29 protein-coding genes (1 of these 29 only partly in view) are annotated in these 45,716 nt (G+C 51.8%); 21 read left to right on the top strand and 8 right to left on the bottom strand.

Annotated elements, in window-relative coordinates; all coding sequences use genetic code 11:
* The 3 genes from FJT57_RS16975 to FJT57_RS13080 all read right to left on the bottom strand — a co-directional run.
* On the bottom strand, positions 1–1,080 hold a 1,080-nt coding region (locus FJT57_RS16975; protein ID WP_238994004.1), incomplete at its 3' end, for a cbb3-type cytochrome c oxidase subunit I.
* Positions 1,081–2,032: 952 nt separating this feature from the next.
* Positions 2,033–2,695 carry a hypothetical protein gene (locus tag FJT57_RS13085; RefSeq protein WP_144905962.1) on the bottom strand — a complete coding sequence of 221 codons (663 nt, stop codon included), beginning with the start codon at positions 2,693–2,695 and terminating at the stop codon, positions 2,033–2,035.
* A 265-nt stretch (positions 2,696–2,960) separates the two neighbouring features.
* Positions 2,961–3,584: a hypothetical protein gene (locus tag FJT57_RS13080; protein WP_144905960.1), complete on the bottom strand. Its 624-nt coding sequence runs from the start codon at positions 3,582–3,584 to the stop codon at positions 2,961–2,963.
* 470 nt (positions 3,585–4,054) lie between these two features.
* Between FJT57_RS13080 and FJT57_RS13075 the strand changes: the two genes are divergently transcribed.
* Complete coding sequence (locus FJT57_RS13075; protein WP_162524354.1) at positions 4,055–4,384, top strand: DsrE family protein; 330 nt, start codon at positions 4,055–4,057, stop codon at positions 4,382–4,384.
* Between the two features lie 164 nt (positions 4,385–4,548).
* Here FJT57_RS13075 and FJT57_RS13070 read toward each other — a convergent pair whose 3' ends face one another.
* On the bottom strand, positions 4,549–5,325 hold the full coding sequence (locus tag FJT57_RS13070) for an IclR family transcriptional regulator (RefSeq protein WP_144905957.1): 777 nt from the start codon (positions 5,323–5,325) through the stop codon (positions 4,549–4,551).
* A gap of 156 nt (positions 5,326–5,481) precedes the next feature.
* Between FJT57_RS13070 and FJT57_RS13065 the strand changes: the two genes are divergently transcribed.
* From FJT57_RS13065 to FJT57_RS13035, 7 genes are all read left to right on the top strand, one after another.
* Positions 5,482–6,501: a TAXI family TRAP transporter solute-binding subunit gene (locus FJT57_RS13065; protein ID WP_144905955.1), complete on the top strand. Its 1,020-nt coding sequence runs from the start codon at positions 5,482–5,484 to the stop codon at positions 6,499–6,501.
* Complete coding sequence (locus FJT57_RS13060; protein WP_238993994.1) at positions 6,491–8,464, top strand: TRAP transporter permease; 1,974 nt, start codon at positions 6,491–6,493, stop codon at positions 8,462–8,464. The genes FJT57_RS13065 and FJT57_RS13060 overlap by 11 nt, the downstream gene beginning before the upstream one ends.
* A 7-nt stretch (positions 8,465–8,471) precedes the next feature.
* Positions 8,472–10,613 (top strand): DUF3604 domain-containing protein, encoded by a 2,142-nt coding sequence (locus FJT57_RS13055; RefSeq protein WP_144905953.1) that lies wholly within the window; start codon positions 8,472–8,474, stop codon positions 10,611–10,613.
* Between the two features lie 508 nt (positions 10,614–11,121).
* Complete coding sequence (locus tag FJT57_RS13050) at positions 11,122–12,186, top strand: pyridoxal-phosphate dependent enzyme (protein ID WP_144906144.1); 1,065 nt, start codon at positions 11,122–11,124, stop codon at positions 12,184–12,186.
* Between the two features lie 309 nt (positions 12,187–12,495).
* Positions 12,496–13,044, top strand: coding sequence for a DUF7504 family protein (locus FJT57_RS13045; protein WP_144905951.1), 549 nt, complete (start codon positions 12,496–12,498; stop codon positions 13,042–13,044).
* A gap of 738 nt (positions 13,045–13,782) precedes the next feature.
* Entirely contained in the window at positions 13,783–14,895 is a 1,113-nt protein-coding gene (locus tag FJT57_RS13040; protein ID WP_144905949.1) for a hybrid sensor histidine kinase/response regulator, read from the top strand.
* A gap of 107 nt (positions 14,896–15,002) precedes the next feature.
* Positions 15,003–16,778 carry a histidine kinase N-terminal 7TM domain-containing protein gene (locus FJT57_RS13035; protein ID WP_144905947.1) on the top strand — a complete coding sequence of 592 codons (1,776 nt, stop codon included), beginning with the start codon at positions 15,003–15,005 and terminating at the stop codon, positions 16,776–16,778.
* Between the two features lie 31 nt (positions 16,779–16,809).
* Here the strand turns inward: FJT57_RS13035 and FJT57_RS13030 are convergent, their stop codons facing one another.
* Positions 16,810–17,613, bottom strand: coding sequence for a winged helix-turn-helix transcriptional regulator (locus tag FJT57_RS13030; RefSeq protein WP_144905945.1), 804 nt, complete (start codon positions 17,611–17,613; stop codon positions 16,810–16,812).
* Positions 17,614–18,230: 617 nt separating this feature from the next.
* Here FJT57_RS13030 and FJT57_RS13025 point away from each other — a divergent pair.
* From FJT57_RS13025 to FJT57_RS13015, 3 genes are all read left to right on the top strand, one after another.
* Positions 18,231–18,716, top strand: coding sequence for a hypothetical protein (locus FJT57_RS13025; protein WP_144905943.1), 486 nt, complete (start codon positions 18,231–18,233; stop codon positions 18,714–18,716).
* The gene (locus FJT57_RS13020) at positions 18,709–20,166 is read left to right on the top strand and encodes a thiol-activated cytolysin family protein (protein ID WP_162524353.1); all 1,458 of its coding nucleotides are present in this window, start codon (positions 18,709–18,711) and stop codon (positions 20,164–20,166) included. The genes FJT57_RS13025 and FJT57_RS13020 overlap by 8 nt, the downstream gene beginning before the upstream one ends.
* Positions 20,167–20,498: 332 nt before the next feature.
* Positions 20,499–21,353, top strand: coding sequence for a GIDE domain-containing protein (locus tag FJT57_RS13015; RefSeq protein ID WP_144905939.1), 855 nt, complete (start codon positions 20,499–20,501; stop codon positions 21,351–21,353).
* Between the two features lie 394 nt (positions 21,354–21,747).
* Here FJT57_RS13015 and FJT57_RS13010 read toward each other — a convergent pair whose 3' ends face one another.
* Complete coding sequence (locus FJT57_RS13010; RefSeq protein WP_144905937.1) at positions 21,748–21,948, bottom strand: hypothetical protein; 201 nt, start codon at positions 21,946–21,948, stop codon at positions 21,748–21,750.
* Between the two features lie 439 nt (positions 21,949–22,387).
* On the opposite strand from FJT57_RS13010, the gene FJT57_RS13005 reads away from it, so the two are divergent.
* Positions 22,388–28,813, top strand: coding sequence for an outer membrane protein assembly factor BamB family protein (locus FJT57_RS13005; RefSeq protein ID WP_144905935.1), 6,426 nt, complete (start codon positions 22,388–22,390; stop codon positions 28,811–28,813).
* Positions 28,814–29,417: 604 nt separating this feature from the next.
* On the opposite strand, the gene FJT57_RS13000 is transcribed toward FJT57_RS13005, so the two are convergent.
* Positions 29,418–30,557: a glycosyltransferase family 4 protein gene (locus FJT57_RS13000; RefSeq protein ID WP_144905934.1), complete on the bottom strand. Its 1,140-nt coding sequence runs from the start codon at positions 30,555–30,557 to the stop codon at positions 29,418–29,420.
* 236 nt (positions 30,558–30,793) lie between these two features.
* Between FJT57_RS13000 and FJT57_RS12995 the strand changes: the two genes are divergently transcribed.
* Positions 30,794–32,038 carry a sulfatase gene (locus FJT57_RS12995; protein WP_144905932.1) on the top strand — a complete coding sequence of 415 codons (1,245 nt, stop codon included), beginning with the start codon at positions 30,794–30,796 and terminating at the stop codon, positions 32,036–32,038.
* The gene (locus tag FJT57_RS12990) at positions 32,035–33,171 is read left to right on the top strand and encodes a glycosyltransferase family 4 protein (RefSeq protein ID WP_203229184.1); all 1,137 of its coding nucleotides are present in this window, start codon (positions 32,035–32,037) and stop codon (positions 33,169–33,171) included. Before FJT57_RS12995 ends, FJT57_RS12990 begins: the two co-directional genes overlap by 4 nt.
* A 5-nt stretch (positions 33,172–33,176) precedes the next feature.
* Here FJT57_RS12990 and FJT57_RS12985 read toward each other — a convergent pair whose 3' ends face one another.
* On the bottom strand, positions 33,177–34,778 hold the full coding sequence (locus FJT57_RS12985) for an alkaline phosphatase family protein (protein ID WP_144905930.1): 1,602 nt from the start codon (positions 34,776–34,778) through the stop codon (positions 33,177–33,179).
* A 457-nt stretch (positions 34,779–35,235) separates the two neighbouring features.
* On the opposite strand from FJT57_RS12985, the gene FJT57_RS12980 reads away from it, so the two are divergent.
* From FJT57_RS12980 to FJT57_RS12950, 7 genes are all read left to right on the top strand, one after another.
* Positions 35,236–36,897 carry a hypothetical protein gene (locus FJT57_RS12980; RefSeq protein WP_144905928.1) on the top strand — a complete coding sequence of 554 codons (1,662 nt, stop codon included), beginning with the start codon at positions 35,236–35,238 and terminating at the stop codon, positions 36,895–36,897.
* Between the two features lie 731 nt (positions 36,898–37,628).
* On the top strand, positions 37,629–39,467 hold the full coding sequence (locus tag FJT57_RS12975) for a hypothetical protein (RefSeq protein ID WP_144905926.1): 1,839 nt from the start codon (positions 37,629–37,631) through the stop codon (positions 39,465–39,467).
* A 780-nt stretch (positions 39,468–40,247) separates the two neighbouring features.
* A complete protein-coding gene (locus FJT57_RS12970; RefSeq protein WP_144905924.1) occupies positions 40,248–40,901 on the top strand; it encodes an alkaline phosphatase family protein in 654 nt (217 codons plus the stop codon).
* A gap of 67 nt (positions 40,902–40,968) precedes the next feature.
* On the top strand, positions 40,969–42,477 hold the full coding sequence (locus FJT57_RS12965) for an oligosaccharide flippase family protein (protein WP_144905922.1): 1,509 nt from the start codon (positions 40,969–40,971) through the stop codon (positions 42,475–42,477).
* A 654-nt stretch (positions 42,478–43,131) separates the two neighbouring features.
* A complete protein-coding gene (locus FJT57_RS12960) occupies positions 43,132–43,878 on the top strand; it encodes a cytidylyltransferase domain-containing protein (RefSeq protein WP_144905920.1) in 747 nt (248 codons plus the stop codon).
* Positions 43,878–44,870 (top strand): PseG/SpsG family protein, encoded by a 993-nt coding sequence (locus FJT57_RS12955; RefSeq protein WP_144905918.1) that lies wholly within the window; start codon positions 43,878–43,880, stop codon positions 44,868–44,870. The genes FJT57_RS12960 and FJT57_RS12955 overlap by 1 nt, the downstream gene beginning before the upstream one ends.
* Positions 44,871–44,907: 37 nt before the next feature.
* Positions 44,908–45,716, top strand: partial view of an ATP-grasp domain-containing protein gene (locus FJT57_RS12950; RefSeq protein ID WP_144905916.1) — the 5' portion only. It continues 232 nt past the right edge of the window; the window shows 809 of its 1,041 coding nt (coding positions 1–809); it begins with the start codon at positions 44,908–44,910; its stop codon lies beyond the right edge, outside the window.

Genomic DNA, 45,716 nt, shown 5'->3' with positions numbered 1-45,716 from the left:
CGTCTTCACCGCGCTCGGGATCGCGATCGCGATCGAGACGGCCATAAACGAGGCGCGAAGGCGGGGATCCATCCCCGTCGCGAACATATGGTGCGCCCAGACGCCGAACGAGAGGACGCCGAGCGCGAGCGTGGAGTAGACGACGAACTTGAACCCGAACAGTCGGCGCCCGGAGAACCGTGGAATGATATAACTGATGAGCCCCATCGGCGGCAACACGAGAATATACACTTCGGGGTGGCCGAAGAACCAGAACAGGTGCTGCCACAGCATCGCTCCCCCCTCCCCGACGAAGAACGTCGTTCCGAAGTTGCGGTCGAAAAGCAGCATTACGATCGCACTCCCCAAAAGCGGGAACGCGAAGAGGATCTGACCAGATTGAACCAACACGGTCCACGAGAAGATATCGAGATTCGCCCACGAGACGTTCTCGCCACGTCCGGTGAAGATCGTCACGATGAAATTAATTGCGCCCATCGTCGCTGAAACGCCCGTCAGATGCAGCCCGAGCAGCATCAAATCGATGCCTGGGTTCGCCTGTTGAACAGAGAGCGGCGCGTACATCGTCCACGCGGTCTGTGCCCCCTCGATACCGACGCCGAGCGGGTCGAGAATGACCCCCGCCCAGATGAGGAGTGCCCCCGGCGGGAGCAGCCAAAAGGCGATGGCGTTGATCCGCGGGAAGGCCATATCGTCCGCACCGATGAGTAACGGTATCAGGTAGTTCGAAAACGCAGCGAGCATCGGCGTCCCGAACAGAAACAGCATCGTGATTCCGTGGGTGGTCAGCAGTGCGTTATAGGTAGCTGCGCCGAGCAGATCGATCGGCGGCGTCAGGAGTTCCGTTCGCATCAGCACCACGGCGATACCGCCCCAAGCGAAGGAGGCCACGGCAAAAACACCGTACAGAAGCCCGATATCCTTGTGATCGACCGTCGTCAACCACCGAAGCAGCCCACTGGGCTTCTCGGCGTGATCGCGGGCAGTTCCGGATTCGCCGACGCCACCGGCGGGGGTGTAGGACCGCCACGATTCGACTCGTGCAATCCACGCGACGACAACCAGCAGAAACAGTCCCATTACGGCAGTGAGTACGAGTTGGCTTGAGCCGATCGGCATACACCCCGCGATTTTTGGTAAACGGACATCATCCTTACCGGGAACATATTCGCTGTGCCGTGACAGACGTCTCAGCGCAGGTGGGGTCCGAACCGAGCACGGATCCGGACCGGGAGGTTTGAGAGCCACGTGACCGGACGTTCGATCGGTGTCTCCGGGATCCGAACAATACTCCAGCCGAATTCCAGACGGCCGTGTTCTTCGACGACGTGCCTACTCATCGTCGCGGTGTTGCCCGTCCTCACGCCACAGCGTCGACAGCGGAATTTCATCGCCTGAGTTACTGCATAGCCACGCAGTAACCTTCGGGCGAATATATTCGGCGATACGATTCGACTGATCGGCGTGTCGGCTGCGCCCGTTCAATGGTGAACAGCGAATCCTCAGCGAACACAGCCTGAACGCGATGGTGCCAGACAGTAGCGGAGACCTCCCACTGCTGTTTGTTCGTTGACCCATCGAGAATTCGCTGATGATTCCCGATTGCGGGGCCACCGTCGGAACGTCGCTGACGTAGTCCGTCGCTTGCACTGTCTCGTCAGTGAGGGTTCGCCGGAAGCGGATCGTTGGTCCCGGAGTCTTCGGTCGAACGTGTTGAAGACGCTCATAGTGGGATAGTTGCGATTATGCAGTTCTCCGAATGAGGTATGTCGTTACCAAGCGAGAGATTGTAAACTGCACTATCCGCTTTTAGAGGAACACAATGCGGCTGTGTACTTCTCTTTTGAGCGGAATCACGTTGGCTCACCACGACAGACAGTACTTGACATCCTCCCCACCCCGAAGGGCGGGGTTTTAGCCTTGTAAGCTCTGTTGAAACCCTCAACAGGTGATCGATTCCTCCATCCCCAATCGGTCAGTCCAGTGGGACTATTTATCGATCAAGACAGAAGCAGTCTCTTGAGAAAAGTTTCTAACCTGGCAGACGTTCAAAAGCCTGTTCAACCGAGACCTCCCGGAACTGCTGGTCTATCCAGTCATCGTCAGAACCAAATGAGGGAGCGCTTACTTCTGAGTCGCCGGTAAGTGACTCGACAGTCGTTTCGAACCATTCTCTTGCTGGCTGGCGTGGCTGACGTATTGAGAATTCTGCATTGCTCGGACGGCCATCTGGAGCATACACATAGCAGTGATCTATCCGTCGATGAGCGCTTTGGAGTGTGATGTTATCTACGTCGGGAGACGTGGGTGACACATCTGGGACGAGGAGAGTCGTTATCGCCCGGTCGTTGATCGCTCGCAATAGCTGCTCTGCATCCGATTCGACGGTGACGTTTTTGTGGTCGGGATAGATGTCGAGCATCCGGTAGTCCGCCGGTTCGCTGGTGGCCTGAAAAGTATAGTAGTCCGGATACTCGAAGAAATCCTCTTCGCGGTTTTCTCTGAGATAATCGTAGAACGCAGTGACACACGAGAGAATAAAGTTACCAGCACCGAGTCCCTCAGTTCCCGCCCCCATCACGACACCCACTCGGTCATCCGACGTCACGGATGGCATCACTGTTTCTCTGGGGACTACGTCTCCATCGACCTGATACTCAAACGAAGCACCATCCAACTCTTTTGCCGTGTGCATCTGTCACAATGAGATGGCTTCCGTGGTTGTAAATAATCACAGGGAGACTGTATTCAGCTACTCGATCCGCACTCTTCTGCAACCGATTGGTTTGGACAAGAATATGTCTAACGGAACGTATTTCAGCAGAGCTGCCTTGTAGCTTCTAAATAAATCTGCACCGAATTCGCAACGGATCGTTCGTTTCGCACCCGCAGTGAAGGCTTGTACGCTTACTGTATCGGTGACCGACGGGTCGGGCTCGAGTTTGAGCTAGGTAGCCGATTCAGAACGGAGCATCCGGTGACCCTTGGCTGACTCCCTCATTTTGCATCGTCCGTTCCATCGGGCTCGATCCGATCTCGGCACTGTCTTCCGGTTTGGTCGTCACATCGCCCGTTTCCAGGTACGTCTGTTCGAGTTCCGCAAGTTGGTCGCTGATCGCGTCGCTCTGATGGTGCATCGGTGCTGGCCGGACTCGAACGAGGTCATATTCGTGGCGGTCAGAGAGGCCGTTCCACGCCCGGAACGAGCCGATCGTGAGCGTGTGAGTCTGTGGGCAGAACGGCGTCGTTGGCGTGAACTCTGCACGGAGGACGCGATTCGCGCCCTCACTGTCAATGGCGTCGTCGGCGTTGTTACGCTCGACAGCGTATCGATACCCGGCGTTCTTGTGCCGCGTATCTAAATTCAACCGAGCGAGGTTATAATTGAAGGTCATGTCGTACACTTTCCGTTCCTCGAATAACTCTCTCGTGAGGCGATGGAAGGCAACGTGATCATTTCCTGTTAGGACGTCGTGCCCTTCGAGAAACCTGTCGGGCATCGGATTGTGTTTCGGAATGAACGTATCGTAGTTATCGAACAGTGAGTCGTCGTCCGTTCCAAATAAGGATGGAAAGCTGGGCATATTCGTCCCTTCTTCGTTACCGGACATACGTCTATTGCCGGAGATATTCGGGGGTCGCGAGTTGAATTACGAGCCCCTCTTGAACCGCCGGAGTCACACCCTGAACTTCACACTCGCTCAGGAGGATTTGCCACGGCCTTCCGTTCGAGATTAATGGCGGTGACATAGGCGTGATCTGTGGATCTGGCTTTCGTGGTTCGTGAGAGTGCTTGGACATCAACCACTAACGTTGATCTCGAAAAAGTATAACTGTAAACTGTCCAAACGGTACACCCCTTAGAATAGATGTGATGAACGCACTTTTCTATTCGTTTCTGTTGATCTAGTTGAAAATTACCTTCGCAGAACATCGCAAGACGTCGGGAACACTTTAATAGTGACTGCTGGGTGAATCCCCCAAGAAATACCCTCTTATTTTGCGGAGGAAACTTTCCACCACCTCTATGCTGACCCCGGTTTTACAACGCGGTATGCACACGGTGTTCCACGTTTCTACTCCTGAAACGCTCTCATACGCTGATGCGAAAGTGGATAACCTGATTGCCGATACAACCGTTGAGACGGACCAAGTCGCCGTATTGGTTGATTCGTCAGTTGCTATCGACGCTGCAGCAACCAGACTTCGGGAAGTACCAAAGGCGATTCTAGCAGCCGATGTCTCATTTCTGATTTGTTCGAACGCAGCACAAAAAGCCACGGCCAGCGTAGATGATTTCCCGGACGGCGTTGAGTTTGTTTCTTCTGGAGTCGGAGAACTCACACGCCTTCAAAACCAAGGCTACGCATATATTAAAATCTGACAAGCCCAAGGCTACGCATCACGTCGTTAGATACCATCACGTCCGGTTGATGAGATATGAGACCCACGTGTGAGGGACAGTACTGCCCAGAGCTAGACTCTGTCTGCTGTAACTCACCAGTACAGGAGTCAACAAATCACCGGAGCAACCCGTTTGCGGGACAATCACGTCACGCTATCGAAGGGTTCAGAGTAGCGGATTCGCAGTTCGAATTCTTCGGCAAGGCTCAACAGTGTCTGTGGTAACTCGTTTTGAATCCGCTCGTCCGACATCCGTCTTGTTGGCCCAGAAACGCCGAAGGCTCCGATGACTTGGTCGTCAGCATCGGTAATCCCAACCGCGACAGCTCGGATGCCATCGATGCGCTCAGAGTTGTTGATTGCGAAGCCACGCTCCCGGATCTCGTCAAGTTCCGCGAACAAAGCGTCCCGATTCGTGATAGTCGACTCTGTTAGTACAGGGAGTCCATATTGGTCGATGATTTCCTCAACCTCGGAAGCGGGGAGTAATGCGAGGAGGGCCTTCCCTACGGCTGATGCGTGGAGATAGAACCGCTGCCCAATGTGTGTGTCGGCGAAAATACCGTGTTCACCAACCTCGCTAGCAAGCACGACGCCTAGCCCGTTTTCATTAGTTATGAACGAGGCACGGTCTGCGGTTTCAGTTGCAAGCGTGCTCGTGGTCTGTTGAGCGATTTCATAAGCTGGCTTTCGGTGTTTCGCATAGTGACTCATTTCTACGAATCGCAACCCGACGTGGTAGTCGCGATCCTCATTTACCACATACCCGTGGGACTTGAGTGTTGTAAGGTATCGATAGGCGGTACTTTTTGAGATATCGAAGCTCGAAACAATTTCAGATATCGTTGCACCATCTTCCGATTTGAGGTGTTCTATTATACGAAACGCAGTATCGACCGATTTGAGTTTATTATCTGCCATATATGTAATATACCTCGTTGGAATAGCTTTCTGCGGGCTACTACCTAATAATTCACTATTTGGGAATCCCTGGTGAGAAATTGGATATATTTAGAAGAGATTCACATATCGGTATTTATATATCGAGCCGAGATAATTCTGCGTTCAATCCCGACAATGACTGACATCACCACCAACCGACGCGCATTTCTGCGTAGTATCGCGGGTGCGGGCACCGTCCTTCTCGCTGGCTGTTCGTCCTCCGGCAGCACTACCCTCCGAATGGGTGCCGGACCTCAGGGTAGCGCCACATTCGCATCGACACAGGCACTCCAAAAAGTCGTCAACGAGAATGCTGAAAACGTCGAAATATCCGCGCAAGAGACATCTGGAACTGGCCCCTCGAACTTCCGTTTATACGACAACGGAGAGATCGACGCCGGTGGGTTCGACAACTTCGCGGCTGCAGAGGCGATGAACGACTCCGGGAGCTTCGAGGAGAATTCTGTCGATAAGATACCTTACCAGGGGTTCTTTTACGTCCTCGCGCATATGTACGTGGTCGCGCGAGCCGAGACAGATATCCAGACAACCGACGATCTCGCTGGGGCGAATGTGTGGCTTAATCCGCCCGGGACGAGCGTTCGACCGCCGACGGATGCCGTTTTTCAGGAGGCTGGATTGTATGACCAAATCAACCTGTTTGAAATGGGTCGGAGTGACCTCCCTGGTGCGCTTGAGGAGGAACGGGTGGATGCAGCAGTTGTCTACGGAGTCAATTACAAAACACTTCCAGGCTGGGTAAGTGAGCTTGATGCCCGTTTTGAGCTTCGAGCGGTGACTGCCACGGAAGCATTCAGACAAGCCATAGAGAACGCCGATGGGACAACGTTTGAGGAGGTAGACACCTACGGGTGGAATCAAGACATCGGTGCAGACAGCGCCGCAACGTGGAACCTCGGTGCCCAGTTCCGGTTCGGTGACGGTGTTTCAACTGAGGCGGCAAAAACGATCACCCGGATCGCATACGAGCAGAACGACGCGATCATCGAGGCGAATGCGATCTATCCCGAGTACAGCGAAGTTTCCGATATGACGAGTGGTCTCATCGCAGACCAGCCGGTCCATCCGGGCGTGGCAGAGTTTTGGCAAGAAGAAGGCGCGTGGAACGATTCGTGGACAACCGGTGAGCTTTGAATCAGCAATGAACCGCCGGACGCAGGTTGTTTCTGGAGTGAGCCTCATCTTTTGGGCCATCGTGATCAGTTATGCTCTCACCCAGCGTATGCCGCGAGCGCGCTTCGGAATCGCGTTCCTCGGAGCAATCGCTACGGTCTATGTTATCGATAACGTATTCGATGCCTATGTGGAGAACGATCGACGAGAACTCGTCCTTCTGATCTCTGCTGGTCTCGTCGTCCTCCTGACGACTGGATATATGTTCTTCAACTTCAACGTCCTCTACTCGGTCCGTATTGGATACGCGCTGAATTACGAGTATGTCCTCGCTGCAATGTTCGTTCTCTCGATTCTCTATCTCACTTTTCGAGAGTTCGGAGAGCTATTCCTCGCTATACTGTTGGTGGCGATTGCATATGGCCTGTTTGGAGCAGCGATTCCGGGTGTGCTCGGACACGGAGGGATCACACCGACGCGGATGTTACGGATCCTGGTTCTTGAGATCGATGGGTTCTTTGGAACCCTGACACGGCTCGTCGGTGCCTGGCTCGCTCTTTTCCTGTTGTACGCCGGATTCTTGCAGGCATATGGCGGCTTCGATCTGATGATCCGACTCGCCGTCCGCTCCTCCCGGTATATTCGATCGGGTGTCGCTCAATCAGCGGTCATCGCGAGTATGATTATCGGCTCGATTAACGGGAGCACAGCCGCTAACACGGCTATGACTGGGTCATTCACGATCCCGCTTATGAAAAAGAACGGTCTTCGATCCGAGACCGCTGGCGCGATCGAATCTGTCGCCTCGACTGTAGGACAGGTTCTCCCGCCGGTGATGGGGGCTGGGGCATTCATTATGGCTTCGTTGCTCGGAATCGAGTATGCCACTGTAGTGATTGCCGGGACCCTGCCAGCGCTAATTATGGTCTGTTCTATCGGGGTTGGGGTTCACTATACATCCATCTCACAAGTTTCGGGCGTGCAAATCGATGTAGAGGAATTCATTGACGTGACGAAGACGCAGCGTGATATCACCATCGAAGGGATCCAATTCCTCATTCCGTTCGTTGTCCTCGTCTATACGTTAGGCATCGCACAGTACACAGTGATCTCTGCAGCACTGTATACTGCCTTTTCGATGGCTATCACTGGAACTACGATTCCAATCACGCGTGCGGCACTTGGATATGAATCAGTCTCCGGTGCTACCCGACGAACGCTCGGTCAAACTATCGAGGGTGCTCGAATTGGGGCGCTTTCGCTGGCAGGGATTGCGATTATTATCGCGGCGATAAACGGCGTCGTCACTATTCTGCTGACGACCGGTGTGCCGTCGGCGATTACGCTCGCGCTCATCGATATCTCCGGCGGCATTATGCTCATTGCGGTCATACTGGCGATGGTTATTTCGATTATCCTCGGTTTGGGGATGCCAACTGCCGCAGCGTATCTTATTGTCGCCCTGCTCATTGCTCCCACTCTCAGTGGCGAGTTCGGCGTGCCCAAGATTGCGGCGCATTTCTTCGTCTTTTACTGTGCGATCCTCGCAGCGATCACACCTCCGATTGCTACGTCGGTTGCGGTGGCAACTGGGATCGCCCAAAGCGACTTTTGGCCGACAAGTGTCGAGGCAATCAAGATCGCACTCCCGTTGTTCATTCTCCCGTTCGCGTTTATTTACAATCCTGAATTAATCGCTGGTGGCGTGAACGTGGGCACCCTGATTTCAGCCACACTTGTTCTCGTTGGGGCGATCAGCATCACCCACGGAATCAACTACATCGAACGACCGTTCGGCCTCTCTTGGTACGCCGATCTCGCTATTCGTGGCCTGTTCGTAGTGACTGGGGTCGTTGCGATGGCTTATCCCGGAACTGCCGTCCGCACAGGAGTTGTGGGATTTGTCGTGACCGGCTTCATCATTCAGCGGCAGTTCGGTACTCGGGATCAACGAACAGAGCAGGCCACCGTCGAGACGGAATGAGGATACTATGACAGAAAGCAATGATATAAACTCGAAGATTTCAGAACGTATCGCTTGTGGGACACTCGAACTAGACGGCCCGGATAGTGTCGTCGCAGGGAATTATGCGACGTGGGAGCTGACATTCACGGCTGGAGAGTTGGGGATGGACGACGGGAGCGCTCTGAAAGTTGCGACTAGTATGACGAGCGACTGGGGTCATCCGCAGTTTAGCGATTCGAACGGTGACAACTACTGTACGGTTACAACGAGCGGCGATGCGACCGTGACAGGACGTTTCGACCCAGATGGCCACACGCGGCCGGTAAAACACGCTATTGTCATCGATATCAACGACGGGTCGCTTGCAGAAGGCGACACGGTCACCCTCACACTGGGTGATACCACAGTTGGGAGTATGGGAATCCGAGCACAGACGTTCCCCGAGAACGAATTCGTCTTCGTCGGTCTCGTTGACCCTTTCGGAACGGCCGAATACGTCGAAATTGACACTCTCACGGTCGACATCGTCCCTGGCCCCGCGACAGCTCTTGAGGCGGTTGCCCAACCTCGCGAAAAAACGGTCCGGATTGCAGTCCGGGCCGTGGACGAATGGGGGAACGTCGCTGTCGACTACGCGGCACCACTGACCGTTGAATCATCTACGGGTGAGGAACTCTCTCCGATCGACGTGACTAACGGGACGGGAACGGTGACACTCGCGATGTCGGACCCTGCATCGACGGCTCCGCAGCGATGGACCGTACGCGGAGATCGGCTTTCCGCGACTACGAATCCCATCGTTCCGGCTGCGCCAGTTCGCTGGGGAGACCTTCACGGACAATCAGAAGAGACAGTCGGGACCGGTTCCGTCGAACAGTACTTCGATTTCGCACGGCAACGAGCGTTCCTCGATTTCATCTCCCACGTCGGCAACGATTTCCAGATTACGGATGAGTTCTGGGAGCGACTGCAGTCCGTGGTATCACGAAACAATGCCTCCGGTGAGTTCGTAACGTTCCTCGGTTACGAGTGGTCGGCGAATACGCCGAACGGAGGCGATCACAACGTCTACTTCCGCGGGAGTGAAGGGACACTTGAGCGAAGTTCACACTGGCAACTCGACGATCAGTCCGCACAGTACCGGGGGATTTCAAAAGCGGAGGACCTCTACGATCACTATCAGGGCCGGGATGACGTCCTTATCATTCCCCACCAGGGGGGACGGCCCGCGACGCTCGATATTATCGATGAATCACTGACGCCGTTCTTTGAACTCGTTTCTGTCTGGGGAGTCTTCGAGTGGTTCGGTAGAGAAGCGGTCGAACGCGGGCATCATCTGGGAGTCGTCGGCGGAAGCGATGACCACACCGGTCGTCCTGGTGCGAGTCGCCCAACCAACCATCGATTCTTTTTGGTTGATGGCGGTCTGATGGGCGTTCCCAATGCAGACCTCACCCGGGAGTCGTTGTGGACTGCGTTCAATTCAAGCCGCTGTTATGCGACGACAGGGGCACGTATTCACCTTGCTGTGACGGTTGATGAAACGCCGATGGGGGGAACGGTAACGGTAGAGAATGAGCTAACGCTTGACGTAACGGTAGCGGGAACGGCTCCGATCACCCAACTCGATCTTATGCGTGACGGCGAATGTATCGCGAGTCGTGACTGTACGACTGGGGATGATCGATTTGAGCTTGTCTGGACGGGGGCCCGATCGAAAGATCGGTACAAAGTTCGTGACTGGAGTGGCGGGGTCTCAATTTCTGACGGACGCTTCACCGATATGGAAGAATTTGGCTTCCAGCATCCGGAACACGGCCTCCAGCGAGTTTCCTCGACGCACGCTAAATGGCGCAGTAAGACTGCAGGTAATTACCAGGGTGTTCGTTTTGGTGTTGAGGGGTCGACAACGGGGACGCTCGCAGTTCGGACGGGACCGTACAGCGGTGAGTTCTCACTTGGTGACCTGACCGAGAAACACCTTGACCTCGGCGACGTCGACACGAGGCTGACGTGTCGGCGTATTGGAACCCCCACAGACCGTGATCTCACAGTTTCGTTAACGGATGACCCCAGTCCGGGGACCTACGCGTATCAAATTCGGGTTCGACAGGCCGATGGCGAAATGGCTTGGAGTTCACCGATCACCGTCCGACGGGATGAGTGACTGGCCTCTCCTATACTGAGCAATTGGAGGGATGAACGTATTCGCGCTCTTATGAACTCCACTCCACTGAAGGGACGGAGTTCTGTTCTGTTCCCCGCAGGCGCCGCTAGAACTCTTCTACGAGTACACTTGGTGCTGACACGACGAACTTGGTGGACAGTCTCACTCCAAGTTGGTGACAATGTCATCAACTACCGGTTTCTCTAGGGACTTGGAACTTCACGTTCGACCTGTACCTTCTCTGTCTGGATATGACACTATCGAATCAGTAATGGATCACCGGTCAACAGAGCCAACCGGCCTCTTCCTCAATCACTCCCGTCGAGCAAAGAAGACATATTTCCGAGTGAGTTGTGTAACACACGGTATGTGCCCTCCTTTGGTCTGCTTTCGGTGTGGAGAATATTACGGCGACGAAACGCGCGTCCGATGTGCGTGCGGTGAGCCGCTCTGGTTCGACACACCCAGTACTGACTTTACGTGGGCAGACTGCTCGGATGTCGAGAGTATCTGGCGCTACGAGGAGCTGCTGCCGATCGAGCAGCCCAACGGAGTCGCTCGTGCTGCAGGACGCACCCCGCTCGTTAGAAGCTACGGACTTGATGGCGCTGCTGGCTGTCGGGTCTACGTCAAAGACGAGAGCGAAAATCCGACTGGAGCGTATAAGGATCGAGGCAGTGCTGTCGCGGTTCCACACGCTATTGAGGCAGGCACCGATGTCATTGGCACTATCTCGTACGGAAATATGGCGATCAGCACGGCCGCTCACGCAACCAGCCTCGATCGAGAGTGTATTGTGTTGGTCCCTGAGGAGACCCCGTCCGCTCGCCTGGAGCTTATCGCACAGTATGAGCCGACGATTGTGCAGGTCAGCGGCGACTACGGGGCGCTGTATGCCGATGGGTTGTCTCTCTCAGACTCGCTCCCGATTTCAATTCTCGTCAGCGATGCGCCAGCCCGCATTAGCGGGTACAAAACGGTCGTCTTCGAGATTTACGAGTCACTCGCCCCGGACACACCTGATGCGATCGTGCTGCCAACGAGTTCCGGAGGGTTCGCATCAGGGATCTGGCGTGGACTCCGCGACCTCGTAACGCTTGGATTGCTGGAGGAGCTCCCGAGGTTGTATCTTGTCCAGACTGCCACTGCTGATCCGATAACGCAAGCCTTTGAAATGGGTGCGACGGACATCACCGCCCTCACTGCTGACGAAACTGGGGAGACAATCGCGCACTCGCTCGGAAATCCAGATCCACCAAGTGGCGCTCGGGCGCTCGCGGCTGTCCGTGAAACCAATGGCGCGGTCGTGTCGGTTACCGATGCGGAGATTCAGACCGCCCAACGACAGTTCGCTGTTACTGGTGGCTTCTGTGTCGAGCCTGCAGCGGCGACACCATTAGCGGGCCTCACACAACTTTCCGAGCGCGGTGTGATTGCTTCTGATGAGTCCGCTGTGATCGTGCCGACCGGGACGGGATTCAAGGAAGCTACTGGCGACGCGTCGATCAGCACCGAGCGGACGAGTCGAGCGGATTTGCCGTCGCTGCTCGACTCGCTACTTGCTGCACACTGACTCAACTTTTTCGACAAACGGTTCTCCAAGTATCGTCACGGATGGCGTTGACGAGACGCCTTGCGTCTCGTCGGTACACCGGAACGCTTTGCGTTCTGGGGATTGCGATAGGGATAACGGCTGGTTGGCAGAGTCAGTGGTTCACCTGTTCGACCGTAGTGAGGGTCGTTTCGTCCCACGAGATCAGGTTGCACACCTCGAACCCTCGGATCCCAACACCCTCGGGAATCTTCGCCTTCGAGTGTGGGGAGGATCTCAACGATAAACAACAATATATACCGTTGTTCAAAAATGATTAGCTGTTGATCAATGGGATCCGATTCCAGCGAAGATATTCGCCTCATCGAACGGGACCTCTATCGAGAAAATCAATCAGCATTTATCGCTTCACTTCCGCAGCTATCACCCAACACCCGCGTCTTGCATCTCGACTATCTCTATTCGCCACAGGAACGCGTCGAACTGTGGCGGGACCAAGATGCAGAAGCTATCGACGAACTCGCGATTCTGTACGCCGGATACCGACGGCAAAAACCGGGAACGATTGAGAGGTATGGTAAATCAATCGGGTACGAAACGACGTTTACTCACATATCAAACCCCAAGGACATTCAACAGGCCGGACTCGAACTCACCAAGTTCTTCGACCGTGTAGAAGCGGAAACATACCCTACACTGGTCTTTGTGGATTCGTTGTCGGCTATGCTCCAGTATGTCTCTCTCAACGACACCGTCCGATTCACTCGTGAGTGTCTCAGTCTCTTCGAACGCTATGGGACTGTCGGCCGGTTCTCTTTCACGCCGCAAATACATACAGCGAAGACAATCGATACAATTCGGGACCTGTTCTCTGCCTAGATTGGCTCGGGCTGGTTCGTCTGTAAACCAACTTGGAGCTACGGCCCGCGGCTTTTCCCGTCAGTGACCAACGACCATCGCGCAGACCTTTGTCCTGAGACGCTGTGAACTGAGTGGGACCGTTCCGCAGTCACAGGCCTTTCATCGAGTTAAAATCCTAACAATTATGCGATTCTATTAGCAAGAGCCGGTTGGGTAGTCAGTGCAGACTATCCGTTTCCCCCTCTCCCTTCCCCGTTCGAAAACGACAAACGGGCTGTTTCGCAGAAATGTCTCAGATATCCTGCTGTGGACGGGAAGGACTTCATTGTAGGGAATTTAAGGCCTATTCAACGACCGGTGATCCGCATTCGACGCAGACGTATCGGCCTTCGATAGTCTCCGCAGCGGGAGCGTTGCACCCGATACATTTCACCCGTGCGCTCCGAACGCTTCGTGGATACCGTGACATTACGTGAACTATTCGGGACTGGTCGCAAAAGTGTTGCTCTACGAGCAATTCCTTGGACTGCGGGCGTTACCATATGCCCTTGAGGGCGCTTCGAGGGAATGCGGGAACAGGAGAAACAAAACGGCCTGGATGCGCGAATAACCCGACAAGCGCTCCAATCACAGTGATCCGGGCGCTGGGGTCTCGATGTGACAGAAAAAGATCACCGATAGTATCTTCCCATACTGGTATTATTAACAACTTCACATATCGTAACGTATAGTATTCGTAAGGAAAACAATAGCCGTATGCAACCGGCGACCGGTGTGCGGTTATTGTTGGTAGAAGATGACCCTGACGACGCTCGGTTTGTGAAGCGACTACTTACTGATTTCCGCGTGGGAAATTATGACAACCGGCCGATTGAGATCGAAGCTGTAGAACACGTCGACACATTTGCTGATGGCCGTGATATGGTCGACTCGTTGTCGCCCGATATCGTCATTCTGGATCTTGGACTCCCCGATAGTAGCGGTATCCAAACTGTCGAAAAGATGGTTCAACACGCTCCAACATTGCCTGTTGTGGTACTCACTGGCCAGTCGAATTCCGGGATAGAGGCGATACGGAGCGGTGCACAGGATTACTTGCTCAAAGGGCGTATTACCGCGCCATTGTTACTTCGATCGCTTCGGTACGCCATCGAGCGTAGTCGCGTCACCAAGGAACTTCGCGATCGGAATACTCGACTTGCGGTGGCCAACGAACTTCTTCGGGGCGACCTTCGAGATGATATCGGTCTCATCGTCGGGTTGATCGATCAGATTGAGGCTGCCGTTGGCCCAACAGACCAGAACACCGTTGAATCTCTATTTAATACGAGTCAGCACGCACTTGAGCTTACAAATACCGTCGCGGATTTGATGGACGTTCTCAACGGCGAACCCTTCGCGCAGCGAGGCCCTTCTGATCTTCGGGCTGTACTCGAATCAGAAATCAACCAATTTCAAGAACAACATAATGTCGACATTGTTTTGCAGTGGCATACGTCGACTGATGATCCGCTGGTAGTCTCTGGAACTCCACTTCTTGGATCCGTGTTTGCACATCTGCTCTCAAATGTCAGTTTGCAGTCTAACGAGCGTGCGTCTCGAATTGATATGACGGTAACTGCGACTGATAACGATGTCTCAGTGGCGATCACTGACGATGATCTCGAATTTCCCGACTCAAAAAAAGAAGCGATCAATGCGTCTGATCCCCGGACCGCAGCTCAATCTCGGTTGAGCTCAGATCTGTTCTTCGTTACGACAGTCTTGGAGCGTATCGACGGCAGCATTGAGATCACGGATAACTCCTCACCTGGCACTGTTATGACTGTAACACTTGAGCGGACACGCTCGTCAGTGACCCCGGATTGAACCACGCAGTCCCGGTTGAGCGGTGGGTGGCTATCTCCTGCCCTTTATATCTATCTTCTGATCAATAGCCAATACTTGATATACCTCGATACAGATAGTACGTTGAAATGTTTGATGTGGGCGAGGTCCACTTCCGGGTGTTGTATTTACTCGGGGCGGTTGGGGTTCTCTTCTTGCTTCGACAACCGCTTCGGTATCCGAAGCGCCCCGCCAGCCGTTGGTTCGCGCTCACGATCGTGGCGGTGTCGGCGTGGCTCTTCGGTGTCGGTCTCTATTATTTCGATCACACTCACGCCGGTTCGTTCGCGCTGTACTGTCTCGTACTGTTTTCTATTACGGTGTGCTTCGCTGGTTGGATCCTCGTTGCGATCGAATTTTCCACGGGGCGGTCGGCTCCGAGGTCTGTTCTTCTCGTGTTGGGCGTATTCGCTATTACCCACCTCTTTTTATTGGTGACCAACTACGCTGGCTTCCACGAACTCATCTATCTATCGTCATCGTTTGTCGATGATGGTGGCGGGCTGAACGTTCGGCGCGGACCGCTATTCTGGGTCCACATTGTCGTTATCTACGTCCTTGTCTTCCTTTCGGCAGTTCTTTTTGGGGCGGAGTGGGCGAATTCAAGTGGACTGCGCCGGCGTCAAGCAGGCATTATGGTACTCACGCCGATTGCCGGTCTTGGGGCATCGGCCCTCTGGTTCGCAGAGGTGCTCCCCTTTCCCTTCGATCCGACGCCGGTCGGCGCCACTCTCGGTGTCGTTATGCTCGGTTGGGTCTTATATCGTTCAAAATTTGTCGAAATCGTTCCCATTGCGAGAGACACCGTCGTTGAGGAAATGTCCGATGCCGTCGTCATCATCGATGCCGAAGATCGCGTGATCGATTGGAACGCTGAAGCAGGTCACCGCTTCGACGCCGAAGACGCATCTGAGGGAATTCCAGCCGACGAATTCTTCGACTCGGTTCCTGATGAGACGCTCGCTAAGTTCACCGACACCACGCAGACAGAAACGCAAATTTCGTTCGAACACGACGGGACTGCACAGCACTTCGCGGTCTCTATTTCGCCTATCGAATCTGCGGATGACAGTACTTTGCTGGGACGTGTCGTCGTTATTCGGGATGTTACCGATGAGAAACGTCGCGAAGAGCAACTGTTGAAACAGAATGAGTACCTTGATCAATTCGCTGGGATCGTTTCTCACGACCTCCAGGGACCACTGATGGAGATCCGGGGAAGTGCAGACGCCACGATACGATCTGGTGATCCCTCATACGCCGAATCAGTCCTTGAGGCCACCGACCGGATCGAGCGACTGGTAGATGACCTTCTTCGTCTGGCTCGAACTGGCCGACAGGTCGATGACGTTTCATCAGTTGAATTATCTGAGGCGGCTGAGACGGCTTGGCGGCGGGTCTGGAGTTCCACTGCGACACTGACGATTGAGGCCGACACTACCATCGCCGCGGACAATGAGCGATTGCTGCAGTTACTCGAAAACCTCTTTCGCAACGGTATCGAGCACGCGATTCCCGATTCAATGCAGCACCCATCCTCACTTACCAGCGCGAATCACGCAAGAAATAGTGCTGCGACAGTAGCTCTCGAATCTGCCACTATCCAGATGACTGTCGGTTCGCTCCCCGATGGCTTCTTCGTTGAAGATAGCGGTTCCGGAATTCCACCCGAGGACCGTGACCGCGTTTTTGAACGTGGATACACTACCACCTCCGATGGGACCGGCCTCGGACTCAGTATCATCCGACAGATCGCCAAGGCCCACGGGTGGGCCGTTCTCGTCACTGAGGGTACCGATGGCGGAGCGCGATTCGAATTCCGAGGAGTGACCGTCCTGGAAAATTCGAATAGCTCGGATCGATAGCATCTCTCGGATCACACACCACGCGGAGATACTAGCCCCGGCTGAGTGAATCACGGCACTCCCGATACGTCGTGGATGTAGCGAGCCTTTCCGGTGAGTATACCGATTCAAAAACGGCCATTCTGTTAGTGAGCGCAATCTCATCGCGTTCCGCTATCGAGTCATCATCGTGGGTTAGTTGGTTCTCGACAGCCGTGAGTACTGTTTCGCGTCTGATTGGCTTTCGGAGCAGATCATCACAGGGAACTGTTAATAGCCCAAATTCTGGCCGATCCCCAACGAGAACAATTGTACGGCACTCAGAGCGGATCTCTCCGATCAACTCGTGGATCTCTATTCCAGGCAACTGTGCATCAAGGATAACGACATCTACGTTCTCCTCAAAGTGGGTGAAGAACTGATCTCTATTGTGGGTTCGAACGCTACTGTATCGATCGCTCATCCACTGCCCGTACAGCCGCGTCAATCTGCGATCGCCATCAGCTACGAGTACTCTCGGTATCGCATTTTCAAGGTGGCGATCTCCCCACTCGGAAAGTGCCTCGAACACCAGTTCCAAATCACGACCGGCACCTGTAAGTTCATACTCGACTCGAAGAGGAGAGTCTGAAACTTCCCGTCGTGTGATCAATTCGCTTTCCTGAAGCGCATCAAGCGTTTCGGTGAGAACTTTCCCCGAAACACCCTCGATGATGTCTTGTAACTCATTGAATCCGGATGGCCCGTTGTGAGAAAGCGCGACTAAGACGACTGGATTCCACTTTTTTGAAAGAAGTGTTAGTGCCTCCAATCCCACCCGTTTACGAGGTGGAATCTCGGAATCCAATCGATTCATACCCAATCTCTGGCTTGAATTGACATATTTGTTTTGTTGAGTAGGCTTCGAGGACGGGATCCGTGACACAACCACATCAAGAAGGTATCTCGTGATATCCGCGGGCGCTGCGTTCGCCTCGTCGAGGACGGACTAGTCCAGTCGAAAGTTGATGCGAGCGCTTGTCACCTCGTCGTCTGCCAAGTTCGTCTCGACCTGCCGCTTACACCGTCGTTGAGTTACACGCCACCCTGACGCTTGCCTCCACCTTCCCCACACTAGACGGTCGAATGGTAGTCGACTGTGGGGACGATCTGCCTCGTGCCAACTAGCTGAGGATGTGGAGTTCCTGACGTCGCGGTAAGTGAGTCGGTTACTGTAACGTTCGCGAATACTTACCAGAGTCCGAGAAAACGAACCGTTCAGCAACGTGACCGGACCTGTTTTGTCTCTGAATCGGCACGATAGGCCGTTCACGTTTTGGGAAAGCTATGACGACGAAAGAGAATCAGGTACGCTTGGAGAACAATCGTCTTGAAGACACCACCCCTCCGACCGAATCCGATGGGGACGCCCGAGAAAATGATCGATCTCGTCGGAGTCGGCGGACGTTCATTCAGGGCGTTGGGGTCGCTGGTATGCTCTCGCTGTCGGGGTGTACCCAAGTTACGATTGGCGAGGACGGCATCACTTGGGGAACTGCAGAGAGTACTCCGACCAGCACCGCTACCGAGGGCGGGCCCACAGAATCCCCTGCGGATGTTGCTACGGAGGATGACGACGAGATTGACCTCTCGGAGTTCGAAGATGGGAGCTTCAGCGGTGGGACTCCCAGCATCTCCGAGGGCGTTCGCGACGGCGTGGAGATATCGGTCACACCAGCCGGAGTCGATAATGAAATCAGACTGCTCCGTGAGACGGTCCAATTCGAATACAGTGCCGACCTTGTTGCCCGTGATGATCTCGTCGCCGAGCTTGCCGAAGAGGAAGACAATGACTCGATGGTGGTCCAAGCAGAAGTCGTCGAAATCGACGATCAGGTCAACGAAGAACCGCAAGTGATCCAGGCCGAGCTCATCCCCGTTGACGAGGAAGATGATGATGAGGAGGACGACGATGAGTAGCGACGAATTGATCTGTTCGGAGACGGACGAGCGCATCGAGGCTGGGTTTGATGAACCGATTATGTTTGACCGCCTCGAGAGTACGTTCTACCCGGGCAGCATCGTCGATACGGCAACGATTCCAACGGGTGCCTACGAGCAGGTGAGGGCCGATCGAGTACCGTTGAATCTCACCATCAATCCCCGCGGGATGAGTATCGATGGCTCAACGCAACTCATCGTGGAGAACCCGACGCTCGGGAGCGTCCGCGACGCCCAGATCGAACTACGAGACCGACTCAATCCCGCTGCCGGGGAGGGAACCGCTCATATGGATTACAGTCTCGAAACCATGCACTCCGAAGAGACAACGAGAACGATGCTGGGCGCCCACTACGAGGGCGTTACGACGGAGATCGAGGCCAACTTCGAGTACGAGTCGGAACTAGAGGTCCACGAGATCCTCGCGCAACTACAACAGGTGTACTACTCCATCGATGTCGACTTAGAACACCCGGGGGCGTTCTTCTTAGACGGTCGGACGCCCGCACCGACATCTGCGATCGTCGATCGGATCAATTACGGCCGCATCGTCTTGTTTAGCTTCAGATCTACTCGGTCGGTCACAGACATCAAAACCTCAGTGGAAGCGGCGTTCGAATCTCCGGGTCGTAGCGGTGGCGGGGAGATCGAGTACGAGGACGCACAGACTATCGAAGAATCGGAAATCAATGCGACTGTGTTCGGTGGTGGTGCCGATACCGGGGGGCGAGCCGTAACTGCAACCAGCATCGAGGATATTCACGATATCATCAACGAGGGATCGAGTTTCGGTCCCAACCATCCTGGCGCACCGATCAGCTACCATATGACGTACCTGATTGATGGATCTGATGCCGGAGTTACGACGGCGACGAACTACACCGCTCGGAGCTGTGAGCGTAGGGCGACTACCTACGAGGTATACGATTTCAGGCTGTTGAATCACAACACCGGCTTGATTGGTAGTTCTGATTCGGTAGACGGATACATCAGAGTCGACGGGAGAGAGAGTGGCAACCGGGTGTACCCACGTGAGAGTGAAGGGGAACCGACGGTGTCTGTCGAGGGAACGCCCCTCGATGAAGAGGAAGCTGACAAACAGATTTGGGTCCGGTCAGAGGGTGAGAAGATCGCCGTCGAACGAGCGGGTGAAGACGATACCTCGATCGAGGAGACACCGGGCGTGCGGTCGCTCGAAGCCACCGCGACGCTCGATTTCCCGGGCGGGGCCGACTCCATTGACTACTCGGACGGCCACATCCGCGTCGTCTCGAATCTCGACGTCGACGGGAATCACGCTGGATGGCAGGCAGTGAACGTCTATCTTGGCGAGATCACCGGATCCAACGCCGATCACCGTCTGCGATTCACTGGGCACGATGACGACCCGATGGATCTGGTTTTCAAAGTGCGGCCCGTGTTCAACTAGCTTGCCAGTTGCTTCGATACGAGCTCGAAGCGCTCTCGAACGGCGCAGTCCTGTTCGTTCATCACTCAATTCTCTACAGAATTTGATCACTTTCCGGGACGAGCCACCTTCTACTTAAGATGCTGGCTCAGGTGCAGGCCTGAGCCGTGCCCTGGAACTAACCTGGCGGTAACGTAGGCGGTTACTTTATCGTTGACGAACAGTTATCCGTACCGTCTTACGACAGGACGCTATGGCCGGTTCCGACGATCGCATTCGACCGCACGAAGAACGGGGCGTCATCACGCCGAACGACGATCTCAAACTCCTCCACTGTACCGAGGTGAGTAACTGTGAGTGAAATCATAGGTAACACGCTCTTGACGGGGATCGCAGGGTTGCCCTTGGATTTCTCGGTTGAGATACTCCCCCTGCAGAGTTTCACCGGTGGAGAGCCACTTCTTGCCATACCGATTGCCGTTGTGTTCTTGGTGGGGCTGTTTGGAGCGTACTTGGGCTATGGTCGGTACCAGAAGGGGCAACTCATCGAGGAGACGGAGACCGCACCGATTGGCTCAGTCACACCGGGGCGCGTTGGTATTAGTGGAACCGTCCGGCCGGTCGAGGAGCCGCTGAAAACGAAATTCACGGACGATGAGTGCGTCTACTATGGGTACCGGATCACCGATACCATTGAGACCGAGAAAGAGGACGAGGACGGCAACACGGTCGTCAGCACCGAGACGGAGCGGCGTGGGAGGGGCAGCGAGGCGGTGGACTACTACGTCGAGGACGACACTGGGGTCGCGCTTATCCCTAGTGATGACGGGCTGGACTATTCAATTTCCTCGGAGAACTCGGATACATTCCGGAAGAAGCGACACCAGCCGATAGAGGACCCTGACTTCACCCACGGAGACGACTACCTCCCTTCAGGCACCAAGCAGCGCTCGTATAAACAGTCGTACCTCCCTGTCGGTGAGGAGGTGTTCGTGATGGGCCGTGCACGCGGTGCCCCGACCGACGAGAACACGGCATCGGTGATACTGCAACGAGACGAAGAGACGGACACCTTTCTTGCATCGGATGAAGGCCAGGACGGACTTGCAGGCAGCTTTTCGACCTCTGGGCTGCTCATCGTACTAGTGAGCCTTGCAACGAGCGCGGTCACGCTCTATATGCTTGTTTCTGATTTCCTCCTCGTGTAAATTTCCTCATAGATAGGTGCGGCGAGTGCCTTGGGGTCGTTGGGAAACCCTCGAATTTCGTGGTGACGAGAGAGCGTTGCTCTTTCGAGGGAGTTGACCCGAAGTGATTCACGGCCGTGGCGAAATCCGGATCTTCCCATCGACCTCGTAGGGGTATCGCTTAAGCAGCAGTTGCTTTTTCCGGTTCTTGACTTCGACACGTCTGAACCCTCGGCCTCCCAGGTATATGACTGCAGATTCGAGTGTCAGTGAGCCACGACTGACCTCGTGGGCTCGCGCCTTGGATCTCTGTGAGCTGCTCCGGGGTCACACCCTGAGGTACTCTGTAGTAACAGGAAGTCCCGCCCTCAAGGAAAAATGCAAAGGGCTGCTGAGTAGGACGAGATAGTTCAGTTCACGCGTCGAATCCGTTCCGCCTGAGCGCCTCTGCCAACTCACCGTCAGGGTCGGCCGTAAACTCAACTAACGATGACTCTGGTCTTGTTGTGGTATAGAGTTCCGAGTCGATATTGTCCGGGATTTCGTTCGCGTGTGTCTCATCTACAACTGCAACCGATATTTTTGGCTTCGTATCCGTGTCTTTTGACTCGCTCATTAACGTGGGATACGGGGGAACGATGTTTGGCCTTTGGGATTTGCACAGAATGGTCGGGGCGGTTCGGACGCTCCCGTGAGACACCAGACAATACCGCCTGCTTACCTTTGGGTATCCTTCTCCCTTACCTCACACTCAATTAACAATTATTGTCTATTCGTTATATTGGCGATAATATGTTTGTGAAAGGCTATGAACGGTGCACTCTTATTCACTTCACTGGGGAATGTCAGATATTTAGGGTAGATTCAGAGCGATTCAACGAGCGGTGGTCAGTCCCAATGGGGCGAGCATCGCCACAGGAGCGTTTCTGGATCTGCCCTAACGCGATCACCACTCTACGATCCGTTTTCAATACTGACCGGTCGAAATCGGCCGCAGTCAGTGAGTCCGCCCCATCGAATCTCACGGAATCTACCGTTGATGCCGGAGGCGAACAATGAATCTCAGGGCCGTCTCCGCGGTAACGCTATCTACTCTGCTGGTGCTGTCGTTGTTCGCGACCCCGGGGTTCGCGGCTGCTGTGGTTTTCACTGAACCGGATCCCACTTCTCTTGACCATCTCGATGGCGCGGGAACGACCACAGACCCCTACGTGATCACGACCGTTGCAGAGTTGCAAGCGATGTCGGAGGATCTCACTGCTCATTACGAACTGGGGGCCGACATCGACGCATCGTCGACGGCAACCTGGAACGGTAGCGATGGATTCGACCCGATCGGCGACGAGGCGACTCCGTTTACTGGGACATTCGATGGGCAGCAGAACACGATCTCAAACGTAGTGATCAACCGCTCTGAGGAAAACTACGTCGGATTATTCGGAGTCACGAGTGAGGATGCCACGATAACAGGTGTCCATCTCGACACTGTTGACATCACGGGTGAACGATATGTTGGTGGGCTCGTTGGGAAGAGCAATGGGCACGTAGATGCATCGACAACTTCCGGCGAGATCCACGCGTACGGGTACGCAGGTGGGCTAGTCGGTAGTTCTCCTGGAACGCTTACTAACTCCCGCTCTACGGCCGACGTCTTCGGTGGAGGGTACGGAACCTTTGGTGGACTCGCTGGGGCAAATTCCGGAACCGTCAGTAACACGTACGCGATGGGACACGTTGAGGGGGAAGAGGACCTTGGCGGGCTTCTTGGCCAGAATTCCGAATCTGCGACTGTCACGCAATCGTACGCGACCGGCTCGGTCGTAGACACTGGCTCGAACGCAAACCTTGGTGGCCTCATCGGTGCAAACGATGGGACTGTTGAGGATTCATACTGGAACCTCGAAACGACTGGTCTCTCGACCGGTATCGATCAAAATTACGGGACTGCCGACATCGAGGGACTCTCGACCCCAGAGATGACTGGTTCTAGTTCGGAGACGTATCTGGCGGCATTCGATTTCCAGAGCACGTGGGAGAGCGTCAATAATTCTCATCCAAACGCAAGCGCCGACGGCTACCCGATCCTGCAAGGTTTGGATGCCGAATCCCAGATCACCACGCCTGCTATCGAACACCTTCTGACGGGCAGCGGATTCCTCGAAGATCCCTACCTGGTTTCGAATATCAACGAACTCCAGGCCGTGCGTGAGTATCCCCACCGCCACTACGTCCTTACCGATGATATCGACGCTTCAGCCAATAGTTCGTGGAATGACGGTGATGGCTTCGAGCCGATCGGTACGGAGAATGCTCACTTCACAGGGACATTTGACGGCCAAGGGCACGCGATCACGAATGTCACGATCTCCGAAGATTCTGGACATACTGGGCTCTTTGCGTGGACTGCTTCGGGGGCAGTAGTTGAGCGGGTGATCCTCGAGAACGTTTCCGTCGACGGGGGAGGCGTGACTGGTGCACTCATTGCTGAGAACCACGGCACTGTCAGGAACACTTCCGTGAGCGGCGTCGTCACCTCGGAGGTTACGTCGACGGGTGGGCTTATCGGCGTGAACGTTGGAACGGTAGTCAATTCTTCGGCAAGTGCAACTGTCGAAGGCTCGTCCAATGTGGGCGGTCTGATAGGGACAAACGAGGGTCTTGGAGATGAGATTGGCTCTGTGCTCGATTCTCACGCCTCTGGTGACGTTTCTGCGACGGGACGAGACGTTGGTGGTCTCATCGGATACAGCGATCGTGCCGAGGTGCGCACCTCCTATGCGACTGGAGACGTGCAGGCACCAGCGACCGCTGGTGGATTGATCGGCCAGAGCCTCTATACCTCTGTGACCGATTCGTTTGCGACCGGTACCGTCGCAGTCAACGGCACGAACGCTGGGGGACTTATCGGACGGCTGAGCGGGTCGAGTACCGTCACTGCAACCTATATCAGGGATACCTTTGCGACTGGTACGGTCGTTGGGGATATCCGTGTTGGCGGGCTGATCGGCTGGAACGAGGAGAGTCAAGCGACTCGGTCGTACGCCGTCGGGACTGTCGTTGGAAATGATGAGTCTGGTGGTCTCGTCGGCGACAACGATGGCACTATTGAGGATTCATACTGGGACAGTGAGGCTACCAACAGAACCGACGGTGCTGGAACAAATGAGGGAGAATTCGCGGCGGTCGGTCTCACGACGCTCGCGATGATTGGGACCGCGGCCGAATCGAATATGTCTCACTTTGATTTCACCAGTACGTGGGAATCAGTCGAATCGTCGGATAAATTTGCTGAGGACCGGTCCTATCCGATTCTGCAGGCGCACGATCCCGAACAGCAAGTCCAATCACTCGCGGGACTCGGCCCCGAGGCGACCTTTGTGATCTCGCCTGCCGGTCAGATTGATACGGACGAAACGGTGACCTTTGACGCTAACAATTCGAGTGCCGTCGGCGCGATCGATTCGTACCATTGGGACTTCGGCGATGGTGAGACGGTGACGACATCCGATCCCGTCGTCACCCATAGCTACGATGCGTACGATAGCTATCACGTCCACTTAGAGATCGAAACAGCGTCGGGCGAGACGAACCAGACTACTGCAACCGTCCACGTGGCCGAAGAAGGCACGTCGATCTGGGAGTACACGACTGACGATTTGATCGACAGCTCTTCGCCCACTATCGTCGATGGGACGGCGTACGTTGGTGACGAGAACGGGACGGTGTATGCAGTCGATGTTGATACCGGTGACACTGTCTGGACGTTCCACCACGATCCGTACCCGGACGACGATTCACCAACAGTCGTCGACGGTGTCGTCTACATCACGAGCAGAGAGTCGAGCGGCGTCTCGTCGGATCACTACCTCCACGCGATCGACGCCGATACTGGCGAGGAATTGTGGAACATCACTCTTGGTCGGTCGCCGGTCGGCTCGACTGTCTACGGCGATACGGTGTACGTGACGACTCGCGGTGATTGGGACGTCTACAACGGCTACGTGCTCGCCTACGACGCGGATGACGGAACTCAGCGGTGGGCCTACGAAACTACGACGCCGCCGACGAGCGCTCCAACCGTCACTAACGGGAGTGTGTACGTGGGTGATTCCGTTGGCATCGTTTACGCCCTTGACGCAGATAGCGGCGACGAGTCGTGGACATGGGAGGGCGATGATGAGATCCCCCACGCACCGACGGTCGCCGATGGGATTGTCTACGTACCAGTGAATGATCTCGTTCCGAATTTCGAGGTGGACGTGAACCAGTATCGTGGTTACGTGTACGCCCTCGACGCGACTGACGGATCGACCATTTGGGAGGACCCGTTTGTCGATGCTGAACTCGACCGTGGAATCACGTCGGCGCCGACCGTCCACAACGGAACACTCTACGTCGCTGGCGGGGGAGATTCACTTTACGCGGTCGACGGAATGACGGGTGAGGAGATGTGGACTTTCGGGACGCAAGCCCCGATGCGCGCAGCGCCGACAGTTGTTGAAGCGCCTGGGGAACTCCACCGAACGATTGACGACGAACTCGTCTTGGTGGGTAACGATGACGGGAATCTCTATGCGGTCGGGACAGACACGAGTGTCGCCCACTGGATCTACGATGCCGGTGGCTGGGTTCGGTCGTCCCCCACAGTCGCCGATGGAACTGTCTACGTGGGTGCAGACTACTTTGAGCCGGGCGATCCGGACACTGTCGGCGACGACGGTGTTCGCGAGGGCGTCCTCCACGCCATCAGCACGAACCTCACGCGGTCGAGTGCCGACTCTCGGGTCGAATTGGCGACGCTAGGCCACACTGAAGAGATGCAGTCGTACCTCGATGTCGAAATCACCTCGTCGAACGAGTCGGTGCTCGAAGGCGATACGGTCGTTGTCGAGGCGACCGTCTCAAACTCTGGCCAAGAAGCGACTGGAGCTGTCGAGCTCGAGGACTTTGGAGGCACGGTTGTCGATTCCGAAACGGTGACCGTCGGTCGTAACGGCGAGACATCGGTAACGCTTGCACTCCCGACAAGCTCTGGCGATGCGGGCATTGGCGACCTCACCGTCACTACTCCTGATGATTCCGATAGCGCGGAAGTTGCAATCCAACAAGAGGTGGATTTCGAGGGCTGTCGCGTGATCGACACGCCCGGCGTTTACACCGTTACTGGCGGCCAACTTAGCAGCTCAACGTGTATTGAGATCACCTCGAGCTACGTCGAACTCGACGGTCAGGGAATCGCGCTTACGGGTGGTGGAGGAATGGACGATGGCGCACACGGGATCCATCTTAATGGCGCTGATGACCAACTCACGAACGTCGTTATCCACGACGTGTACCTCGTCGACTGGGCGTCGTTCGCCGTCGATAACGCCGGGATCCGGATCGATAACGTCGAGAACAGCGAATTCAGTCACGTCCGAGTCGAGAACAGCTACTACGGTATCTGGGCGGACGGACTCAACGATAGCATCGTGAATGAGAGCGACTTCACGACGGTCTTATACGCTGGAGGGGGTGTCGTTTTGGACTCATCCTCGAATAACACGATCGCGAACACCGAGGTTGCGAACCCGTTCTTCGGTATCGATGTCGATGAGCAGAGCGACGACAACGTTCTCACTGACAGTACCGTCGGAAGAAGCTACTACGGCCTTCGTATACTGGAATCAGATGGATTCGAGGTTTCGAACGTCGACGCGCGATACAACGGCCCAGACTTTTACAGAGATAACTCGGTCACCACCGAGAACTACACGCTCAGCGCCCCGCCGAACATCACGGTAGAGCGGACCACAGGCGAGGAATCCTCTAATGGGGTCGTGTACGCGAGCAACACCGTCGAAGCTGACGTTTCAGCGGTTCCAGCCCCCGATGTGACTGTGTCTTTCGAGGCGTCGAGCGTTGATCTCGAAGCCGTTCGCTCGCCTGCACCGAACCCGAACGCCCACGCGCTTGGTCAATATCTTTCCGTCAGCGGAGGTGCGAGTGACGCCGCCTATCTCGATCTCAAGGTGCACTACGACGAAGCGCACCTCGATGGCGTCGCAGAATCGAATCTCTCGCTTTGGCGCTACGATGCGAACGACGAAACGTGGAGTGAGATCGCCGATCAGTCGGTTGACACCGAACAGAATGTCGTTGCGAGCAACCTCACGACATTCGGAACCATCGGTGTGTTCGTTACCGATCCAGGAACCGCTGATCCCGCGGTGCCCGTGACCGCAGAGATCACTGACTTAGCTGTTGTCGCCGAGGGCGATTTCAATAACGTCCTCGAAGAACCTGCAACGAATGCGGGTGGTACGGAATGGACTGCGACGATTGACGTTACTGATCTCCCCGAATCGAGAGACGACACGTATGACTTGCGGGTAGAGACCGAGAACACGTTTGGCGACGAGTGGTCGGTTCCTCTCAGCAAGACGCTCGAAGTGACCGAAGCCCCGACTGCTGAGTTTGAAATCGCGGACATCTCGGATAAGTTCCCCGACGGGTCACTCGGGGATGACCAAGGTGATGTCACGATCGAAGTCATAGAAACGGCTGGTGTCCAATCTCGTGGGCTCGAAGTGACCTTGCAGATCGAACGCTTATCGGATGGAGTTCCAGTATATGAGGAAACAATCGATGGTCGGGCGCTTCAAGATGAGACCGGAGCGTTCACCTTCGACGTCGGAACCGTCGGCGAGGTCGATGCTGGCGAGTACGCAGCCGTTCTCGAGGTTGACGCTGACAACGCCGACGCAGTACAGGAAATTGAAACGTTCTGGGTAGGTGGCGTCCCGCAGGGTACAATCGATATCAACGACCCGGTGACTGCCAATCAAGAGACGGTTGAGATCGAATACAGCTTTGAGAATACAACGAACGGGGCGGTCGTGGGAATTGGAAACACTGCTACCTTGCCCAATGGGATGCACGTAGAGACCGTCACCGAAAACGGAACGATCGAGGTGACCACCGATGAATTAGGAGGGATCGAGTCGGGCGATTCCCTCATTGCTCTCATCTGGGATGGGCGCGAAGCGCAGCCAGATGGAGGGGTACCGACCGAAGTGAGCCCGCTCGGTCAAGATCTAATCGTCACGGCAGAACCACCGAATGTCACGGTTGTCGACGCCAACCTCTCCCGTGAGGAGATCACGGCGGGTGAGGAGGCCCTGATTAACGTGACGTTCACTAACACCGGAGACGAAGAAGAATCGATCAACGTCTCGTTCTTCGAGGAGGGATCGGTATTCCTCGAACAACAGTACAACGTCTCTGCGAACTCCAATCGAACGGTCACTCTCACACGAGACTACCCGAATTCAGGGACATACAACATCACTATCCAGAGCGATACGACTGGCAACACCGTCGAGGTCGGTTCTGTGACTGTTAATGAGGACACGTCGACGGACGCGCCCGGATTCGGTATCGTACCTGCAGCCTTTGCGCTGCTCGCTGTCGTTTTGGTCCTCGGGCGTCGACAGAGCTGACGTAGCGCCGAGAGATCTTTGCTTCTTTTTCGATTACGTGGCTCTTTGTCCAACGATCGATTGCGGTGTCAACTTAGAGGACTATTCGGTTACTCTGTGACAGAGCACCTCCAATAGCCAGCACGCTAGTCTTTTTGTCTCAGCGGATGCCAACAGACGCTTCTGATTACATCTTACGCCAACGGATACGGAAACCTAGATACGGAATGCGAGTATATTTCGGGTGCTCCCTTATTATTTCAATACCACCGGAGTCGGGCGAAAAGTACACGAAATATACTATCTCACTGCAGCAATTGACTCTTATCCTGCAGATACTATCACGCTTCATCACGATCCAAATACGGGGGACGGCGTCGGGCTCCTTTTAAAGCAACCCCCGAATTCCGGTTTGGATACTGTGATGGTCCGTGAACGCCCTCGGCGCTGTCTGTTGATTGGCTGGATATTTGGAGGGGTTATAGGGTAATAAATCTGGGGGATACCCCTATCGAGACTGCCGTCTAATGGGTGTTTTATCGATGGATTTGACCGGATTTTGTCAGATTCTAATACATTATTCTGGACGGTTCCAGGAGGCTCTCACAGATGTATCCTTGACGCGTTACCACGAGCCGTCCACGGAGCGCCGATACGCTCGTTCGGCTTGGTCGGCAACGGCATCCCAGTCATACCGCTGGGCACGTTCGCGCGGATCTTCTTTTGGACGCACGTCGTCGAGGGCGCGATTCAGGACGTCACGAAGGCTCTCCACGTCAGGGCCGACGAGAAAGCCAGCGTCGCCGATGACTTCATCGGCCGCTGAGTCGGGGTGATCGGCCGCGATAACCGTACAATCTGCGGCCATCGCTTCCGCGAAGGTGAGGCCGAATCCTTCTCTCGTACTGGGGGACGCGAAGACGTCAGCGGCACGCATATGGCCGAGAACGTCCTCGTAATCGTCGAGGAACCCGAGGAAGTCGATCCGGTCGGCGTGCGCGAGGCCGTCGCGTTGCCGTTCGAGTCGGGTCTTCTCGGGGCCGTCGCCGACGATGCCGAGCGTGACGTCGTGGTCCTCGGCGACTGCGTCGAACGCTTCCAAGAGGAGATCGACGTTCTTGTGCTCGATGAGTCGGCCAGCGAAGAGCACATCGTAGCCCTGCTCGGGGAGCGGTGCATCTTGGATCTGTTCGGTATCGATGCCGTTGGGAATGATCTCGATGCTGTCGCGATCGGGGCCGATCTCGGCGAGCCGGTCGGCGGTGATGCCCGAGATGGCGATCGGGTGCTGTGGGGTGCGGGCGGTGAGCTGTTCGGTGACTTTTCCGAACGGGGCGAGGCGGCCGAGGTACTCTTCCCAGTAATTACCCCAGACCTCGTGCCAGGTCGTGACGAGGGGGGTGTCTGTCCGGAGACTCGCGAGCTTCGTGGCAAGGACGGGGAAGTACGGGAAGACGCTGGCGACGACGACGTCGTGTTCGTTCTGTCGGAGGTGGCGTCGGAGCGGTGGAATGGATCGGGTGGCGAAGTCGATGGCCTCCGTGATGGAGCGGCGATCGTCGGTGTAGAGTTCGGTCTCGGGGGCGACGGCTCGCAGTGTGAGTCCCTCGTGGGTGATCTCTTCCGGGCCGTCCCAGAAGTGTCGGCCATAGATGGTGACGTCGTGGCCCTGGCTGGCGAGGCGGGTGCCGATCTCGTGGATTCGCTTTTCCGCACCGCCGGTGATGAAGGGGTAAACCACGTTACTCACGAACGCCACGCGCATTATGCGACGTGGCGTCGGACAGCGATAATGGTCTTTCGATGTATCGGCTCTGTGGAGATGTATCGACGATGAGCACGAGTCGATGCGTATTCATTTGGCTCTTGGATCGACCACCGTCAAGCTAGGACTGTCCTCGAAACCCCTGTAGTCGTTTCACGGTCAGGTGCTGCCGAACGGGTTTGCATCTCGTTCCGCTCACGCAACATCTATATCACTCCACACATTGGATCAATTCGATGAGCGAGTGTTGGGAGAACGTCATCTTACTTTCTGCGGACGCACTCCGTGCGGATCACCTCTCCTGTTACGGCTATTTTCGGGCGACCTCACCCGTCCTCGACGAACTCGCCGGGGAGAGCATCCGGTTCGCGAACGCTTACAGCGCGAGTTCGCACACGCGCGAGGCCGTTCCGGCGCTTTTGACGGGCGAGTATCCCGACGTCGCGATCGACTCGAAGTATCGCCTCGCGTCGGAGACACTGGCAGAAACACTCTCTGACAAGGGATATGCGACCGCAGGCTTTCACTCGAATCCGTTTGTTTCCAGAGCCTACGGCTTCGACCGGGGATTCGACCACTTCGACGACGACCTGCATCTCGGCCAGCACAAGCTGATTGCGCTGGCCCAGCGGGCACTGGACAAGCTCCGGAACCGACACTACGCGCGGGCCGAGGAGATCAACGAACGGTCCCTGTCGTGGGTGGATTCGTTAGATGAAGAACAGCCGTTCTTCCTGTGGAACCACTATATGGACACCCACGGGCCGTACGAGCCGCCGGGGGAGTTTTCTACTCTATATTCCGATACTGGATTATCGGGGCGGGACGCCCAGTCGCTGTATCAGCGCGCGATCTCGGCTCCGGAATCGATATCTGAAGATGAACGGCAGTTGTTGGTGGATCTGTACGACGCGGAGATCCGGTACAACGACGCGAAGATTGGAGAATTTTTGGGCGCGCTTCGGGAGCGTGAGTTGCTGGCGGAGTCGTTACTTATCGTGACGGCAGATCACGGCGACGCGTTCGGCGAGCACGGGTATTACGAGCATCCGCGGTATCTGCACGACGAGATCACGCACGTGCCGCTGTTCGTACGCCCGCCCGGTGGTGAGCGCGAGGTCGAGGAGGGGGATGTGAGCACGCTGGACGTGGCGGCGACGGTCGGCGATGTAGGTGACGGCGTCTCGCTTCTGGATCCTATTGATGGAGATCGACGTGTTTTCTCGCAAGCCCGCGGGGAGAATTCGGATAGTCACCTCCGAAGGTATGCAGTTCGGACTTCTGAGAAGGTGTGCTTCTGCGAACGCGACCGGGAGACCGGGACGATCGAGTTTGGTGGGGAATCGGATCGGTCGCTTCGGTCCGAGCTGGAGGCACACGTCGAGGAACGAGTGCGCGTCGAGAACGGCGATTCGGCTGGGAGTGATGAGGAGGTCGACGAGGAAATCGAACGGCGTCTCGACGCATTGGGGTATAAATGAGCGAGTCGTTGCGGATCGCGATGCTCCAAGACGACTGGTGGCCCCGAACCGGCGGCGGACCAGTCCACGTGAAGGAGCTCGCAATAGCGCTCGCAAAGCACCACGCTTGTACCGTCGATATCTACACACGCGCGCTATCGCAGCACGGGGAAGCGTACACAGACACTGAACGGTATCAATCGGGGCAGGTCACTGTTAATCGCATCCGCCCATGTACCGACTACTGGAATCCAGTCGGAAGAATTTCATCGATGGTGACACCGATCCCGAAGTTGCTGCGTGAAGAGTACGACGTGATTCACGGTCATACATTTCTCCCTGCGGTTCCGACTCGGGCGTCCGGATTTCTTTCCGGCGTTCCTACGGTGTTCACCGTTCACGGAACCGCGCTCACATCCGGCGTCGGTCGCGATGAATCTGCACTTGCTGGCGTGAAGCGGTGGATTGAGAAACAATTCGTCCTCGGCTTCGATTACGACACAGTCATCTCGGTCAATCACGACCACGTTGATCTCCTAGAGACGGGGCACGACGACGTGCGAGCGATCCCGAACGGTGTTGATCTTGATCGATTCGACGTCGCAGCAGACCGCACGCAGGACGTGTTGTTTCTCGGTCGGCTCGCCCCGAAGAAACGCGTGACAGATCTTATCGCTGCATTCGCAAACCTTGTCGACGAGTTTCCGGATTCGACGCTTCGAATCGTCGGGACCGGGCCGAAGCGCGAAGAACTCGAAACGCAAGTCGAAGAGCTTGGAATCCCTTCCCACGTCTCGTTCGAGGGACGTGTGTCCGACGAGTCGATTCCGCGGTTTTACGCGTCTGCCGGTGTGTTTGTCCTTCCGTCCGTCTGGGAGGGGCATCCGCTCACGCTCCTCGAAGCCTGGGCTGCAAGTTCACCGGTGATCGCTTCCTCGGTTGAGGGCATCGAGGAATTCGTTGACCACGACGAAACCGGATATCTGGTGCCACCGGAATCTCCGGAGGAGCTGACGAACGCGATACGCCACGTGTTGAAGAACCCGGACCGTGCCCAAGAATGGGGTAAGAACGCCCGTGAATTGGTGGAAAACCAGTATTCCTGGGAAGGAGTGGCAGATCGGACGTACAACCTGTATCGGGATCTCGTCTGAGTAGCCTATTCCATATAGCCGAGATCAGCGAGGCGGTCCTCGACGTTTGAGGTATCGTGTTGGGACCGAGTAGTCGCGTAGTCACCGGCGATCTCGTCCCAGTCTTGGCGTTCGACTTCCTCTTCCGTGTCCGTGAGCACTTTCCCGTCCGTATTACTGTCGACGGGAATCCCCAACTCTGCGGCAACGGTCGGTGCGATGTCGTAAATCTCCGCCTGATCGATGTCGCCGAGCGAACGATTGGAGATCAGGATCCCGTTCGGCTTGTGGTTCTTGTGAGGATACCGTCGGAAGGTGTCGAGGATCGACCCACTGACGTCGTAGCGGTAGTCCCGGGGGAACAACGAGATATCGGGCGCGTCTTCGAGGTGTTTGCCCTCGTAGACTTCCTCCCGTGGTTTTACCGCGTCGAAGACGAAGTTTCCATCCGGATCGCGGACGTCTTTTAGTTCCTCGATCAGTTCGGACCGGATCTGCTCGTAGTCGCTCTGGGGAAGGACCCCGTTGGGTTCCCTCCCTTCGACGTTGAGATGGATGCCGAGACTGTTAAACAGAAGCTGATAGGCGATCGAGTTCTCGTGGTCGACGACCTGATTCTGGGCGGCGACGAGGGCCTCCTCCGGAAGCAATCGCTCAACGATCTTGTCGAGGCCGACTTTGCCGAGTGCACGGTGAATTCGTCGTGGGGAGAGTCCGACTGCAGAGAGAGTCGATACGGCTATGCCCGTGAAAAATCCGAAGATGGAGAATTCGACTTCTTCGGTTCCTTCTTTGAGGTTGTCTTTTGCCTGTCGGAAGTACTGTTCTTCGCCAGTTGTCGTCTCGCAGTAGCCCTTTTCCGCGAGCCAAGAGTTAATGTAGAAGGTCCAATCGTAGTCGCCCATCCCATGATCAGAGGTGATGAACACTGTGGGGTCCTCTCCACCCAAATCGATGATATCGTCAACAAAGTTGTCGATCTCTTTTAGAACTTGTCGAATTTGGTTACGATTTGTGAGATCGTGAAAAATAGTGTCTGTAACTTGGAACTGAACAGCGAGGAAATCCCAGTTATACCGTTTGTTCAGGAAACGAGCCATATCTCGGCGATGTTGTGCAACATTTATATATTCTGTAACAGCCTCTTCATCGGTTGTCACATCCGGATAGATAGAGTAGTCCCTGTACTCATTCTCATAATCCTTACGAAGATTGGTGGGATAAAACTGAACATCCTCTGTGGCAAGATAGCCTGGTATAACTACACTATTGTTAAGATTTTGGGTAGGAAAGGTAACAGGGAAATTTATTATGATAGTGGATAAATCATAGGCGTCAGCTATTTCAAAAAGATAAGCTGAGTCTACATTTGAACGATCTCCGAGTTGTTTAGTATACCCTTGTTGGATGAAGAAGTCAAAAATCCCGTGTTTACCTGGATTACGACCGCTGAGAAGTGAGGGCCACGCACAGGGAGTCCATGGTGGATGGGTACTACCAAGTTGGATTTCTTGATTGTATTCAGACAAATGTTTTATATTTCCCATATCTCCCTCTTGAATCCAAGGTTCAATTTCTAACCAATCTAAACCATCGAGACCAATCAGTATGACATTATTTGAATCCATTGACTCATTCAAAGTCGATTTACCTTATATACTCTTTGACTGATTCCAACTATCTATAAGATAGCAAAATTGGTCGGGAGGACATTGGTCGGAACCAACCTATCACAACCTCATTTTTTGATCCCAACATGCACTTCGAAGATTACAATGTCATCAAGTAGACCTTCGCAGAATGGTAACGCCGAACTACGCTGATTGTTAACCACATCAACACGCTCAGCCGGAAACAGCAAAAGTTTAGCTCCCGCAATCATATTCTAGTTTAAGCAGTTGATCTGAACAATGGCTCCTTCCCCGAAGAGGTCAGATAAGAAAATTATAATGAACGGACCCAATGTCTCTGATTAAGGAGTTGATCACGGATATCCTCCATTGACTTATGTACTGGTTTAAGCTATCCGGTGATATAATTCAATCCGGAACTAGTTATTGAATACCGGTTATTCGGTCTAAAAATATGTCAAAAATACACCTATTCGAGAATTCTTCACGTAGCCAATTAGAAGATAATGAACTGGATATTGTCAAACTAATCAATTCGAGGTCACAAAAAAATAAAACAAAAATATTTTCTGAAATTCATTCAAAATTGGCTGTAGAGTCCGAAAACTTTCCCATATTCTTGAAATCCACGTGGACTAAGTTTACGAATCCCACTCCCGGAAATCAATCCGAATTGATTAAAAAAATTGTTCTTTATGAAGAGCTTCAAAATGCGGATATCTCAGAATCTACCGAGACGATTGTTTGTCATAACCTTTCATCAAAGTATGAATGTGTAGTTCACGATTTTTGCATAGCTAATAATATTAACATATCCATCACCAATTCGAGCAAAGTCACATATATGTTAAGACAGGCTAAAAAGATATTTGTGACATTTATCCAGCTATCCGCAATTCTATTAGAACAACTACTATTTGGTTTTATTGGTATGTTTAAATTAAGTACGAATAGGAAAATTGGAGACCAAATCTTTATTCCTAATCCAAATCGGTATGAAAGCATAAAACCTGTCGCTGAAGAGCTAGGAATAAAAACACTAGTTGTTCCCTGGCCCTATCTATTGTTACAGTGGAAAAGAAATAAATTACCAAGTAATAATGCCTTTATTTCCATTAATCAATTTTCTTCGATTATCTCTGCCCCTTATTCATTAAAAATCATTCTAGCAACTATCATTAACCGAAAGAAGATTTGTGATGATTTGTCGGAAATAATAGAGTTGCAACGTGGTTATCGCTTACCGAGATCTGTGGCTTTTTCAGTAAATCATATATTAGTATCTAATGTTTTTTGTCTTTGTTATTGCCACCCTGCAAAAGAAATGGTTAATACGTTGGAGCCGAAGAGCTTAGTTATCGGATCTCCTGGTATTTTTTCTTTGCCTATACTCACTATGGCCAATCAACAGCAAGGAGTTGAAACATTCCATATCCCCCATAGTATTACTCGACCATTTGAACCAATTCTTCCAGATACCACTCAATTTCTGTCAAGTGTTCTTGGCCTCCAATATATTCAGAAAATTGGATTAGATATTGGTGATAATATTCCTGTTGGCAGACCATATTTTAAGGAGATAACTACTCGTGACGTCAATAGAGGAGAAAAATGTGATAAACAAAAGGATATAAACGTCCTTATTGGAACCCAACCGTTTTTGGATGATATAAAACAGGATCTTATTGATATGGTTTTGGTTGGTGCTAATAGAAATCCCCACGAGACAAATATCCGCATAAAAATTCATCCAAGTGAATCTGTCGAATGGTATGACGATTGTACTCATATACCCATCTATGAGGACAAATTAGAAGAAAATTTAAAATGGGCGGATCTAACGATCACAATCAATTCAAATATCGGCGTGGAAGCTGTTCTCAATGGCAGTGCCGTTTTTTATGTAAATGTATGGGAAGGCAAAGTAAATGATTTTCCGCTTGTGCTAACCGGAAAAATTTCCCATTTCACGAACCGCGACAATTTTTTAGAGGCAATATGTAAAATGGATCAAGGAGAATTAAGAGACACATTTAATCAACAGTATCGATATATCACAAGCCAGTTTGCCTTAGATTCGAATATTTCATCAGATATCAAAAAAGAATTAAAATAGCACTTTGACATAAGGATGACGGTTGCTGGTAGATCCTGGTTGTACGTCAATCAGATCCAAATAAGATTCAAGGATTGATGCAGACGTGATATCCTGATAGAAACTCGCCACCTTATCGAATGTAGTGACTGAGTAGAGTTGGATTTTGAATAGCTGAAGGCAATACCCTATTCAGCGATAAAGCCTCATATTCCACTGCAATTGGCATTATTGCTGGGGAATACAGTCCCAGTCCTCGCAGCCTGGCGGTTAGCTATCTTGCTCCACTGTTCATATTGGACTTTGAAGCCAGTTACGGTCCACAGTAGGACAAAATTCGAATTACATCGTTGCGGTACAAGACTATAGTTCAGACTAATTACTAGCTGTACGCTGTATTAACTCCGATACAAACGTATTTCTCAACGTTATGCTCAGGACAGCACAAAATCTCCGTCTCTCTGAAATTTCCCTCGGCGAGTACGCGAGAAACACGATGTTTCCAAGGCTATGTTTCTCGTCGATGGCGCTCAGTGGCTCCAAGAAGTCTGTTATCGCCACGAATCCGATTCCAACACAAAACATACGGGAACAAGATACCATCGAATACCTCTACAAAGAATTCAACCGCCGAAACTTGGCCCCTCGCACAAGCTTTCTGTCAAAATCAGTTAATTTGAACAATGTCCTGTACCTGAATAAGTCTTGCTGAGGTCAAAATAAATATCTATGGGGAAGGATTAGTAATTACTATGCACCTTCCCCATCGTATAGCCTTTGTACTTATTGCTGTAGGTGTAGGGGGAGGAGCATTTATTGGTAGTCAATTTACCTCATCAGAACTCATCAGACTCCCTCTTTTGACAATCGGAATAGCATCTGCAATATTCGTGCTATTTGTCAGTGCAGAATCAAAAAATCAGCCTGTTCAGGAGATCAAGTACCCTAAGTATATAAATATAATTGTATTTATTGCGATTGCTATTACCACGATCACAGGGCAGATTGGGGGTGAGGGTATTGTAGACTGGTACTATCTCTTTGCAATCTTAACATCAGGTCTTTTAGCATTCCGATTTATTTCCACACCTGTGCAGGTCCCAATTCAATTAATTCAAATTTTATTATTTTCTCTGACAGTGAGAGCCACGGTTTGGTTTAGCTTTCCGATCTACGGTCAAGATTTGTTCCACCAAGCATCAACAGCGTATATTATCTCCACTGGAGAAATCGTTCCGGAGACCTTTACTTATTATGCGAATTTCCCACACGCGCACGTTTTTGCTGCGTCCTCTACACTGATTACAGGAAGTCCTCTGAAAGTAGGCTATTTCACATTAGGTATTTCAATTGTAACTGGTATTCTAAGTGTTTACCTACTTGGAAAGCATATTCTAGAAAGTAGACGTGGTGGTCTCTTAGCTGCTTTATTCATCTCCGTAGCAGCTTTTCACATTAAATCAGCTGGAGAGCCATTTGCACAAGCACTATTTACTGCTCTTTTTCCGATAATAGTATATTTATTACTACAACAAATCACGGACCGACGTCATAGTGTGGTTCTAATATTCCTAATTATCTTTGCAGTGACAATTCAGAACCTCGCTCCACTAATATTAGCAAGTCTGTTCGCTATTTTATTTATAAGTAATCTTTTTATTCACTTTCTTACCTTCTTCAATATTAATACAAAAGATAAATTTTCACTGATAAATGAAAGGCTGGTATTTGTTTCTCTTGTTGTTGGTGTCTACTATTATATTATTGCAGACTATCTCAGATTCCAAAGTATGCGCATTTTTTGGATCTATGAGGAACTACTTGGATTTCAAAGTAGTGGTGCGCAAAGCAGCGTAAATAATACTGGAGTCACGGGGATACCAAATATAACCCTATTCAATTATGATCTTCCAGGGTTATTACTATGGGCTGGGCCAATTCTAGTCATTGCTGGACTTCTTATCCTTTCGGGTTATGTATTATGTTCAATATCATTTAATAATAATCAGAAGAAAGAACCAGTTCAATATATATTTTTTTCGGGAGGGTTCTTTACTTTTTTCGCACTCACCTTCACATCCATTGGGGGCCCCGCCCGACGAGCAATGGCTGCAGGTTCAGTTCTGATTGCCCCAGTCGCTGCATGGATAATATACAAAACTGTTGACAGGACTTTTTTCCTTGGTAAGATTCTTCCGATTATGTTAGTTGTTACTGTATGTATATCCGGAATATTTATGCCATCTGTCGCAAAGGCAGAATTATCTGAAGATGAATTTCAACCATATATGAGATCCAATCAGGTGGCGGCCTCTGAATTTGCATTTATTCATACTAACAATGTCACAACTGGGAGCTATGTCCTAGGCTATGAGGAAATATGGCAAGCTAAACACGGGAATATCTCTGGAGACAAAAAAGTTCAAGCTATATTAAATAAACACAATCCAGAAAGTATCGATTCGTTTAGGGATGGTTTAGTCAATGGTAAAACAACAATGTACTTTAACTATTATAATAAAGCATATAATATACAAATCCCAACAACCAATCGTATATATTCCTCTGGCAATACTACAATTCATACATAACCTAAGAATGGCATAGAATTCGACTACACCGGTAATTATGATATTTCCTAGATTGTTCCCTCGTTCGTGGTTGGCGATGGAATAATTATGTATAGAGTGAAAACATAGATTTGTTGCTCGCTCGAAATTATTGTATAGCCGTAGTCATTGTAACACCTTAGTGGTTAGATCATAGCTCTTCGATTCGTGAAAAGTTGGGATTACTATCGTCGTGGTTTAGACAATTGTGGACCACTATAATTTTCAGTAACTGCTTCAGCGCTAGATGATTTAATATGCTAAAGTGAGTTTTATTTTAGTTTATTCAATCTTGTGTAGCATATTGTTGATCCGGAGCAGTCAGCGATTTTCTGCAGACTAGACTAAATCAGAACCAATATCTTCTACTGAAGAGCGTAGTTCACTTGTCATATTCTGAGTGGCGGACTGCTGCTTAGGAATCTCCTTTTCTCGTACGGAATATTGCCTATAGAACCATATTTTTATTCAAGAGAATTGCTACATCACTGTATGCTAAATAAAATTAAAAAGGCAATTGGTCGACCAAAAGAAGTACCAATGGAACTCAACGCACGTATTCATTATTCACGGTTACAAACGGACTACTACCCTAATGGGGTTGATGTTTTATCGGAAGATTGGGATATACTTACTATTTTGGATTCTTGTCGATATGATGTTTTTGCTAAATGTAGTAATCTTCCGGGGTCACTTAATTCTCGGCTCTCAAGAGGCGCTGGAACCCGTGAGTTTTTGCGAGGGAATTTCAGAAACAAAAATATGACTGATACTCTCTATGTGACAGCAAATCCACAGTATTCTCGTTGGAAAGAACATTTGAATTCGAAATTCTATGATGTAATATCTGTATGGGAGAGTGATTGGGATGATAATTTACAAACTGTACCTCCAAAAGCAGTAACAGAGGCCGCAATAAATACAGTTCAACGATACCCAAACAAACGCATAATAGTTCATTATATGCAACCACATGGTCCATTTATTTCTGATTCAGCAAAGGGGACCATTATCGGACCTGGAAAGACACCTCCTCCAGAGAGGTCGCTATTTGAACATTGGAAGATTTTTATCGGTGAAGAACTAACTAATAAAGAAGACTGGTGGCGTGCATATGAGGACAATTTAAAATTAGCACTTCCATATGTGGATAGGTTGATGTCTCAGATAGAAGGTAAACATATAGTTACGTCTGACCACGGCGAAATGCTTGGAAGCAGAGCTCGACCAATCCCGATCAAATACTGGGATCATCATGTTGGAATCCATGTAGACGAGTTACTAACTGTTCCTTGGTTAGAATATACAAACGGGAACCGAAGGATAATTGAATCTGGATCTCCAAGGGACTCATCAGAATTAGATAAAAAAGAGGTTTCTGAACGGCTCGCAGCTCTTGGCTATATGAGAACCTAGTATTTTGGATAATATGATAATCTCAAAGAATTGAGAACTATCCACTAAAATATTCTATTATTTACTGATGGTATCTAAACTTAGAAAAGGGTTTATTGCAGTCATTTCTTCAAGGATTGGGGGTGTATTAGTAGCATTAGTCTTAACACCAGCATTAGTACGCCTCCTAGGAAGCTCTTTGTATGGAGAATATGCCTTTTTGATGTCTTTAGCTGGACTTACTCTTGTTGTAATTAATGCTGGTATCTATGATGGAATGAGAAAATACATCGCAGAAAATCGTTCTTCCCCAAATTGGGAGGAATCCGTTTTTAGTTTTTATGTCCGATTGGGTATTGTTTTAGCTATATCAGTGTTTATAATTTATTCCCTTTTGCCAAAAATTTCACTCTTCCAGGAAACAATGAGTTCAGTTCCTCCATTATACTACTACCTTCTGGGTGGACTTATTCTCACTCGCCAGGTTTCCTCAATTTTACGCAGTACATTACATGGATTTCATCTAGAACATATCGGTGAACCACTGAAAGTAGTGAAAAAAATCCTTTTTGCGATTATCGGATTGAGTTTAGCCTATCTCGGATATGGGCTCAGAGGCGTATTACTTGGTGAAATTATAGCGGGAGTAATAATCATACTAATTAGTCTAATGGTGGTAAGGAAACATGTGAATGTGTTTTCTGTGTTTTCCCCAACACCATCCGATTTCCCATATAAAAATTTAATTGGTTTTAATTCACTCACTGTAGTTCTATCTCTCTTATTTATGTCTTTATACCATATAGACATTTTATTATTAAAAATATATGTTCCAAGTGATCAAATAGGATATTATAAGGCAGCCCTAGTAGTAGCCGAATTTCTTTGGTTTGGTCCTTTAGCTCTTCAAGTGGTTCTTCTAAATTCGACATCTACATTATGGTCTAATGAGAAAATAGATCAAATATCTGATTTGTCTTCAAAAATAACTAGATATAATTTATTATTCATCACTTTACTTGCTATTGGATTAGGTGTGTTAGCAGATTCATTCATTCCTATATACTATGGCAAAGAGTTTATTCCATCAATTTATCCACTAATTTTATTACTACCTGGGGTCATCGGATATGGAATAGCACGCCCGTTAATAGCAATTGGTCAAGGCAAAGGAGATCTATTAATATTAATTGTTGCAACAGGAACTGCAGCCGGAATTAATCTTGTACTTAATATTCTATTTATACCACAATTTGGTATGGTTGGGGCCGCAGTCAGTACATCGATAGGATATTTTTCGATGGCATTATTCCATATTTATGCTTCTTTTAGGATTGGGTACAACCCTATCACGGATCTTCGTCTCTTTCAAATAAGTACTACTGCTATTGTATCAAGTATACTTATTTTTGTTCTTGATCAAATACTAACTTCGCCAATCCAATCAATTCTCTTAATTCCACCAGTCGGACTTATAATCTATTTCATTTTATCAGTCAAAACTGGTGCCCTCGACCGAACAGATATTTATAATAACATCGATAATATTCCAAGTCCGTTTAGAGAATATTTTACTTATATAGTTAAAAATATATAACATTTTGATTTATGATGGAATACTATCCAAATAAATTCTTTTTCCCGTATGCTTTGTGTTGGTATTCGGCACTCGTGGCACCGGCACGCTTCTTGGAGCCACTGGGCGCCATCAATGAGAAATACGGCGTCGGAGACGTCGTTTTTCTTGTATAACTCGCTGAAGAGAAATTAAGGAGAGGCCGTGGTTTGTTGTGGCTCGAGTTTGACGTGGTGGAATTCGTTGGTATGGGGGTTGACCACAGCGTACAGCAATTATCGTTGGTCGTCGATTCGGATCACAGTGTCGTCAACTGTGACATAAACCGGACATCGGTGAGCTGTAGGCCACCCTTCTGCACTCAGTTGTGAACGGTGGAGCGACACCAGTCGATACCCAGGCCAGCGATGACCGAAACGGTATCTGACAGCAATAACCCCCAAATGGAGTGGATACCCAACTTCATCGCCGACTTGGGTGCCGTCTCTGGCCCCACAAATCCTAACTCTATCTAGTCGCTACATCCGATGAGGCGGCTGGTTTCTGGCATAGGCACCAAGAAACTACGTTCACCTCACTCTTTGACCTTATTTGGACAGTGCCTTGACCCAGCCGACGTACATTAGTTGTTACCACATCAATATATCTAAATCCAATGAGGAAGATCACTAGTTAATGCATCAAACCGCTGCGATCATCCAAGCACGCATCGGCTCAACTCGACTACCGGGCAAAGTAATGTACCCGCTCGATGGCTGTCACGTGCTTAATCACGTCGTTGATCGAGTATCCTCTGCTGACTATGTCAAGGAGACGATCGTCGCGACGTCGACCGAGAAGCCCGATGATGTTATCGAACGGTACGCGCCGGTGTTCGGAGCTGACGTGATCAGAGGGAGTGAGTCGGACGTCCTAGGTCGATTCGAACACGCCGTGACAAAACACAATCCGGATATTGTCCTACGGATAACGGGGGATTGTCCGCTTATTTCGCCGACATTTATCGATACAGCTGTCGAACGCATTCGGACAAAGGATGTTGACTACGTTTGTGCTGGCCTTGAACGGACGTTCCCTCGCGGCGTGACCTGTGAGGCTTTCACTACAGAATCGTTCGAACGAATGAGTCGTAGAGCGAACGAACCACACCATCGAGAACACGTCACTCCGTATTACCGCGAACACCCTGATGAATTCGATCTGTACAACCTTGATTCTAATGAGCTATTTCAGGAAGCACAACTTCAGAACCGGACAGACCTCCGACTTACGTTGGATGAACCTGCAGATTATCAGTTGCTCGAAAAGATATATAGAGAGATCGATCACCAAGACCTACTGACTGTCCGAGATGTGATCAAGTATATTGATGAATATGCACTTGAAACAATTAATCAACACGTGGAGCAAAAATTAGTCTGATGCGCGTCGCGATCAGAGCAGATGGAAACACGAAAATGGGATACGGACACTTGTTCCGGTCGAATACGGTCGCAAGAGCATTACACGAATCCGGGTTTTCAGTCTCGTATTTGACTGAAACACCTGAGCCAGCCTCCTCAGTCTGTATTGATCAAGCAGAGATTATTGAAATGGATGGCCGAGACGAACTCCTCTCCACTGTGAGGGAGCTCTCTCCCGATGCGATCTTTCTCGATCTCCCCGATGCGCCAGTCAAACTCCAACGGACCTTGCGTGAGGAAGCATTATTAGCCGTGTTTTTGGGAAGCGCGCGTAACACGCTTGCATGCGATATCCTCGTCAACGGCCACTTCTTCGCCAAGGACGAGGAGTACAAATGGGTCGATGAGGAACCCATCTGGTGTCTCGGACCGGACTACCTTCCACTTAGACAGCCGTTCCCGTCGCTAGCATCCCGTTCGAAAAAGTGTCCGCAAGAGCTTGAACGAGGAATCATTCTTATGGGTGGATCGGACCCTCATAACCTCACCCCCGCAGCGATGAACGCGTTCGAAGGACTTGGTGTGAAGGTAACAGTCGTGGTCGGGCCCGGAAACGAAAATATCAAGGCAATCAACCACACTCGGGACACGTTGGGTGGGTCGTACGATATTCAACGAAACCCTGATGATCTTCCGATACAGATGTTCAACGCAGATGTCGCTATCTCGGGGTTCGGGACGACAGCGTACGAGTTGATAGCGACGAAAACCCCCTTTGTCGGAGTCACACGAAACAATCTCGAACGAGAAACGGCAGACAAGATATCGAAACACGTGGGCGTGCCGTATCTCAATCGTTCTGACTCCTGTACGCGGCTGAGGATAAATCTTCAGGCGTTGGTTTCAGATCACGGAACACGTGTATCCCTCCGAGATCGATTTGCCGAACTCGTCGATGGAAAGGGGTCCAAACGAATCGCACGTGAAATAAAAGCGCGTCTCGACCTATAGCAGAATAATTATCACTGTCACGTGTAAAATTGAATTGATGGAAATTACGGTTGCAATCACGAGTTGTGGTGGCCAGATCATCCCCGGAATCATCGATTGTCTTCGAAGTGAGCCGGATCACGACTTCCACATCGTGGGTGTCGATATGGATCCAAACGCGGTCGGTCGGAAGTTCGTCGACGAATTCTATACTGTTCCTGGTGGATTAGAGGACGAGTACATCCCGCGCGTGCTGGAGATCGTTGAGTCTGAAACGATTGATGTCGTCGTCCCGTTGAGTGATCAGGAGACTCGCTCTCTCAGCAAACACAAGGACGAATTCCGATCAGTCGATACGGAGGTATTGACTCCTGACGGTGATCTCGTAGAGATCGCGTCGGATAAGGGATCAATGCTGGAATATCTGGATAATGAAGGAGTTTCTGTACCGGAATTCTTTTTGCCAAATTCATTAACTGATCTTGATTCTGTTGTTAATAAATTGGGATATCCAGAAAATGATATTGTTATCAAACCGCGGAGGCAGCGTGCTGCTCGGGGATTTTGGAAGGTATCTGAGAAAAGACCAACACAAGACCTCGTTATGAATAAAAAGGGTTTACACACTCTTCCATATGAGGTTCTACGTGAACTTTTGACCGATGGAGAATCGTTTCCAGATCTTCTTGCGATGGAATATCTAGATGGTCCACATTACAGTGTTGATAGTTTTTCAATTAACGGAAAATCTATATATCAGATACCTATTCGACAAGTAGAGCCTGATGTGGGACAAATTCAAGTCGGTGAAGTTGAGTATAATGTAGAAATACAACGAAAAGTGAAAGAGATAGCAGACACGTTTGA

The organism is Halobellus captivus (assembly GCF_007655485.1).
GTDB lineage: Archaea > Halobacteriota > Halobacteria > Halobacteriales > Haloferacaceae > Haloquadratum > Haloquadratum captivum.
The sequence above is the reverse complement of the archived record's forward strand: the minus strand, read 5'-3'. Positions and strand labels throughout refer to the sequence as shown.

Coding starts and splice junctions, on each gene's coding strand:
- FJT57_RS13085 (WP_144905962.1), bottom strand. CDS start 2,695: ATGCACACGGCAAAAGAGTTGGATGGTGCTTCGTTTGAGTATCAGGTC.
- FJT57_RS13080 (WP_144905960.1), bottom strand. CDS start 3,584: ATGCCCAGCTTTCCATCCTTATTTGGAACGGACGACGACTCACTGTTC.
- FJT57_RS13075 (WP_162524354.1), top strand. CDS start 4,055: ATGCACACGGTGTTCCACGTTTCTACTCCTGAAACGCTCTCATACGCT.
- FJT57_RS13070 (WP_144905957.1), bottom strand. CDS start 5,325: ATGGCAGATAATAAACTCAAATCGGTCGATACTGCGTTTCGTATAATA.
- FJT57_RS13065 (WP_144905955.1), top strand. CDS start 5,482: ATGACTGACATCACCACCAACCGACGCGCATTTCTGCGTAGTATCGCG.
- FJT57_RS13055 (WP_144905953.1), top strand. CDS start 8,472: ATGACAGAAAGCAATGATATAAACTCGAAGATTTCAGAACGTATCGCT.
- FJT57_RS13045 (WP_144905951.1), top strand. CDS start 12,496: ATGGGATCCGATTCCAGCGAAGATATTCGCCTCATCGAACGGGACCTC.
- FJT57_RS13040 (WP_144905949.1), top strand. CDS start 13,783: ATGCAACCGGCGACCGGTGTGCGGTTATTGTTGGTAGAAGATGACCCT.
- FJT57_RS13035 (WP_144905947.1), top strand. CDS start 15,003: ATGTTTGATGTGGGCGAGGTCCACTTCCGGGTGTTGTATTTACTCGGG.
- FJT57_RS13030 (WP_144905945.1), bottom strand. CDS start 17,613: ATGAATCGATTGGATTCCGAGATTCCACCTCGTAAACGGGTGGGATTG.
- FJT57_RS13025 (WP_144905943.1), top strand. CDS start 18,231: ATGCTCTCGCTGTCGGGGTGTACCCAAGTTACGATTGGCGAGGACGGC.
- FJT57_RS13020 (WP_162524353.1), top strand. CDS start 18,709: ATGAGTAGCGACGAATTGATCTGTTCGGAGACGGACGAGCGCATCGAG.
- FJT57_RS13010 (WP_144905937.1), bottom strand. CDS start 21,948: ATGAGCGAGTCAAAAGACACGGATACGAAGCCAAAAATATCGGTTGCA.
- FJT57_RS13005 (WP_144905935.1), top strand. CDS start 22,388: ATGAATCTCAGGGCCGTCTCCGCGGTAACGCTATCTACTCTGCTGGTG.
- FJT57_RS13000 (WP_144905934.1), bottom strand. CDS start 30,557: ATGCGCGTGGCGTTCGTGAGTAACGTGGTTTACCCCTTCATCACCGGC.
- FJT57_RS12995 (WP_144905932.1), top strand. CDS start 30,794: ATGAGCGAGTGTTGGGAGAACGTCATCTTACTTTCTGCGGACGCACTC.
- FJT57_RS12990 (WP_203229184.1), top strand. CDS start 32,035: ATGAGCGAGTCGTTGCGGATCGCGATGCTCCAAGACGACTGGTGGCCC.
- FJT57_RS12985 (WP_144905930.1), bottom strand. CDS start 34,778: ATGGATTCAAATAATGTCATACTGATTGGTCTCGATGGTTTAGATTGG.
- FJT57_RS12980 (WP_144905928.1), top strand. CDS start 35,236: ATGTCAAAAATACACCTATTCGAGAATTCTTCACGTAGCCAATTAGAA.
- FJT57_RS12975 (WP_144905926.1), top strand. CDS start 37,629: ATGCACCTTCCCCATCGTATAGCCTTTGTACTTATTGCTGTAGGTGTA.
- FJT57_RS12970 (WP_144905924.1), top strand. CDS start 40,248: ATGACTGATACTCTCTATGTGACAGCAAATCCACAGTATTCTCGTTGG.
- FJT57_RS12965 (WP_144905922.1), top strand. CDS start 40,969: ATGGTATCTAAACTTAGAAAAGGGTTTATTGCAGTCATTTCTTCAAGG.
- FJT57_RS12960 (WP_144905920.1), top strand. CDS start 43,132: ATGCATCAAACCGCTGCGATCATCCAAGCACGCATCGGCTCAACTCGA.
- FJT57_RS12955 (WP_144905918.1), top strand. CDS start 43,878: ATGCGCGTCGCGATCAGAGCAGATGGAAACACGAAAATGGGATACGGA.